The sequence below is a fragment of the Kineococcus deserti genome, assembly GCF_050871945.1.
Classification (GTDB): Bacteria; Actinomycetota; Actinomycetes; order Actinomycetales; family Kineococcaceae; genus Kineococcus.
Genome location: NZ_JBJLSI010000022.1, coordinates 1 through 57,671, shown reverse-complemented (window position 1 = coordinate 57,671; position 57,671 = coordinate 1). Strand labels below are relative to the sequence as shown.

The window sequence follows — 57,671 nt, the reverse complement described above, 5'->3', positions numbered from 1 at the left end:
GGCTGGTCGGCATCGTCGGCAGCGTCGGCCGTGACGAGCCGGCCGTCCAGCCCGCGCTTGACCAGGAAGTACTCCACCTCCGCCCCGACCGAGAGGGTCATTCCCAAGTCGGCGGCGGCGGCGATCTGCCGGCGCAGCAACACCCGCGGGGCGAACGCGTACGGCACGCCGTTCACATGCGGATCGCAGTGCACCATCGCCAGCCCCGGGCGCACGAACGGCAACGGGGCGTAGGAGGACTTGTCCGGGATCGCCACGACGTCGGGGTCGGCCGGGACCTGGCCGAGGCCTCCAGCGGCGTAGCCGGCGAAGCCGCAGCCTTCGGCCTCCAGCTCGTCAGCCGCGGCGACGGGCACGAGCTTGGAGCAGGGCTTGCCGGTCAGGGTGGTGAAGGTCGCCAGCAGGTAGCGGACCCCGTCGGCCTTGGCCATGTCGGCCAGCGACTGGGCGCCGCCCACCTGGAGTGAGGGAGTGCGGGTGGGAGCAAGGGCGGGTGCGGGTGCTTCGGCAGGAGCGGTCACGCGAGCCTCCAAGGGCGTCTCACGGTGGCATCCGGAATCTACTGACAGTAGACACGGCGGATGTTTCGCCGGTGTTTCGCCGGCGTGACCGGCGCGTATCAACACCGATCCGCTCCGCACACGACGACCCGCACACGCCATACACACAAACGACGGCCCCGCACCGGAGAAGGTGCGGGGCCGTCGAAGAAACGCTGCGAAAGGATCCGGTGAGCAGCGGGGCCGATCACTCAGACAACTGCAGGTCCCCGGGGACACTGAGCGAAACGTGGGTCATCGCCACCTCGCCATCGGCGGCGTGCCGGTGCACGACCCCAGCCGCCACGACCGCGGCCTCGCCCACCCCCAGCAGCCGGACCGACCCGTCCGGCCGTTCCAGCCGCCCGGTTCCGGCCGTGACCACCAAGACCTGAGCGAACTCGTGAGTGTGCCAGGCGGTACCCGCCCCCGGCTCAAAGGTCGTGAGCACCGCCGCCAACGGGCCCGGACCCCCGACCAGGGCCGCCAGGTCGGTCCAGCGTGCCCGCCCCTGGAACACCGGCCCACTCAGCTGCACGGACGGCAACTCCCCCGTGATCACCTCCCCCGTGGTCACCGGCGCTCCACGAAGGGCAGCGGCTCGTGGTGCAGGTCCTTCAAGAAGGCCGCGGTGACCGCCAGAACGATGATCAGGAAGGGTGCCGATGACACGATGGCCATGTTCTGCAACGCCTGCAGGCCGCCGGCCAGCAGCAGGGCGATGGCGGCCGCTCCGGTGAGCACACCCCACAGCACCAGGCACCAGGTCGCCGGCCGCTCACTGCCCCGGCAGGTGAGCATCGCCAGCACGTAGGTGTTGGCATCCGCCCCGGAGACGAAGAACAGCACCACCAGGACGATCGCGATGGTGGAGGTCACCGCGGCGGCCGGGAACTGATTCAGGGTGGCGAAGAACGCCGAGCTCGCGTCGTTGGCCGCGGCTTGCGCGATGCCCGTGCCTTCGGTCAGGTCCAGGTGCATGGCGGTGCCGCCGAAGGCGGTGAACCAGACGAAGAACACGACGCTGGGCACCACGAGCACCCCGAGGATGAACTGCCGGATGGTGCGACCGCGGGAGATGCGCGCCAGGAAGACCCCGACGAAGGCCGCCCACGACAGCCACCAGGCGAGCATGAAGTAGGTCCACCACTGCATGAACGCCAGGTCCCCGTCGGCCGGGGTGGTCAGGCTCATCGCGAAGAACTGGGTGGCGTAGCGGCCCAGCGATTGCACCAGCAGGTTCGCCAGGTAGATCGAGGGCCCCACCGCGATGATGAAGACCAGCAGCAGGCTGGCCAGGCCCATGCTCGTCTCGCTGAGGTAGCGGATCCCCTTGGCCACACCGCTGACCGCCGACAGCGTGAACAGCAAGGTGATGACCGCGATGATCACTACCTGCACCGCGGTCGAGACCGGCACGCCGAACAGCGACCCCAGGCCCGCGTTGATCTGCAGCGCGCCGAGCCCGAGGGAGGTGGTGGTTCCGAACAGCGTGGCGAAGACGGCGAAGACGTCGATGCCGCCGCCGACCCAGCCGTCGACCCGGTTGCCCAGGATCGGGCGCAGCAGCGCGCTGACCAGGCTGGGCCGGCCCTTGCGGTAGGTCGACCAAGCCATCGCCAGGCCCATGACGGCGAAGATCCCCCAGGCGTGCAGGCCCCAGTCGAAGAAGGAGAACTGCATGGCGGTCACGGCGGCGTCGCGGGTCATCGGATCGGCCAGGCCGTGCGGCGGGGCGGCCAGGTGTGAGACGGGCTCGGCGACTCCGTAGGAGATCAGGCCGATGCCCATGACGGCCGACAGGATCATCGCGATCCAGCTGCGGGTCTTGAACTGCGGGCGGTCCTCGTCCTTGCCCAGGCGCAGGCTGCCGTAGGGGCTGATGGCCAGGAAGACCAGGACGACCAGGATCGCCAGTGAGCCGAGCAGGTAGGCCCAGCCGAAGCTGCTGGTGATCCAGTTCAGCGCCCCGGAGGAGGCGGTGGCCAGCGAGTCGCCGGCTGCGGCTCCCCAGGCGACGACGACAATCGTGAGGGCGACGGAGATCGCGAACACCGGTCCGGGCCGGCGGTGCGGACCCGGGCCGTCCTGGGGCGCCAGGCCGTCGGCGCCGCGGGCGGTATCACCAGCGCTGTCACGGGCGGTGTCACGAGCAGGGCGAGACGGTGGCTTGCTGGTCGGAGTGGTGGACACCGACAGCTCCTTTCACCGGGGCGGGAGGAGACCGTGCAGGAGGGGCGGACGTGCAGGGCCATGCGGGGGGACAGTGCTGCGTCGACCCACACTCGGCGGTGAGCGCTCGTGGGCGGTGCACGCCGACGCTGGCATGCAAGGAGGAGCGCGTCAAGGGTAGCCACGGGGCGATCGACAGGCAACGACGAGGGGAAACATTCGCGTGACCTGCTGGACACATCCCTGGAACACCAACGGCCCAGCACGACTGAACCGCCCCCGCGGGGGCAACACACGGTCGCTGCGGTTGACTCCAGCCCTGCCCGCTCCTACGGTCTCTTGCATGGCACAGCCGAAGACGGTGGCGACGAGCAACGGCGCTCAGGCGCGCGTCCTGGACGCCCTGCGCTCGGCCATCATCGCCGGGCGCCACCAGCCGGGCTCCCCGCTGTCCGAGATTGGGCTGGCCGAGACCCACGGGGTCAGCCGCACTCCGGTGCGCGAGGCGCTCAAGCAGCTGCAGATCGAGGGCCTGGTCGAGGTCCGCCCCCGTGTGGGCACCTTCGTCCGCTCCCCCACCCGCCGCGAAGTGATCGAGCTCTTTGAGCTCAAAGAGGTCCTGGAAGGCATGGGCGCCCGGCTGCTGGCGGCGCGGGGACGCGTCGCGGCCCTGGACGCGCTGGAGGAGAACGTCGAGAAGTCCCAGGCGGCCGTGGCCGCCGACGACCACGACGGCTACGCCGACCTGGTCCACCAGTTCCATGCCACGATCATCGACGGGGCCGACAACACCCAGCTGAAAAACCACTACCGGACCCTGATGAACCAGCTGGCCTACCACCGGCTGGTCGCCCGGTCCCTGAACCGCCCCGGGCGCCTGGGCGCCTCCCTGGGCGAGCACGAACGGGTGCTGGCCCGGATCAGGGACAAGGACGGGTTCGGCGCCGAGTTCGCTATGCGCGACCACGTGCGCTCCAGCGAACGAGAAACCCTGTCCACCGACTGAGCCCGGGTGCGGCGTGACGTCGAAGCGGACGTCGACGCCGGGCCGGGTCCCATCCCGCCCACCACCCCACCAGGAGTTTCCCGTGACCAACGCTTTGACTCTGCAGTCCTTTGCCGACGACCCCACCGCCCTGCGCACGACTTTCGCGCTCTTCCCCTCCGGAGTGGCCGCCATCTCCGCCACGACCGAGGGGCCTAAGGGGCCCGAACCGGTGGTGCTGGTCGCCTCCTCCTTCCAGGTTGGCATCTCCCTGGACCCGCCGCTGGTCCTGTTTGCCGTGCAGCACACCTCGAGCAGCTGGCCCCGGCTACAGCAAGCCGCCCGCCAGGGCCGGCGCCTGGGCGTCTCGGTCCTGGGCGAGGCTCACGATCTGGCCGCTCGCCAGCTGGCTTCCAAAGCCGCCGACCGCTTCGCCGGCATCCAGACGACCACCACGGCGACCGGTGCCCACTTCATCCACGGCGCTCCCGTCTGGCTGGAGTGCTCGATCTTCTCCGAGGTACCCGCCGGCGACCACGACGTGGTGCTGCTGCAGGTGCACGCCCTGGGCAACGCTCCCGACACCGAACCGCTGGTGTGGCACTCCTCGGGGTTCCGCACCCTCGCACCGCGAGCGACCGCATGATCTGCCGCCAAGTCACCGCCTCTGGCATGCCAGAGGTCGCAGTGCTGCGCACTGGATGCGAGCGAGCCATCGCTGCGAACCGGTCGGGCATCCTGACTCACCAGGCCGTGCGCAACGCGTCGTCGCAGGTCAGAACGGTTTCTTCCGCCGCGAACCGTCGAGACGGGAAACTCGTCGAGAAACTGCCGTCGCCGTCCTTGACCCCATCTACGACGAGCACTTAGCGTCTGTGGCATGCAAGAGCTCGCAGAGGTCCTCCCGCCGATCGAGGACCGCACCCGGGACCGCGACGTCTCGGCGCCGGCCCAGCCCGCCATCCCCCTCGGCCTGGCGGTGCGCAAGGTCGTCGTCCATCGCGAAGCGGTGCTGACCGAAGCCGGTGCCGCACCGACGCGCCCGGCCGTGCGCGCCTCCGCCGCCGCCGTCATCACCAACCCCTGGCGGGGAACCCCTGCCCGCACCGACCTGTCGCAGGCCGTGGCCGTGCTCGCCCCGCCGCTGGCGAAACTACTGACGGATGCGCTGATCGACGCCCTGGGCGGCGTGGAGGAGATCGAGGCCTTCGGCAAGGCGGCCATCGTGGGAACCGGCGGGGAGCTGGAGCACGGGGCCGCCCTCATTCACACGCCGTACTTCGGCAACCTGGTCCGCTCCTTCCTGGGCGGAGAGTCGATCATCTGCTTTGCCGACACCCGGGCCGATGCCGGCCAGATGCTGGTGGTGCCGCTGTGGCACAAGACCCAGGCCTCGACCCGCAGCCACTACCAGACGATGACGACGCGGGTTCCGGACGCGCCGCGCGCCGACGAGATCGTCGTGGTGGCGGCCGCCTCCACCGGGCCGCGACCGCACGCCCGCATCGGGGACCGGTCCACCGACCCTGAGATCACCGCCGCCGTGTTGGACTCCGCGGTTGTGGACTCCACCGTTCTGGACCCCACGGTCTTGAGCACCACCGATGTGAACGCCACCGTTTCGGAGGACCAGGCATGACCGTCCGCAAGATCGTCACCGTCGTCGAGGAGACTCGCACCGAGGGCGGGCGCCCGGTCAGCCCCGCCGCCCGCGTCGCCGTGGTGGCCGCGGTGATCCAGAACCCCTGGGCCGGACAGGGCTTCGTCGAGAACCTCGGCCCCGGCATCGAGGCGCACGCCTCCAACCTCGGCGCCCTGCTGGCCCCCCTGGTGCTCGAGGCGCTCGGGGCTCCGGCCGAGGCCTACGGCAAGGCCGGCATCGTGGGCCTGAACGGAGAGGTGGAACACGCCTCCGCGCTCATCCACACGCTGAAGTTCGGCGACCACTTCCGCAAGGCCGCCATGGCCACGACGCTGCTGCCGGCGGTGGAAAAGCGCGGCCCGGCCGGGGTCACCTTCGACATTCCCCTCAAGCACGTCACCGACTACACGATCCGCTCGCACCACCAGACGATCGAGGTGCAGGTGCCCGACGCTCCGCACCCCGACGAACTCGTCATCGCCCTGGCCGCCGCCACCCGGGGCCGGCCGCAGCAGCGGCTGGCGCCCCTGTCCAGCGAGCAGTGACCCGGTGAGCACGCCTGCCGCGCCGATCGTCCTGCTGCACGGGGTGGGCCTAGACCACACGATGTGGCAGCCGCTGGTCCCCCTGCTCGGTGAACGCGGGGCCGTCGACGTGCTGACCCCGGACCTGCCCGGGCACGGCGCCAACCCCCCGGTCGCCGACGGCGTGAGCCTGGCCGGGATGGCCGAGCAGGTGGCCGCGTCGGTGCCGCCCGGCTCACACCTGGTCGGCTTCTCCCTGGGAGCACTGGTGGCCCAGCACCTGGCCCGGTACCGCCCGGACCTGGTCGCCTCGCTGACCTCGGTCAGCTCCGTCTGCCGGCGCACCCTGGCCGAGCGAGCCGCGGTCCTGCAGCGGTTGGCCACCGCCGAACGCGACTTCCCGAGCAGCGTCGCGGCCTCGTTGCAGCGCTGGTTCCCCGAACCCGACGCCGATCCCGACCTGATTCATCGCACGGAGAAGACCTTGCTGGCCAACGACACCGCCTCCTACCTGCGGTGCTACCGCGTCTTCGCTACCGCCGATGAGGAGCTCGCGCCGGAGCTGGGACGCATCGCTGTCCCCGCGCTGGCGGTCACCGGAGACCTCGACCCCGGATCCACCCCGCAGATGACGGACCGGCTGGCGGCCGCGATCCCGGGCTGCCACGCGCAGGTCGTCCCCGGTGCCCGGCACATGTGGCCGGCGCAGCGGCCGGCCGAACTGGCCACCCGCCTGTGGGCCTTCCTCGAAGGAGTGAACGCATGAACGACGTAATCAGCGGTGTGCCGCAACTGGAGCACCACATCGGCGGGCAGTCGGTTCCCCCCGCCGGCGGTGAGTACTTCGACAGCGACAACCCCGCCACGCTGGAACTGAACTACCGCGCCGCCCGCGGCACTAGCCCGGACGTGGACCGTGCCGTCCGCGCCGCGCAAGAGGCGTTCGCCGATCCGCGCTGGCGCGACCTGAGCCAGACCCGGCGCGGCCGGCTGCTGCGCAACCTGGGTGACCTCATCAGTGAGCACGCCGAGGAACTGGCCCGGATGGAGACACGCGACAACGGCAAGCTGCTGCGCGAGATGCGCGGGCAGCTGGCGACGCTGCCGGAGTACTTCCACTACTACGCCGGGCTCGCGGACAAGATCCAGGGCGAGGTCATCCCCACCTCGGACCGGCGGGTCCTGAACTACACCCAACGTGAGCCGCTGGGTGTCGTGGGTGCCATCACCCCGTGGAACTCCCCGCTCACCCTGACCACGAGCAAGCTGGCCCCGGCGCTGTGCGCGGGGAACACGGTGGTGGTCAAGCCGTCCGAGCACACCTCCGCCACGATCCTGCGGCTGTCCGAACTGGCTCTGGAGGCCGGGTTCCCCGCCGGGGCCGTCAACGTCGTCACCGGATTCGGTTCCGAGGCCGGCCAGGCGCTGGTCGACCACCGCGGCCTGGCCAAGATCTCCTTCACCGGCAGCACCGCCACCGGGGCACGCATCGCCGCGGCGGCCGCCTCCCGCTTCATCGGCTCCACCCTGGAGCTGGGCGGGAAGTCGCCGAACATCGTCTTCGCCGACGCCAACGTCGCCAACGCCGCCATGGGAGTGGTGGCCGGCATCTTCGCCGCCGCCGGGCAGACCTGCATCGCCGGCAGCCGCGTCTTCGCCCACCGCTCGGTCTACGAGGAGCTGCTGGAGCGGGTCACCGAGCGCGCCGGCACCATCCGCATCGGCGACCCCATGGACGAACTCACCGAACTGGGCCCGCTGGCCTTCGCCGACCAGCGCGAGAAGGTCGCCGGGTACGTGGAGCTGGGCGAGAAGGAGGGCGCCCGGGTGCTGACCGGTGGTCGCCAGAGCGACGGCGGCGGCCTGGGCGGCTACTTCTACGAGCCCACCGTCCTGGTCGACGTCGACAACTCGATGCGCGTCGTGCGCGAGGAGATCTTCGGGCCGGTGGCCGCGGTCATGCCGTTCGACACCGAAGACGAGGTCGTCGCGCTGGCCAACGACACCGAGTACGGGCTGGCCGCCGGGGTCTGGACCACCGACCTGTCCCGCGCCCACCGCATGGCCAGCCGCCTGGAGGCGGGCACGGTGTGGGTGAACACCTACCGGGCGATGTCCCCGATGTCCCCGCGCCAGGGCTTCAAGAGCAGCGGTGTCGGCGTCGAGCACGGCCAGGAAACCATCCGCGAGTACACCCGGCTCAAGAGCGTGTGGATCAACACCAGCCAGGAGCCGCTGGCTGACCCGTTCACCATGCGCAGCTGACGCGCCCCATCGCCTGCGCCACCCCGCACCCCCTGCATGACTCGCACCGCCCATCGCCGACGACGACGATGACAACGACTTGAGGAGTCCCCTGTGAAGTTCTCGCTGTTCGTGCACATGGAGCGCTGGGACGAGGAGATCAGCCACTCCGAGCTTTTCGAGAACCTGACCGAGCTGGCGCTGATGGCCGAGGACGGTGGCTTTTCCACCGTCTGGATCGGTGAGCACCACGCCATGGAGTACACCATCTCCCCCAACCCGATGCCCCAGCTGGCCTACCTGGCCGCGCGGACCTCACGCATCCGCCTGGGCGCCGGCACCATCATCGCCCCGTTCTGGAACCCGATCCGGGCCGCCGGGGAGTGCGCCCTGCTGGACGTCATCAGCGGCGGGCGCATGGAGGTCGGCCTGGCCCGCGGTGCCTATCAGTTCGAGTTCGACCGGATGGCCGGCGGGTTGCCGGCCACCGACGGCGGCAAGTACCTGCGCGAACTCGTCCCCGCCGTCCAGCGGCTGTGGGAGGGCGACTACGCCCACGACGGGGAGATCTGGCAGTTCCCGACCTCGACCAGCGTCCCGGCGCCGGTGCAGAAGCCCGGGCCGCCGGTGTGGATCGCGGCCCGCGACCCCGACTCGCACGACTTCGCGGTGCGTTCGGGCTGCAACGTCATGGTGACCCCGCTGATGAAGGGCGACGAGGAGGTGGTCGCGCTGCGGGACAAGTTCGACACCGCCGTGGCCAACCACCCGGAGGTCAAGCGCCCCCAGCTCATGGTCCTGCGGCACACCTACGTTCACCCCGCCGACGAACCCGACGGCTGGGGCCCAGCCGCGGAAGCGATCTCGAAGTTCTACCGGACGTTCGACGCCTGGTTCGGCAACAAGACCACACCGACCGAGGGGTTCCTGCAGCCCAGCCCGGAGTCAAAGTTTGCCGAGCGGCCCGAGTTCGAGCTGGACTCCCTGCACAAGACCGCGATGATCGGAACACCCGAGGAAGTCATCGAGCGGATCCGGTACTACGAGTCGCTCGGCGTGGATGAGTTCAGCTTCTGGATCGACAACAGCATGTCGCACGAGGAGAAGCGTAAGTCCCTCGCGCTGTTCATCGAGCAGGTCGTTCCCGCCTTCAACGCCCAGCACTGAACAAGGAGAGGACGAGAGGGCACCATCCAGCTGCTCGCCTGCGTGCAGGTGAGGCTCCGTCCGGCCCTGGGGCGGTGCCGTCCCTCGGACCTAGCCGCGTCGGCGGTGCCGTCGACGCGGGTCGCTTCCGTGAGCGCCGGCGCTGAGGTGGCCGGCTCGTCGCGGTCGCGAGGCGCGGTAGCTCAACGCCGCGCGGCCGCAGGCTTCGGCAGCAGCGCGGTGATGGCGCTGCGCTATTGGGCAACCGTGGCCCGTGGTAGCGCTGTGGGCTTGCCTGCTTCTGATGCTTCGCCGCCTGCCGTGGTCGGGCCGCCGCGAGCGCCGTGCCTGGGGCCGATTGGCGCGGTGGTTGGCTGCTTGAGACGCGCGGGCAGCGCCCTGTCGGCGATTCCACTGCGCGGCTGGGGTTGGCGAGCGGCCCGTCCGATCTCGGGATTCCGTCTCGGCCCAGCGGGGCAGGCACGGCGGCTGCCGGCTTTCACTGGCTGCAGGCTGATGCTCGCCGAGGACGAGGCGGTCGCCGTCGTGGTGGGGTCGCGGGCCGCCGAACCCGTGGGGTTGGGCGTCAGTCGCCCACGCGGTGGCGGCCAGCGCACTGGACAAGGTGTTGCGGGTGCTGTGGCGGGCCTTGGGCCAGCGGCTTGGCCGCCTGTTGTTGAGCGCCCGCTTCACGAGTCGGCGCGTCGGCTCTTCCGCTGGCGCCGACCCGCTTTTTGCTCTGGTCTGGGCACGGGCGCGGCGCACCGTCGTAATCGCTTGTACCGTCTGGGGCGGACAAGCGTGGCAGCGGGAGCTCGACGTCTAACGTCTAGAGCCTGGTTCCCCGCTCGGGCCGGGAGGGACGCCACCGGACACGTCCCCGGCCGTCATGACGTGCGGACCCTTCCATTCCTGGTGTCTTAGACGGCGCAGTCGTTGCACACGAACTGACCACGCGAAGTGTCGTGCAGCTGGCTGCGGTGCTTGACCAGGAAGCAGCTGGTGCAGGTGAACTCGTCTTGCTGGCGGGGCAGGACCCGGACGGTGAGTTCCTCGCCTGACAGGTCCGCGCCGGGTAGCTCGAAGGATTCCGCGGCGATGGCTTCGTCTTCATCCACGTTGGCTGAGCTGGAGGTGTCCACGCGGCGGGTCTTCAGCTCCTCGATGGAGTCGGTGTCCTCCTCGTCGGTGTTCTTGCGTGGCGCGTCGTAGTCCGTCGCCATTGCCTACTCCCCCTGTTGCCTGTCTTGCGACCTGTCGATTGCGCTCACGCCAACGCAGGACGTGCACGGTTCATGCCCCGTCTGGCTGGCCGCGGCGAGCACGCATCATGCCGCACGCCGGCTTCGCGGCCACGGGCAGCTCCGCCGGGGCGGGTGGGCTGGCGGAGGTCTCGGGCTAGCAGGCGTGTGCGGGTGGGAGAGGTTACGGGCGGCCTGCTTCAGCGGCGCTGGTTCGCCCTGTGGGTCGACACGGGACAGTGCCGGGCAGACCGGTTGGGTCTTGTCGAGCGCGTCGGTGCTGCACCCTGCACGGGGAGGCGGTGTGGTTCTCAGGGTGCGGGTCGCGGCGCCGGCCCGCTGCGGCATCCTGGGCGTGTTGATGGACAGGGCCTGAGCCTTTACCTGTGCTGCGACGCGGGCATCGGGGACGTCGAGGACGTCGGCTGCACCGCCCGAGCCGGTGTTAGCGCAGCGGGCGGAGGTGTCGCCAGGGGACTGCAGCCGGCCGCGGGTGGCCTCCTCGGCGTCAGGAGCAGACTGGATCAGCCATGGTCCAGCAGGCGTCGCCGTGTCGGTCTCGGTGCCTGGACAGGGATGTTCGGAGGCGCTGCCGCGATTTGAGCCTGATCGGTGTAGTCGCAGCAGGCGGGTGTGGTCAGCCGGTGGCTACGCAGGAGACGAGTGCCCCGACCGCCGTTCCCACGCTCACCAGTAGACGCAGCAGCTGCCAGCAGGTTCGCAGGAGAACGCGGGCGACCACCCAGGCTCCCTTGCCGGCCTGCGCGAAGGCGCTCGTGATGTCGTCCACCATCGTCTCCTTCGCTGACTGTCGCTGCCCGGGCTCCTCGCCCACGGGTCTGGGGCCTGCGCGCCGGACGACGTCTCCTCGGTCATCGGCGGCTTTTGCGCCCCTCTTGATGCCGCTCTTGATGCCGCGGCGCCGTCCGGGGTGAGTCGCGCGCACCAGCGCCGCTCAGGCCGGGGTCAAGCCGGGACTCAGGCGGTGACCGAGGCCGGGGTGCCGCGCCGACGCCTTCGTCGGCGGCAGGACGGATGTGCAAGGCATGGGGTAGGACGGTCAGTGTGCCACCTTGATCGAAGGCGCCAACACTGCGCTGGCCGGTCCAAAGCTGACTGCGCGAGTCAGCGGCCCAGTAGACCTCATCGCCCTCATCGTCGGCAGCGACGGCAAGGTCGTCTCCGATGCGGACATGGTCTTCTTCAACCAGCCCACCGCTCCTGGTGTGCGCCTGGAGGGCCGCACCCTGCACCTGGACCTGGCCCGGCTGCGCCCCGGCGCGGATCGGGTCGTGCTGGTCGCCAGCCCTGAACAGGACGGCGCCACCTTCGATGGCCTCAATCTCGCCGTGGTCATCAAGCACGGCCATCCCCGAAACGGCGAGCCCACAGGGACCGGCGCTGGTGAGGACGTGCACTTCGCTCCCGCCCGGCTGACCACCCAGGCCGTCGCCGTGCTCGCCGAGGTCTACCAGCGCGCCGGGGCGTGGAAGGTGCGCGCCGTCGGGCAGGGCTACGACTCAGGACTGGCCGGCCTGGCCCGTGACTTCGGCGTCGACGTCGACGACTCGAACGACGACCGAGTCGACGACCCGAACGACGACCCAGCCGACGAGGCGGCGATCCGCGGGACATATGGCGGAACCCGCGGTGATGTGGCCGCCACCGTGCCGTCACCGACCGTGGCGAGCGCCACCTCCCCCGCCGCCTCCCCCGCCGCCTCTCTCAGCGTCGCCGGCGCACTACCCGCTCAGCTGACCAAGCCGGCTCTGGGGGCAGTGAGCCTGCACAAGGCGCAGCGTGTCTCCTTCACCAAGGCCGCCCAGACACGCATCACCGCCAGCTTGAAGTGGACCAGACGCAAGGACTTGGACCTGTACGCCCTGTACATCGACACCAACGATCACGAAGGCGTCTGCTACTACCGCAAGCAAGGCGACCTCAATCAGCCGCCCTACCTGAGCCTGGTCACCGGCGACACCCGCGAACCCGGGCTGGAGACCATCGAGATCGCCCGCCCGGACGCGTTGCGGCACGTGCTCATCTGCGCCTACTCCGCGGTGGAGAACGGCTTCGGATCCTTCAAGAGCTTCGGCGCCCACGTCGAGGTCACCGACCACGCAGGCTCGGTCGTCACCACTCCCCTGTACCACCGCAACGCCTTCGCCTACTGGGTCGCCATCGCCCACATCGACCTCTCCTCACCCGACGAAGTCGCCATCGCCCACGTCGAGACCTATTCCAAAGGCGGCAGCGAACGCCGACCGCTGCTGCACCCCGACGGCACCTTCGAGATGAACAAGGGCCCGGTGGAGTTCAAGAGCCCACGGCTACAACGACTCGCCGATCGGCAGGACCGTCAAATCCCATAGGACGAACACTTTCGATGAACTGCTGGCGGTCGAGCACTGCCAGGACGACGACCTGCCGTGGAGCCTGGACTTGACGACCGAGGGCCTGCCACGTTGTGCCAGGCAGTTTGGGCATGTCGGCCACATCGACGCTGCGGTGGTGACGCCCGCACGGGTGAAACGGACGCGCATTGAGAGCGGTTCAGGACGGTGCAACGACCCGATGGACACCTGCGCGAAGTTCCTGGTCCGCCTGGCCGGGCAGGCGCAGCACTGCGGTGGTGCCCTCGGGCACCTCGACCTCGGCGACCACACCGGTCTTGTCCTGCTCCCAGCGCACCGCCAGCCGACCGTGCACCGTCTGCAGCGCGGCAGCAGCCCACGTCAGACCACCACCGGGTTGCGGGGCAATCAGCGACCGCCGGTAGCCCGGCTCCAGCGGTGAGAGACCGGCGACGGTGCGGTGCATCCAGTCCGCGACCGCCCCCAGGGCGTAGTGGTTGAAACTCGTCATCTGCCCGGGGTTGATGGACCCGTCCGGCAGCATGGAGTCCCACCGCTCCCAGATCGTGGTCGCCCCCATCGTCACCGGGTACAGCCACGACGGGCACTCCCGCTCGGTCAGCAACCGGTAGGCGGCCTCCAGGTGCCCGGTCGAGGACAGGGCCCCGGTGACGTACGGGGTGCCGGCGAACCCCGTGGAGATGCGGTAGCCGGCCTTGTCCACAATGTCGGCCAGGCGCTGTCCGGCCCAGGCGCGCTGCTCACCGGTCAGCAGCCCGAACTCGATGGCCAGGGCGTACACCGTGGCGCAGTCGCTGAGCACCATGCCCTGCTCGTCGACGTAGTGCTCCAGGAAACTGGCGCGGAGCCGGTCGGCTGCCGCGACGAAGCGCTCGGCGTCCTGCTCGCGCCCCAGAACGCGGGCGGCCTCAGCCACGGTGCGCACCGAGCGGAACGCCGAGGCCGTCGCGACCACCCCCTTGTCGGCCTTGGCGTCGGCCGGACGTTCCGGCGGGGCATCGGGGTCCAGCCAGTCACCGAACTGGAAGACGGTGTCCCACAGGCCTTGCGGCGACAGCAGACCCAGGACCCGCTCGACGTGGGCGGTCATGGCCGGGTAGTGCTCGGCCAGCAGGTCCTGCTCGCCGTGAGCCTCCCACAGCGCCCACGGCAGCCAGACCGCCACGTCCGACCAGACGGCCGTGCTGTCGGGATCGGGGAAGGCCCCGATCGGCGGCTCGTACTTCAGGACGTCGGGGATGACGAACGCGACGAGTCCGTCCCGAGCGGACTGCTCGGCGGCCAGGTCGCGCATCCAGTCGCGCAGGAAGTCGCGCACGTCGAACAGGTAGGCCGCCGTCGGGGCGAACACGGCCAGGTCTCCGGTCCAGCCCAGACGTTCGTCGCGCTGAGGGCAGTCGGTGGGAACGTCGACGAAGTTCCCCTTCGTTCCCCACACGACGTTTCGGTGCAACTGGTTGAGCATCTCGTCGGAGCACTCGAACTCACCGGTACGGGACAGCTGCGAGTGCACCACCACGGCCTGGAGATTCTCGGGATGCAGGTCGCCGGGCCAGCCCTCGACCTCGGCGTAGCGGAAACCGTGGAAGGTGAACGTCGGCTCGAAGACGTCCCGCCCCCCGGACAGGGTGAAGGTGTCGGTGGCCTTGGCGGTGCGCAACGGCCGGACGCCCAGTTCGCCATTCTCCAGGACCTCCGCGTGGCGCACGGTGATGGTCGTGCCGGCCTCGCCAGTGACCGTTAAACGGATCCAGCCGACCAGGTTCTGCCCGAAGTCCACCAGCGTCCTGCCCGAGGGGGAGGTCCAGACCCGTTGCGCGGGCAGGACCTCCTGCCGACGGACCGGCGGGCCGACGTGCTCGGTGAGCAAGCCGGTGTCGAACTCCAGGACCCGCACCCCGCCCCAGCCCTGGCGGGAACCGTCGGGGGTGGCCCACCGCGGGTCCAGGCGGCGGGCGTCGACGTCCTGTCCGTCGTAGAGGTCGTTGGCGGTGACGGCCGAGGCGTGCGACTCCCAGGCCTGGTCGGTGACGACGCGCTGGACGTGTCCGTCGGCGAAGGTCACCTCCAACTGGGCGAAACCGCCCAGATCGTCGCCGTAGTGGGCGCGGCGGCCGGTCCAGCCCAGCCGGCCGCGGAACCAGCCGTTGCCCAGGGCCAAGCCCACGACGTGCTCCTGCCCGCGACCGTCGGCCAGCGCCGCGGTCAGGTCGTGGCTGCGGTAGCGCAGACGCCACTCGTAGCTGCTCCAGCCGGGGCTGAGCACGTCGTCGGAGACGGGGGTTCCGTCGAGGAACGACTCCACGACGCCTTGGGCGGTGACGTGCAGGACGGCGTTGCGGACCTCGCCGTGGCCGTCGTCGAGGGTGAACCGGCGCCGCAGCAGCGGGGCGCCGTCGTGGTCGTCGTCGGCGGCGATCATCGCGGCCTGCCAGGTGGGCATGGTTCCTCCGTGCAGTCGTGGGTGGTTCTCAGGCCGGTTGCAGTGCATCCGAGGCGGGTTCGGTTCCGCTCACGCCGGCGCTGGGGTCGGGTTGCCGCACCGTGAAGTGGTGGCGTCCGGCGCCGACCTCGCTGGTCGGCCGACCGGGCAGGTCGATCGTCGCGCTGACCCCCAGCGGGACGTCGACGTCGACCAGGAGGTCGTTCCCCCGGCGGCGCCAGCTCACCGCCGCCGGACCGTAGGGGGTTTCGTGACGAGCCGAGGCGGAGGTGAGGTCGGCTCCCGGCCGGGGCCGCACGAGCAGGCGCCGGTAGCCGGGCGCGGCCGGGGCGAGTCCTGCGACCGTGCGGTGCATCCAGTCGGCGATCGAGCCCAGGGCGTAGTGGTTGAAGCTGGTCATGTGCCCGGGGTTGACGGTGCCGTCGGGCACCATCGAGTCCCAGCGTTCCCAGGTCGTGGTCGCCCCCATCGACACCTGGTACAGCCAGGACGGGCAGCCGGTCTCGGTCAGCAGCGCGTACGCGGTCGTGTCGTGGCCGGTGCCGGTCAGAGCGTCGGTGACGAGGTTGACCCCGGCGAACCCGGTGGCCACCCGGTGCCCGTCCTGGGCGACCAGCTCGGCCAGCCGTTCCCCGGCGTTCGCCAGCTGCTCACCGGAGAGCAGGCCGAAGACGATCGCCAGGGCGTAGGCGGTCTGCGCGTCGCTGGCCAGCCGGCCATCCGGGCGCAGGTACTCACCGACGAACGCCGCCTGGACCTGGGTGGCCAGCTGCGCGTACCGCGCGGCGTCCTGGTGTTCGCCGAGCACTTCGGCGATGCAGGCCAGCGTGCGGGCCGAGTGCGCGAAGTAGGCGGTGGCCACCAGGTACTTGTCGGTGCGGGCGGCGGCGGGTTCCTCCGGCGGGGCGGCGGGGTCGAGCCAGTCACCCAGCTGCACTCCGGTGTTCCACAACCGGCTCGGCCCGGCCAGGTGCTCGACGAGGTCGACCCAGCGGCGGGCGCTGTCGTACTGACGGCACAGGACGCCTGTGTCGCCGTAGCGTTCGTGCAGCACCGCCGGCAGCAGCACCGCCACGTCACCCCACACCGCTCCCGGCCGCGGCGGGTACCAGAACTCCGCCGGGATCATGGGGATGTACCAAGGCACGGTGCCGTCGGGCAGTTGCTCGCAGGCCAGGTCGGCCAGCCAGCTGCTCAGGAAGCCCGAGCAGTCGTACAGGAACGCCGCGGTCGGCCCGAACACCTGGATGTCCCCGGTCCACCCCAGCCGCTCGTCCCGCTGGGGACAGTCGGTGGGCACGTCCACGAAGTTCGATCGCATGCTCCACACGACGTTCTCGTGCAGCCGTTCCAGCCGGGCGTCGGAGCAGGAAAACCATCCCGTGCGCTGCATGTCGGTGTGGATGACGCGGGCCACCACGTCGCCCTCGTGCAGCCGTCCCGGCCATCCGGTGACCTCGACGTAGCGGAACCCGTGCATGGTGAACCGCGGTTCCCACTCCTCCGGCTGCGGTACGCCGGCCAGGACGTAGGTGTCGGTGGCCAGGGCGGTCTGCAGCGGACGGGTGTACAGCTCCCCCTCCTGCAGCACCTCGGCGTGCCGGAACTGGACGCGCTGGCCCGCAGCACCGCTCACGCGGATCCGCAGGCGCCCGGCGAGGTTCTGGCCGAAGTCGAGGATGGTCTTGCCCGTCGGGCTGGTCAGCACGGCGACCGGCAGCACCTCCTGGGTGCAGCGCACCGGGGGGCCGTCGGCGGCGACCAGGGTGGTGAGGTCACGCGGATGGACCCGCACTCCCGCCCAGGAGGATTCCTCGAAACCCGGGCGAGAGAACTGTGGCACCGCCAGGCGCGCGTCGTAGCTCTCCCCCTCGTACAGACTGCTGGCGGTGATCGGCCCGTGCGCGGCGCGCCAGGCCCTGCCGTCGCTGCCGGCGCCGGGGCCGGTGGCCACCACGACGCGGCTGCCGTCGGCCAAGTCCACCTCCAACTGGGCGAGCAACGCGGTCCGCTCTCCGTAGAGGTTGCGGTTGCCGCCGTGGGTGCCGTACCGGCCCCGGTACCAGCCGTCGGCCAGCCAGGCGCCGAGCGCGTTCTCCCCCTCGTGCAGCAGGGCGGTCACGTCGTGGGTGCGGTGGCGCAGTCGGTGGCGGTAGCTGGTCCAGCCCGGGGCCAGGACTTCGTCGCCGACCCGGCTGCCGTTGATTTCGACCTCGTGGACGCCGTGGGCGCTGACGTGCAGGCGCGCCCGCCTGATCGACCCGGGGAGGCGGAACTCCCGCCGCAGCAGGGCCGGCCGGTGGTCGGTGTCGGGGTCCTCGTCCCAGTCCGGCCCGATGGGCACCGCCTGCCAGTCCGAGGCGTGCAGTAGGCCGGTCTCGACCTCCAGTGGCGCGCTCCACGCCGTCGGGGCGGATTCGTCCCCGCTCCAGGCGCGGACCTGCACGCCGACCCGTTCGCGGGAGGCGAGGTCTGCGCCCGGCCACGGCACGAGCACGCTGTCGGGCGAGTCCACCCGCCCGCTGGACCAGGTCTTTACCTGCCCGGTGCCGATCGGGGGGACGGCGCTGATCCGGATTTCGTAGGCGGTCTGCTGCCACGGCGGGGTGGTCGCCCCGGTGGGCCTCGCGATCCAGGACAGGCGGGGGCGGGGGGTGCCCAGCCCCAGGCGGGGGCGGCCGTGCTCGGCCCGCAGGTCGGTGACGACGACGTCGCGGCGGTGGGACATGCGGGTTCCGTTCCGGGAAGAGGCGTGGTGGGTGCTGTCAGGTCCGCCCGGTGGGTCGGCCTGGCCGGCGGTCAGCCCTTGACGGCGCCGGAGGTCATGCCGGCGACGATCTGCCGGTTGAAGAACAGGTACAGCACCAACGGCGGGATCGTGATGAGCAGGACGTCCATGAACAGCAGGTTGTACGAGGACAGGTTCTGGCTCTGGAAGTTGAACAAGGTCAGCTGCACGGTCGCCCCGGCATCGCCGGGCAGGAAGTACAACGGGGTCTGGAAGTCGTTGAACACCGCCACCGACTGCACCAGCACGACGGTCACCAGCACCGGGCGCAGCAGCGGCAGCACGACGCGGAAGAACAACCGCAGCGGCCCGGCCCCGTCCAGGATCGCCGCCTCGTCCAGTTCCCGGGGGATGGTGGAGATGAAGGCCCGGAACAGCAAGACCGTGAAGGACAGGCCGAAGGCGACCTCCACCAGGATCAGCCCCGGCATCGTGCCGAACAGGCCCAGCCGCTGCAGGACCCAGATGGTCGGGACCACGGCCGGCGGCATGACCAGCCCGGTCAGGACGAGGAAGTTGACGACCCCGGTCCAGCGCGACTTCCGGCGCTGCAGGACGAAGGCGACCATCGCCCCCAGGACCACCATGACCGTGACGGCCGCGACGGTCAGGACGGTGGAGTTGATGAAGGCGATGACCAGCAGGTAGTTGCGGGTCTGGAGGACGTCGATGAGGTTCTGCCAGACCTGCGGGTTGCGGGGCCAGGCGAATCTGAACTCCCCGGCCTGCTGGGCGTCCATCGCCGCCACCAGCACGATGAAGGCGAAGGGGACGACGAACACGACCAGGCTGACGACGATCGCCACGGTGCCGACGCCGTAGCGGTACAGCGCCGCGCGCGGCCCTCCCACCTTCCCCCCCGACCGCGCCGTGGCGTTCGGGGACAGGAGTTCGGCGGCGTCGGCGGGGCTGCTGGTGGCGCTCACAGGTCGACCTCCTTGCGGGCCAGGAACCGCGTCAGCGGGAAGACGATGGCGGTGACGGCGACGAAGAGGATGACGTTGCCGGCGGTGGACAGGCCGTAGAAGCCGGCCTGGTACTGCTTGTAGATCACCGAGGCGATGACGTCGGAGGTGAAGCCCGGGCCGCCCTTGGTCATCGCCCAGATGAGGTCGAAGGAGCGCAGGCCCCCGATGAGCGAGAGGGTGATCACTGTCGAGGTCGCCGGCCAGGACAGCGGGAAGATGACGTTGCGGAACAGGGTCCACGAACCGGCACCGTCCATCTTGGCGGCCTCGTAGTACTCCTTGGGGATGGAGACGATGCCGGCCATGTAGATGAGGGTGGCCAGCCCGACACCCTTCCAGACGTCGACCATCGCCACCGAGAACAGCGCCAGGTCGGGGTTGGTCAGCCAGCCAGGTCCGTCGATGCCCAGCACACCGAGGGCGGCGTTGATGGCGCCCTTGGTGGGGTTCATCAGGACCTGGAAGGTGATGCCGACTCCGACGGTGGAGACCAGGACGGGGAAGAACACCACGGCGCGCAGGAAACCGCGTCCGACGATCTGGGAGGTGAGCAGCAGGCCCAGTCCCAACCCCAGGACGACCTTGGCTCCGGAGGTGATGATCGCGTAGACGAAGGTGTTGACGAACCCCTTCGTCAGGGCCGGCTCGGAGAAGAACTGCGTGAAGTTGCCGAACCCGATGAACTCCGAGGTGAAGATGGTCCACCGGGTCAGGGCGAAGTAGAACGACAACAACGTCGGGATGAGGAACAGCAGGCCGTAGACCACCGCGGCGGGGGCGTAGAACCAGCCCGGGTAGGGGCTGCGCCGCCGCCGCGGGCCACGGTGGGCCGGGGCGGTGGAGGTGGTGCCGGGAGTTGCGGACGTCGTGGTGGCCACGCGTGTCACCTTTCTGGAGCTGACCCGTCCCGGCCGCCGGGAGCCGGGACGGAGCGGGCGGTGGCGCTCACCAGCCCTCGAGTCCGAGCTGCTGGGCCTGCTTTTCCACGTCCTGGTCGTACAGGGCCGCGCCGTCCTCGGCGGGGCGGATGCCCGAGCCGACCTCGACCAGGATCTGCTCCAGGGCCGGGCCCTTGATCGGCGAGACGTACTCCAGGGCAGGCGATTGCTTGCCGGAGTCGAAGTAGGCGCTGACGTCCTTGGTGATCTGCGGGACGTCGGTGGGCAGTTCACAGCCGTCGACCAGGTAGGGCCCGGTGGGAACGCTCTCGGTGGACTGGATGTCGCAGGACTCAGGGGTCACCAGGTAGGCCAGGAACTTCTTGGCCGCCTCCAGCTTCTCGCCGGTGGTGGATTTCGGCACGTACACCCCGCCGGGGAACCAGGCGGTCAGGCCGTTGGTCGCGGCGTCCTGGCCGGGCAGGGCGAAGAACCCGATGTCGCCGATCTTGTCCGGGGCGACGCTGAGGATGGTGGCGACGTTCGTCGACAGCAGCGGGTACTGCGCACCCTCGCCCGCAGCGAGCATGCGGATGCCGTCCTCGACCTTGGCCGAGGCGTAGTCGGAGTTGACGAGCTGCTCGTCGTGGATCTGCTGGGTGTGCTGGAAACCCTGGATGGCCGCCGGATCGGTGGCGTACTTGGCCTTGCCGGCGGTGTAGTCGGCGGCGAAGGCGGGATTGGCGGCGGCGACGTTGTGGAAGTCGCCCAGGACCAGCAGCTGCGAGGTCCACGTCTCGCCGTACGTCTGGACGACCGGGGCGATGCCGGCGGCCTTGATCTTTTCACTGTTGGCGATGAACTCCGCCCACGTCGTGGGGACCTGCAAGCCGAGCTGCTCGTAGACCTTGCGGTTGTACAGAACTCCCCCGCCGAAGGCGGTACCCATGGGCACCCCGTAGACCTGGTCACCGGCGCTGACCTGGGGGGCGAAGCTGTCGTCGACCCCGTCCAGGAAGGACTCACCGGTCAAGGGCGTCAGGGTCGCCTGCGGCGCCAGCTGCTGGAACAGCGAGCCGCTGTTGTAGGCGAAGACGTCGTCCATGCTGTCGGTCTGCAGCCGGGTCTTGACCAGGTTGTCGCCGTCCGCGCCCTGCGGGCGGGTCTCCACCTCGACCGTGACGTCGGACTGGGAGGCGTTGAAGCCGTCGGCCAGCGCCTCGGCGGTCGACACGGTCTGCGGGGCGTTGTCCACCAGGAAGGTGATCGACGTCTTCCCCTCCTCGCCGTCGGAGGAGCCGAGACTTCCTGCGCTGCAGCTAGACAGGATGAGCGGGGCCAGGGCGAGGGCGGCCAGGCCGCTGAGGGTGCGCGTGCGGGTGGGGCGAGGGGCCACGGGGGTCTCCACATCGAGACGGTCGCCGGGAGGCGAGGAACCAGCGGATTGAGTGAGACGCTTCATTACTGGAACGGCATGAACGTACGTCGTGGGCAACGTTTCGTCAAGGCATAGGCCGCCTGGGGTTCCCGCCTCAGCGGGCCGTACGTCCGGCGCTGCTCTCCCGGACCAGCAGTGACGGGCGCACGACGACCCGGCGGTGGACGTGGTCGTCGCCTTGGGCGAACTCGTCGGCAAGCAGCCGCACCGCCGCCGCTCCCATCTCCTCACCTTCCAGACGGACGGTGGTCAGCGGAATCGCACCGCCCCAGGCCCGCGCGTCGTAGTCACAACCCATGACCGCGATGTCCCCGGGGACAGACACCTCCCGCTCGTGCAGAGCCTGCACGACCGAGGCGCCCAACAGGTCGGTGACCGTGATGACGGCGTCGGGCCGCCGATGCGTCGGCAGGGCGAGGATCTCCTCGGCTGCCGTGCTGCCGTCCCACTCCCCCAGGACCTCGGTGCCGATCTCCAGCAGCCTGACCCCGCGGCCGGCTTCCTGCACGGCCCGCCGGACCCCGGCCCGCCTCTCGTGCACCGGCTGCAGGTCGTTCAGTTCGCTGACCCACGCGATCCGCCGGCGCCCCAGCTCCAGCATGTGCCGGGCGGCCAGGTACCCCACCTGCTCGTTGTCGACCAGGACCGTGCAGCCGTCCGACCGCCCGGAGTCGTAGTTCAACACGACGACCGGTGTGCCGTGCCGGCGCACCCGCTGGACGCCGGCGGTGGCCGGGTCGCTGAGCGGGGCGAGCAGGACCCCGCGCACCCGGGCGCTCTCGAACAGGTCCAGATGCGCGTCCTGCTGGGCGTCGTCGCGGTCACTGTTGGTCACCAGCAGGCTCACCTGCCGGGCCGCCGCCTCCCGCTGGGCTCCACGGGCGATGTCGACGAACAACGTGTTGTACAAGTCCGGCACGACCAGACCGATCATCCGGTTGTCCCCGCCGGCCAGGGAACGGGCGTTGGCGTTGAGAGTGAACCCCAGCTGCTCGATGGCGGCTTGGACCTTCTGCAGCGTCGCCGGCCGAACCTGCTCAGGATGGTTCAGGACGTTGGACACCGTCCCCACCGACACCCCGGCCACGGCCGCCACCTGCACCATGCTGGGGTTCGTCCGCACAGGGCGAGACGAGCTCTCCCGGGAGAACCCCAGCCGCTCGATGGCGTCGCGCACCTTCGCGATCGTCGCCGGCCGCACCTTGTGCGGGTGGTTCAGGACGTTCGACACGGTGCCCACCGAGACACCAGCCAGCGTCGCCACCTCGACCATGCTGGGAGAGCCCCCCCGCACGCGCATCGGCTTCGTCGCTTCCACCCGGGGAATCCTACGGTGACCGATAGCCCGCTAAGCCAAAGCCGCACCCGCTGACCATCACGCTGTCGGCGCCGCCGAAACTGACGCAGCTGCCCGAACACTTAGTGCTTCGCGCAGTGCAGACCCAACCTCAGTTGCCCCAGTCGCCACAGCCCGGAAGCTCTGCAGGCCCGCAGCAGCCGGTACAGCCCGCCTCATATGTCGGGATCGGGGTGGAAGAAGACGCACTCCACCGCACGCCGCGGCCAGGCCGTGACCCAGCCCAGCACCTCGCCGACGTAGCCGTCGCGAAAGCGCGCCCGGATCCGGACCCGCACCCACCCGGCGGGCACGGTGACGTCCGGCCCTCGGTCCGGCCAGGGCGCCTGCGCGAGGTGGACGGTGTGCGGATCAGCCATACTCGAACAAGCGTACGAACAACAGGAATGGGAAGTGATGATGGTGGGTGCCGGCGGGGTGGTCAGAAGGGGCGCGTCGCCGCCGTCCACACCGTTCATGTCGGCACCTACGCCGACCAGCATCCTCGCCCCGAGGGGCTTGACCGTGAATCGCCGACGCGGACGACAGACTGAGGGGAAGGTGCGGTCGAGGCGTTCGATTCCACCCCGCCGACCTCACCCACGCCTCCGGCGGTCAGAAGGTCATCGACCAGCAACCGCACCGCATCGACTGGACCTGGTGCGTCAGGTCCTTCACGCCCTGCCCGAACCGGGGCCGGACAGTCTCGAGGTATCCGCCGCGGTGAACTCCCCCTCCTACGACAGCCGTGACCCGAGGACACCGGCCTCATGAGCCCCCACCGCGGGCGCGCTCGCCAGGTCGGTGACCCCGGCGCGCCACAGCGCAGCGGCTACGTGCCCCCAGGCTGGCCGGCGCAAGTGCTCCCCCCGGCGATCGAAGACTGGGAACTGAGCGCGGTGGCCTGGATCCTGGGCCACGGGGCACCGGAGTGGCACCTGCCGGAGTACGAAACGCTGCGCCGGCACCCGCTGATGCTCACCTGGTGGTTCCGTCAGTGGGCACAGGCGAACCTGCAGGCGGCCCGCGCAAGCTGGCAAGGACTGCGTGAGGTGCAGCAGGCCCCTGACCCCGACGCCCACCGGCGGCATCTGGCAGCAGTGACCGCGGTGGGCCGGGACCTGCGGGCGCAGGCCCACGCCGCCGAACTGATCGAACGGGCCATGCTGGGCGAGCTGTTCGTTCCCCGCCTGTGACGGCCTGCCACAGACCCGACACGCCCTAGAGGGATTTGAGTCAGCCGCAGGCATCGACCTTGGGATGCAAGGTCAGGTCGTGCACATGGCTCTTCCTGTCGGTGTCCCGGTCGTGCGGGTTGAGGCAGCCCGGCGGGCATGCGTCAGGTCCTCACGTCCGGGGTGGTGAGCTGCCAGCCGTCGCGCAGGCCGCGGCGCCCGTGCTGCAGAAAGCCGTGCTGGCGCAGCCAGGCCGTCCGCTTTTGCCAGACCCGATCCCCCACGCCCGCCTCACCGGCCAGCACGACCGCGGTGAAATCACCGGGGATGGTCGCGGTCCAATCCGCCGCCGCGGCCAGCGTCCACACCACGCTGGTCAGCGACGTCCGCGAGGGTGCCGGCAGTTGGGCGCGAGGCACGGTACGAACCACCCCTAGCACGGTCCGCGCCCACGCCACAGCCGGTGGGGTCATGTCCCGCGAATCGGTCGGCAGCAGCCTCACCCCGTCGTGCGCCGGCTGTAGCGTCATCGGATCCACCCGGTGCCAGTCGGCAACGTTGACGGGCGGGTCGATGGGCTGGTCGATGGGCCGGGGCGGGGACGCCGACGGCGTTGCTCCACCGAGGCGAACCGTCGCCCCCAGCGCACCGCGAAAGCCTCCAGCTCCTCATCAGCGCTGCAGGCGGCCAGCTCCCGGTCCTCGGACGCAGTCCAGGGCCGGCCGTGCCGGTGCGCGGTGGGGATGGTCCGTGCCTGACGGGCCCGCTGTGAGGCGCCTGGGGCCGGTTCAATGCTCACCTTTAAATGATCGGCCACCGGCGTTTACCTCTGCACCGGCTGGGTCGGCGCACCACCGGATCAGCCCAGCCACCGGATCAGCCCGGCCGGGCTAGGCAGCAGGCTGTGCAGAGGCCACAGCCAGAGCTCGAGCGCGCCGCTCACGCACTAGCAAGGCCACCAGCGCCGGCGGCGGCAACGCCCGCCGAACCTGCCGTCCTCCCTGCTCGCTGACTAGCGCCAGCGGGCAGGACACCCCCACCCGTGCCAGCTCGACGGCCACCGACCGCGGAAGCACCTCATCGGCTTCTAGTGGCAGCAGCCGTCGCTGCATCCCGTGAGGAAGATGCGACCACCACTGAGCCAGAACCTCGACCATCTCCTGCGTGACGGCGTCTGCCTCACTGACGTCCCTGGCCGCCAGCGCAGAACGATCAGGGCTCGGCATCGATGTCGGCAGCATCATGGCTGCACTGTCGCCGTCTCCGTCGAAGAGCGCCTCTCGAGCACTTGATCAGCGCCGAGCTGGGCGATGCCAGGCGTCAGCGGTCCCGCCCCTGCAGCGGTGTCTCCTGCAGGCCACCTTCCAGGCGAGCATGGGCGCTCGCGGGCTGGAGCAGGACGCGCGCCACCGCCTGCAGGGCAGGATCGTCCGAGGTCAAAGACCGTCGATCGGCGATGGAGGTGAACAAGGTGGCCAGGCTTTCCAGCAGGTCTGGGGTCGACGGCGTTCCTGCAGCGGCCGCTTCCGCGCCTGCCTGACCGAGGCCATCGCGCAAGTGCAGCAGATAGCGGGACACCAGGTGGCTAAGAAACTCTCCGTTGTCGTCGCCTGGGGTAGCAAGGTGCTGCAGGGCATGACGTCGGTAGGTGTTCATCGCCGAGGTTTCGTGCTGGGTGAGTGCAGTGTTCATGAGGACTACTCCAAGGGTTCGGGTTCGCGAGAGGTGGGTTAGGCGCACACCCGCGCAGGGTGGCGCAGTGTCTAGCGATGCCGCCGGCACCGTCGTTAGTTGCGCCACTGGCTGTCTCGTCGGTTGTGTTGCCGGCGAGGTTCTGCCGAGGTGTGGGGGTATGCGCGGGGAACGACCCTCCGCCGCCGCGCAGCTCCGTGCGGTTCAGCGGTGACGGCGAAGGCCGTTGCCGGGGGGTCAGCCCTGCGTGGTGGCGGGTACTCGATCGGCGACGGTGGGAACCAAGGCGGCAGTGATGCTCATGCCTTGTCCTCCAGTTCAGCTCGATCGGTGATTTCCGAGTCAACCCCATGGTCATCCCTCGGCGCAACCCCGACCGCGTCACGTGTGGGCTGTCGGCTGGGTCGGCTCTTGCAGATGGTCCGGCGTGGCGGCGCTCCTTGAGGGCGGCGCTGCCGCGCCGTCCTGGGTGACGGTGCGGGCCGCCGGCTGCGTCCGACGCCGGCGGCGTGGGCGGTGGGGTTGTCGCCGGAGCTGGCGGACCAGGCGGTCGCGCGCCTGCTGCGTGGTGCCCCCGGCGGTTCCCTGGCTGTAGGTGCCGTTGCTGGAGGTGGCGCCGACTTCGAGGCGAAGGATGGTTTCCAGGCACCGCCGGCGCACCGGGCAATCCCAGCAGATGCGCTGGGCTTGTCGTTGAGCTGCAGGATCTTCGGCGAAGAAGAGCTCGGGATCGCTTTGGCAGCCGCGCATGCGTGTCTGCTTCAGCTGGGCCCGTTCGGCGTTGACCTCTTGAAGCAGCCGGTGCCGGCTCGCGGCCTCCACCGACCAGTGCACTCGCAGGAGCGGGTCTACTGACGCCCTGGTAGTCGCTGTCCCCATCTTCGGTGCTGATGTTGGCGCTGGCGTTAGTGCGGGCGCTGGCGCTGTCAGGGTCTGACGCATGGTCGGTTCCTTCGGCTCGAACAGTGGCATGGGAGGAGCGGCGAGGATCGGTGGGCTCCGTCGACGCGGGACAGGTTGGGCCGGGGCGACGCATGAATGTCCCTTCCCATCGATCTGCCTCGAAGCCGCAGCACCAGAACCTCCAAACGAAGGGGCGCGGTGACGGTCGAATGGTGCTGCTGCCCCGATCAGGTCGACCAGCGGCGAAGGTCGACGAAGGACCCGGACCGCGAGACCAGGAGGGTGCACAACAAATTGACCAGGAAAAGTGAATCGAAGGGTGCGCCTGAAATTTCGTGTTCATCTAAATGAGCGGCCCGAAGATGCCTAGCTCCAGAGCCGGCATCGCTCATTGCCTGGCGTCGGAGCCCGCACCGCACCGTCATCCCCCTGCGAGGGCAGCAGTGATCGCTGATGACGGAGTCGCACTACGGGGGCACCTCACCGGTCGACCACGACCAGCGCCCGGCACCACCGTCTGGACCGCCGCCCGCCCGCGGTCGATGGGGCGAAGGGCTGGCTGGCAGGGCCGGGCGACCTGCTTGAACCAGTGAGCATCCGGTACCGCCGCCCGCTAATGTGATCATGCAGTGCTGTGCGCTGCGGCGCTGGCTGCGAGGCAGCGCGTGGAAGGTGTGGGCCCGCCGGACGGGCACGAGGAGGCCCCGATGGCAGGCAGTGCGACCGGCGGCCGCGGAAACCGGCTGGTCCTTCGACGCCTGCAGCAGCTTTTCGACAGCACCACCGGCGCCTCAGGCCACCCCTCGACCGGTCGAGGGATTTCCGAGAAGGCGAAGTCGCTGGGCTATGACTTGAGCACTTCCTACATTTTGTCTTTACGCAACGGCGACCGGACCAATCCCAGTCTGGAAGCGCTGGAGGCTCTTGCAGCGGTCTTCTCGGTCCCGATGAGTTACTTCTTCCTCGACGACCCTCTCGATCAGATGCAAGCCGACTCCGCCGTGCTGGCGGCCATGCGCAACAGCACGGTGCGGGGGATCGCCCTGACCGCGGCGCGGATGAGCCCGCAGGCCCAACAGGCCTTGGCCACCATGGCCGGCGAACTGCAGCGCATGGACACCGCCACCACTGCTGAGGCAACGGTGCGAGGACTGGGCGTCGGCCGGCGGCCTGCCGGGTAGTCACCGCTGCTCACCGCCTGAGGCCTGCATCGCCTCACGCGCCCGCCGGCGCTGGCGCCCGGCCACCGCCGCCGCCAGGGCAAGCAGCAGCATCGCGCCGCCTACCGCGGCTCGGCGCAGATCCAGGCCGGCGCCACCGGCGGCGGGAAGAACCAGGAGCACGTCGGGGCCGGTCGGCAAAAGGATCCGCCGGTCGAGCAGTTCGGTCACGAGGCGATGCCAGGTCGCGGCGGCACCGCCGACGACGACGAAGAGGGCACCGAGGATGACCAGGGCGATCCTGTCCTGCTCGCTGATGGCAGGGTCTGGGAAGCGACTCATCGCAGCCTCCTACTGAGCGGGGAAGGTGCTGTTGATTGGGGTCATGTCGTGGCTGCCTTTCGGCTGGATGGGGCGAGGTCGGTTCGTTCTGTCCTTACCTACGGCAGGTAGCCGCCTGGTGAGATCTGTGACACCACCCCGGGGGGTTTCCTCTGGCGGTGCACAGCCCCCGTGGCGGCTGGTGAGCATGGACGCCGCAGTCGCGCGCTTGCCGCTGGTCAGGCCCTCGGTGCATGCGTAAGGACTCCGTCGTGCACCGCGTCCACGGCGTTCACGGTGTCGGTCCAGGCAGCAGCCATCTGCGCCCGCTTCGCCGGGAAGGGAAAGCCTCAGCGCACGATGCGCAAGCGCCCCGGCTTGCCGGAGCCGCCGATGACTGCCTGCTGCGGGTCGCATGGGCCGTGTCGGTCCGAAACCGCTGAGGGCGCCGCCCAGCCGCGAGGCGGTACGGAGGCTGCTTCGAGGTGCTCCAGCGGCTCCTGTGCGCCCTCGAGCAGTCGCCTGGCGGTGACCAGAGCGTCGGCGTCGACCGACAGCGAACCTGATTCGTCGTTGTCGTCGCGCCAGTTCAAACAGCGAGCAGTCTCATCATCGACGTCGATCTGCGGATCATCCTCGAGCACGGCCCAGTGGTCGCCGTCCTCATCGAGCAGGACCAGCATGCCCGCCTCCAAGTCGTCGATGAGGAGGTCCTCCACAGAGCCATAACCATTACAGGAGTGAATGTCTGCACTGCCGTCCGAGCCGTCTTCGAAACCATCCTCGAAGTCGACATCACGGTTGTCATCGGAACTGCCGTCCAAGCCGGCATCGAGGCGGGCATCGACATCGGCCCGCCCGGCTTGCTGAATCGATGCTGTGGTCCCACTCAGGACTGCATCGTCGAGGTCCTGAGCAGTGACTTCGCCCATCCCAGAATGCATCTGCTGACCACTCTGGCCGGGCGAGGCGTCGGTCGCGAAGTCGCGTGTGGGAACGGGCGTCCTCCGCTTTCCGGCTGCTGGACCGGTGGTGCGGGGCTGGAGCGTGACGAAGCGTGGACCGGCGGGATCGGGCTCGACGGTGACGGCCTCACCGTACGCGCCGCTCAACGCCTGCACCGGGTCCGCATCGAGACACGCGCCGCGACCGGCATCACCATGCCCATCGTCCCCACCGCCGCTGCCGACACTCCCGTCGCCAACGCCACGGTTCTCGCCCAAGTCCTCACCGTAACCATCGCGAGGAGCCTCGCCCTGCAACCCGTCGCCCGACTCCCCGCTCCCCTGCTCGGCGACCCTGCTGGCGAAGGCCGGTGACATGGTCGATCGCGGCGCGGCCTGCGGATGCAGGGCCAGCGGCACGATGCGGGCCACATGGCGAAGATGTTCGGTGCTGGCCGGCCCGGCGTTGGCGCGCGACTGGCAGAAGGCGTCGGCCCACTGCCGGTACCTGGGCTCGTCCCCCTCAACAGCATCCGAGGGCTGCGGAGGCAGGATGACCAGCGGCTCATGGGCGCGGTGGGTGGGCCACAGCCGCAGCAGCGTGTCGAGGTCGGCGTGTTGGTCGGGGCGGACCTTGCGCGGATCGGGCGTCCAGAACGTCTGGATCTCGCAGGGCCTGTCGTCGCTGTCCAGGGTGATGCCCCGCCCCCGGATGCCGCGTGGAACCGAGACCGCCGCCGAGGGCGAGTCCCACATCATCATCGACCCTTGCGGAGACAACCGGCCCAGGGAGACGCGGGCGCGGAAGTTGTCGCGGCAGTTGTGCGTGGGAATGAACGCCCGCCCGGCCAGGTACAGGTGGGTCGGTGAGTCGACGGTGATGCACCGCACCGGAACCGACGGCACCGGCTCCACAGAGATGACGCACCGGCTCTGCGTCGTCCAATGTTGTCCACCGTGCAGGGCTGGTACCAGCATCCGCTGCTTACCGCTAAGGCCGAACACTTGCCGGTCGAGAGTGAACCGCACCACCCACTTCGATCTGGCTGCCTGGCCATCGGCGACCGAGCCGGGATGCTCGTCCAGTCCCTGCTGGGGGACCTGGTGGACCGTGGGGATGAACCCCAGGGAAGCGGTGAGTTCGGCGAAGCCGTCGATGAGCCGGCGTTCGGTGTGCGTAAAGCTGACCTGCGCTGGCCTTGCCCGCCCGCCAGCGTGATCGCCGCCGCCGGCGCAGGTCCCGTTCGCGTCCAGCAGCCCAGCCAGCAGCTGCTCACGTTGAGCCCGCGAGGCACGCAGGTAGCGCACGGGGACGTGCTGGTCGTACAGCACGCCCAGCGCTCGCAGTGAGGTATCCAGACGATCTCTTCCCTGCCCGAGCCAGCCGGCGGCCACCGCCTGACCGTCGTCAGGGCCGTCGTGACTGCAGGGATCGCCGTTGGCCCGGTGGCCCAGCCTTTCGATCCGCGCGATGGCCTCCCCGTCTGCGGCCGCGATAGCGGCGCACCCCTGGTGCCCGCTTCCCAGCCAGTAGCCCAGCAGCCACGGGTCCACCAGCAGGTCGGCCTCGGGCAGCTGTACCGGTTCGGCGGCCGCGATGGACCAGTAGGCGCCCCCGTATGGCCCGTGGACCGTGCGCGCCAGGTCCCCGGTGCAGACGACCAGCGCCTCGGCGCCTGGGTCATCGGGGAGCGCACTGCCTGGCCCGGCGGCCCGGGAACCGGCCAGCCCACCAGGAAGGCCCTCGATCAGCGACGAACGATCCTTGTCCCATATCAGGGTGCGCGACCGCCCCGCGCGTCCCTCAGCAGCTGGCCAAGCCCACCAGTCATCGGCGTTTCCCTCAGCGGGCCAGGCACCTGCTTGCTGGCTCTTAAGGCTCTGCGGGTTCATCCGACGCACCGCCCACAGATGCTGCTCATCGGCGACGATGCTGGATCCGTCTGAGAACGTCACCCGGTAGCACGGCCGACCGACCGCGACCTCGGTGGTCGCTACGACTCGCACCGGGCGGCCATGCTCGGACAGCACGAAGTCCCCCACGCCGACCTCACCCATCGTGGTCCACCCCTGCGGGGTGGGCAGCGGCGTGTCCGTGGCCAACGCCTCACCACTGAGGAAATCCGCGTCCGGGCGCTGCGTCCCCAGCACCAGGTGCACCCGCGCGGTGCGGCCTTTTCGGGCGATGGACTTGACCTTCTCGATCACCGGCGCCTTGGTCGGGTCACCTCCCTTGCCGGTGACGCGCACCCGGGCGTACCAGTCAATCAGGTTGCCGTAGAAGTCGCGGAACTCATCCAGGACCAACACCACCGGCTCGAAGTCACTCTCATGAGCGCGGCCGTCGATGATCGCCGCGTACCGCTCCTCCATCAGGCGGTGCACCAAGTGGATCGTCGCCACCTGCTCCCCGATCGACGTGGCCACCGCCCGCACATTCGGCCACTGCCGGAACCCCAGGAACTCCACGCTCTTGGCGTCGTTGACGAAGACCTGCCATCCCCAAGAGGCGATCTCGGCCAGCACCCCGTGCAACAGCACGGTTTTGCCCGTGCCGGTGGCCCCCACCACCATCAGGTGCGGATCGATCGCCGGACGCCACATCACCTCCCGGCCGTCCTCATCCACCGCCAGCGCGATGGCGACCCGGTCGTAGTTGCGCAGCACGTCCGGATCGTCACGACCGGTAGGAGCTGGGTGCGGCACGCTCGCCGCCAGGGTGGGACGCACCTCGAAGCGGACGGTGTCGGCCTCCAACTGCCACTGGGCCCGCCACCGCCCCGGCAGCATCGCCGAGAACGTGCGCTCGATCCGGGCCCGCTGCGCCGCCGTCGCCACCCGCGTCCCGGCCTGATGAGCGATCACCACCGCAGACAACTGCAGCTGATCCTGCGCATCGAGCTCGTCGGCCAAGATCGGCTCAAGCACCGCCGTCGGCCCCAGCAACTCCCGCGCCGTCCGGGTGGCGCGCTGCACCACCGGCAACGTCGCCACCACATCCGTCGCATCGGGCAGGCGAGGGCGCAAGGTGAGCCAGCCCCGGCGCCGGTCATGCCCGGCGACCTCGTACTCCTGGCCCAGCAGCCGCCGCACGGTGCTGAGTACCTCCTGCTGCCAGCGCGGATGCTCCACATTGACACTGCCGCGGCTGTAGGCCAGCCGCACCCGTCCAGGTGTCCCCACCCAGGCGCCCCGCCAGCGGCTGGCCTTCACGTGCTCGCGCGAGGGACGGCGAAACCCCAGCAGCGGGGCCACCGCCTCAATCAGCTGGTCGCTCAGCACCCCGCGCCGGCGCGCACGCTCACCACGAAAGCCCGTGCCCACCGCGGCCACCGCGGCCGCGACCGCCCCCGGCATGGCCCACGAGTCCAGCTGCACCAACGGCGCACCGGCGTAACAGCCGACCCCCGCCGCGACTTGCACCATCACCGCCACCGGCCACCTCACCGCCACCGGCCACCTCACCGCCCGCGGCGACACCCCACCTACCCGCGTCACCATCGCGGGCTCACGCCGCGCCCCGAACGCCAACTCAGCGCTCGTAGCCGTCCCGGTCGTTGCCGTCTCCCTCGTCCGACTCGCGTGAGAGGAGGCGAGCAGGGCAGCGCTGAGTGAGTGGGCCATCAGAACTCCTGAATCGCGTAGCAAATGCAGCTACCCGGGTCAGGTACATGGGCGTCGGCGGGTGTGACGGTGCTGACGCATTCACCGACCGCGAAGGCGCACAGCCGAGGCCGCGAAGAAGATCCGCTGCAGTCCGCCGGCACGGGCGTCGTCGTCGCAGTGGACGCCGTCGGTGCGTTGCTGGGTGCGCTTGTCCACGCAGACGCTGTGGTGCTCGTCGGTGTCGTCGTCGCTGGCTCCGCAGACAGCCAGCGACGTCGCCATTAGGAACTGCCGACTGGGACAACGTCAGGACACCGCGAGCGCCGTCGCCGAGGCAGGTCTTGCGGCGCTACGTCACCGCGCGGCGTGGTCCACGGCTACGGCGCCGGGCCCTGACTGCGACATCGGCACTGCGACATCGTCGCTGCATGGGTCGCTCGGTGATGTCGTTTGGTCGGGGCCGCTGGCGGAGGCGTCGCCGTCTGGCTCGCGGATTCGAGCGCAAGCCCCGGCTGGTCGGGCCTTGGGTGGGGCGAGGCCCTGTTGGGGTGCGGCGCAGATTGGGGACGCCGCCGCTGAGGCGCTGACCTTGAGGGGCCCAGCTCACGTTGGTTGACGCTTCAATTGTGCAACCACCTGCTGCACATTTGAAGCTGCAAAAATGTTCCTGCGGATGCGCGCCGCCGACCAGGCCCGGCTCCCGCCAGGCGTCGGCCGCGGACTTCCCGGTCGGCACACCCGGCACGGCGACGTCACCCGGTGTGAGCCCGTACGTCAGGATCAGCCCATGTCTACCCCGAGGACTAAGAGCACCGACAGCGAGCTCGAGCCCATCGGCTACGCCCAGCTCCTGGAGACGCTCAAGGAACGGGTCCGCACCACCCAAGTCCGCGCCGCCCGCGCGGCCAACACCGAGCTGCTGCGCCTGTACTGGTCCATCGGCCGCGACATCCTGGACCGGCAGCAGCACGCCGGCTGGGGCGCCAAGGTCATCGACCGCCTCGCGGCGGACCTGCGCACCGCCTTCCCCGATCAAAGCGGCTGGTCCCGCTCCAACCTGCACTACATGCGCTCCTTCGCCGCCGCCTGGCCCGTCGAAGACGCATTCGTCCCACAAGCTGTGGGACAACTTCCGTGGGGCCACGTCCGGCTGCTGCTGGACCGCCTCGACGAGCACTCGCTGCGGGACTGGTACGCCGCCAGCGCGGTGGAGTACGGCTGGTCCCGCAACGTCCTGGAGCACCACATCGCCACCGCGCTGCACCGCCGCGAAGGCGGCGCCGTCTCCAACTTCGCCGCCCAGCTACCCTCCCCGGACTCCGACCTGGCCCAGCAGCTGACCCGCGACCCTTACATCTTCGAGCACCTGGCCTTGACCAAGCCGGCCGCCGAGCGCGAGGTCGAGCAGTCCCTGATCGATCGGCTGCAGGAGACGCTGACCGAGTTCGGCCATGGAATGGCTTTCGTCGGCCGGCAGGTCCACTTCCCCGTCGATGACACCGAGATGGTCATCGACCTGCTCTTCTTCTCCATCGAGCAGGTCCGCTACGTCGTGATCGAGCTGAAGGTGGGGGCCTTCTCCCCCGCCTACACCGGCCAGCTCGGCGCCTACGTGGCCCTGGTCGATGACCGGCTGCGCCGCCCGGACCTGCACGCCCCCACCGTCGGGATCCTGCTGTGCACCCAGGCCCCCAAGGAGGAGACGGTGCGCTACGCCCTGGCCAGCGCCGCCGCGCCGATGGCCGTGGCCAGCTACACCTACGACCGGCTGCCTCCCGAGGAGCAAGCGGCACTGCCCGACGCCGCGACCCTCGCCGCGGCGCTCACGCCCACCACGAGCAGTCCAGCGGAGGGCAACACCGCCACCACCGCCACCACCGCCACCACCGCCACCACCGCCGATGAGTAGCCGGCGGCCGCGGCGGCCGCACGAACAGGCACGGCCGCAGCCGCCCGCGCCCTGCTGGTGGGGTACGGCGCGGCGAAAGCCACGGTCGGCCAGCCCTGCACGATGGCGCCGTGCGAAGACAAGTGCCCAGTCCCGCACCGTCCACGGCGCGCACCTGCGAGTCGGTGCGAGCTGTCGTGATGATTTCGATCATGGAGTTGATGAGAGGGGATGGGTGAGACTGTCGTGATGCTGTCCGGGCTCGAACGCGCAGTCCTGGAGCACGCCGCGGACGGTCGGGTGCTGGAGGAGCCGGAGTCGGCGCCGGCCTTGGTCGCGGTGTACCAGGCCCTGGACGCCCGTGGTCTGCTGGCCGCGGAGTGGTGGCCCGGCGACGCGCTGCCCCTCACCGTCGAACTGACCGCCGCCGGCCGGATACTGCTGCGTTCGCGGGCGACCTAACTGCAGACCCTCGGTCGCGAGCGCCACCCACTCGCTCCGCCTTGGCGCCCTTCTCCTTCAGCCAGATGAGGACCTCATCACCGATGACGGTCGAAGTGATGGCGCACGCTGATTCACGCCACCGTGAACGGTCCGGAGCGCTGCTCAACCACCTCAAGCGTCGCGCCCCACAGTCGGGTGCGGATTCCCCCGGCAGCTAAGCAGGCTCATCAGGCCGATCCAGATTCAGCGGCCGGACTCGGTCGCAGGCGGTGAGGTGGGGCCGTCGAAGGTTCCCGTCGTGTCCATCTCACCTCTCGTCGGGGGTCACTCCGCGATGCCCGCGCCTGCCAGCCAGGTGCGCCGCGTCCTGAGCTTGTGATCGGCGTCGACGGCGGCTCTGCGGATGCTTCGTGCGTGCGTGGCCGCGGGCCCGTTCGTGCGATCGCCACGCGGCAAGGCTTGCCGTGCGTCTCCTTGAGCAGTAGTTGACATCACCAATACGATTACCGAAAGGCTGAGGTTCTCGTGAGGTTCTCAGGACTTTCGATGTTCGCCTTGTCTCATTCTCTTTGCATGGCAGGCCACATCTCGTCGGCGCGACCCCTCGTTCTGACCGCCTTGGCTGGCTGCCTGGAGGGACCGGATCGGTTCTCAGAGCACAACTGGTAGCCAGAGGTTGATGCTCGCAGGAGGGCAGCTTCACGCGGGGAGAGCTCGCGTCGCCGTTCTTTCGACACTGCTGCACCTGCCCTTCTCTGCCCGCTCTTGCCGAACCCGGGCGGCCGCGGATCGATGCTCGACCGTCTCTGAGCATCGGCCGTTGACGTCTTCTGGTTTCCGCCTTCATGGCGAGCGCACGGTCGTGGGCCTACCTGATGGCTGGGGAAACGCGGGCACTGAAGGCGGCGGCGCCGGCCCCACTGCCATTTGCGTCTCAGTGCCCGGTGGACCCTTCGCTGGAACGTGTTGCCGCCGGGGAGGGCTTAGGAACCGGGCGCCTGCGCTTCGATGGTGCTGACCACCCACTGGCCACTGCCGCGGGTCAGGCTCACCGTGGCCAGCCGGCGATCGATCGGCTCCCCGGTAGGGGTGGTCGCCCTCCACATGAACACCACGGCCACCGTTGCCGGCAGGCGCCCGTTGCCGGGCGCTCGCGCGGTGGTGGTCAGTACTGCTGCCTGCTGGTGCGGGTGGCTCCATCCGCCGGCGGTGAGGTCATGGGCGAGGGTGTCCCAAGCCAGGTCCATGACGTGTCGGGCTTCTGGGCCGCTGGTAGCTGCTGGATCGTGGGCTTGGAGGCGATCGGGCAGGGTTCGGGTCATCAGGTCGGCCAGCGTGGCGTCGTCTACCGGGCCGGCCAGCAGGTCCTTTGGTGTCGCCGCTGGTGTCGCAGTGCCTGCGGGTGCGGGCTGCGCACCTGCAGGGGCAGCGGCGGCCGGATCAGGGCCGGGGGCACCGGGCAGCGGCCGGCCAGGAGCCGCCTGCCGGTCGGTTGCAGCGCTGGCGGGGGTGGTGGCACTCGCGGTCGGGATCGGTGCGGTTGTCGTAGTCGTTGTCGGGGCCGTCCCCCGGCCGCCACGGATCGCGTCATGGGCGCTGTGCACGAGATCTGGCAGGCCGGGGAAGAGGCCGGGGAGTAGGCACAGGGCGGCGATCAGGAGGCAGCCAGCGGCGGCCGCGGCGGGCAGAAGAGCGCGTCTGGGACGGCCCTCGTGATCGGGGCGTTCCTGGTCAGCTGGGCTTGCCGGCACCGTCGTCGCCGCGTGGTCTTTGACGTCATCGAGTACAGAGTTGGTAAGTACGGGGTCGCTGACTACGGGGTCATCGAGAGCGCCACCGGACTGTCGGCGGCGCGGGAGCGGGTTCGTGGCGGCGCCTCCTGCCGGTTCGGCGGTGCTGGGTTGTGGCAGCGCGTTCCTGGCGGGGCGCTGCTGTGGGTGTCAGGGGATGTGTACGGCGCCGGCGTAGGAGTCCATCCAGACTGCTTCCTCACGCACGACGGTGCCGGTGCGGGGAGCGTCGATCATCTGACCCGCGCCCAGGTAGATGGCGACGTGGTAAATACCGGTGCCGGCGCTCGGATTGGTGCCGAAGAAGACCAGGTCGCCGGGAGCGACGGCTTGCAGGCCCGCTGAGCGAGGGATACGGATGCCTTGCAGCGCTTGCTGGGAGGAGACGCGGGGCAGGGCGATGCCGGCTGCGGCGTAGGCGTACTGGGTCAGACCGGAGCAGTCGAACCCGACGGTGCCGGCGCCTTGGGCGAAGCCTTCGGAGGGGCCGCCGATGACGGTTCCGTTCGTCCCGGGCCGGCCTCCTCCCCCACCCCAGGCGTAGGGGGTGCCGGTCCATTGGCGGGCGGCGGCGATGATCACGGCGGCGCGGCCGCTGGCCTCGGAGACCGCGGCGCCGCCGGCGGCCAGGCCGATCTGGTCGAAGGTGGTGATGGCGGCCAGGACCTGACTGACGTAGGTCCAGCTGCGGTTGTAGCCGTAGATCGCCTGCCGCAGCTGTACGGGGTCGGACAGGTTCTTGGGGCCGGTGCCGCACAGGTGCACGACCGCGGCCAGGGCGTTGTCGAAGACGTTGTGCGGGTCGGCCAGCCCGTCGGCGTTGCCGTCGCGGCCGTAGATCTGCCAGCTGGAGGGGATGAACTGCCAGGCGCCGACGGCGTGGTCGTAGACGGTGTCGGCGTCCCACCGCCCGGCGTCGGTGTCGTAAATGGCGGTGGTGTTCCCCCCGGCGCCGGAGCCGTCCAGGGCCGGGCCGATGATGGCCGGGGTGATGCGCCCTTCGGGGCTGATGTCGTGGCCGGCGGCCAGTTTCGATTCGACCTGCCCGATGCCGGCCAGGATCGACCAGCGCATCCCCGCACAGCCTGGCGCCACCGTGGCGGTCTGGGCCGTGGCCTGGCCCATCGCGCTGAGCAGAACCGGGTGGATGCCGGGCACCGAGACGGGCGCCAGGGTCGAGATCCCGCCCCCACCGCCGGTGATGACCGAGACCGCGATGAGGACGACAACGACGACCCCCGCGACGCCGGCCACCAGTACGGCCGCGGTGGCGGCCAGAACCCATCGCAGCGGGCCAGGCGTCGAGGCCGTCGACACCTCTAAACCCTGGGAAACCGCGCGGTTCTTGGAGGGTGGTGGGGTCGTCGCGGCGTTCCAGGCTGTGGTCGATTCGTCCTGTCCTGCAGGGCCCGCCGGCCGGGTCGGGGCGCTGGTCCTCACTGCGGCCTGCGCTGGGTGAGCCGATCCGCCACGCGCGTCGCAGCGGTCGTTCCCGCCCCGTGCTCCCCTGCGGGTTTCTGGGCGGTTTCCTGGGCGACCGGTGCTGAGGCCCCCGCTGACTGCGATGAGGGCACCGGCGAACGATCCGAGGAGGCGCTGGTCGTGGGGATCTGACTGGCGCGGTGGTGTTCGGCCTGTTCCCGCAGCCGGCGCCGTTGGGCTTGGGCGGCGCGCCGCGGGGCGTTGCTCACCGCGTTGCGGGTGGAGCTGCTCGCCGGCGGCCGCGGCGGCACCGGTCCGCCACCACCGGTGGACGGCCCAGTGGGCGTGGACAACGTGATGGCCGCGGCGGTGGTCGCTGAGGCCGCGGCCTGGGTCGCGGCCCGGGCGGCGCTGGCTCCACTGCGGGTCAGGGCCTGCCCGGCGCGGCTGCCGGCGGCGGCGCGACCGGCCGCGGCAGCCGGACGGGCCACCAGGGCCAGCCCGTCGTGGTACTCGGCGGCGAACGCCTTGCCGTCGGCAACTTTCTTGCCGACCGCGGCGCGTGCGGAGGCGGCCCGGCGGCTGGCGGCAGCCTTCACCATCCGGGTGGCGCGGGGACCGTAGACGGGTGCGCCGAGTGTGGCCTTGGCCGCAAGGCCCGCCGCTCCCCCGGCCAGGCTCGCCGCGCTCAGGCCGGTCTTGATGAGGCGGTTGTTCCCCAGGCGCTGCGCGACCCGAGCGGCGGCGTTGCGCCGCAGCGGATTCCCTGCCCCCGCGCCTCGACCGCCCCGGCCAGACGCCCCTGCTCCTGCTGCGGCCTGGCTCTGAATGTGGCCCGGTGTTGAATTTGACGCCGTGCCACCGGCGAGGCGACCCATGGCCGTGCGGGTGGCCGCGACCTGCCCGGCGACCTGCCGGACCTGGGCCAGACCCGGCATCTTCACCGGCTGGGCCTTGCCGCCGCCGCTGAAGCGGGCGGCCTTGTGCGCCAGCGTGCGAGCCCGCTCGGCGATCCGCTTGCGGGCACCGAGCGTGGTGGCGATGAACGCGATCACCATCGCATCCACCACCAGGAACCGGGCCAGCAGTTCGGTGTCGCCGTCAGCGGCCAGCACCGCGCGCAGGACCAGACAGTAGATGGCCAGCAGAACCAGCGACGCCGCGGTCAGCAGCAGCGCCCCGAGCAGGCTCGTCAGCGAACTCCACAGCCCTGCACGTTCACCACCGGCGATCGCCAGCGGCAGGTCGATGAGGAGTTTGACCGCGTAGAACAACGTCGTCAGGACCGCCAGGAGCACCAGGACCGACAGCACGATGGCCAGCACCACCAAGGCACCACCGGCGGGGGTGAGGATGGCGATGGCCGCCACCCCCGACCAGCCGGGGTCATCGGCGAACTCCTTCAACGCCTCATCGCAGTCCCCCAGCGCCGAGCGCGCCGAGTCATCGTCGGAGTCGTAGGGCCCACCGGCCAGCGCCTCGTCGTAGGTCTGCTGGCAGGAGGTCCCGTCGATGACCTGCCCGTAGTTGATCATCTGGTGAGGGGCACGGATGAAGGTGTCGACCAGCGCCGCTCCGGTCTGGCGACCGATGAGGTCGGGGTCCGGGTCGGTGCGTTGCCCGTTGCTGGTGATCAAGGTAGCCACCGCCTGCCCGGCGTCGCGGGCGGTGTACAGCAGCCCATCGGGTCCGGTGATGGCCGCCACCGGGTTGGCCAGTACCCCCGTGGCCAGCGCCGCCAGGGCGGTGGAGATGACCAGCTGGCTGATCGCGCGGGCGTACCGCCCCACCGCGGCGATGATGGTCACCCAGACCGCCATCGCCGCCAGGCTTAGCTGCAGCACCCCCAGCCGGTCGACCACGTCGCGCTTCAGCGTGATCGCCAGCGGGTTGACCGCATCGACGATCCATTCGACCCACTGCATCTGCAGGGTGAGGTTGATGACGGCCACCCCGGCCCCGACCGTCCACCGGTAGGCCTCCCACAGGCCCTGCAGGAAGATTCCGTTGGTGATCAGCTTCTGCGGGCTGGTCGTTCCGCCGGTGTCGACCGACAGCTGGTATTGGCTGATCGACAGGTCATGCGTGTCGGCGGCATCCAACGGCCCCAAGGCCCCGCTGTCGGCGGTGTTCCCTCCCCCTGCGCCGACCCCATCCCCAAAGCCGGTGGGCCCTGCCGGTTCTCCCGGCGCCACGGTGGCCTCAGGGCCGGGTTCGCCGTCGACGCCGTCGGCAGGCGCCGAACTCGGCCCGCCGGCATCGGCGCCACCGGCTTGCCCGTCCTCAGCGGCCGGCCCCTGCGCCTCAGCAGGAGGGATGACAGTGCGCTCCGGGCGCGTCAGGAGAGGATCGGCCGTGGCGGCCGGCTGTGCCGGTGTTGGTGCTGCGGGTGCTGCTTGCGCACTCGGGCTCGATGCGACCGCGACCAGCACACTGAGCACGACACCCACCAACAGCCACCCGCTCACCCGCAGCCCACGGCCTACCCAGCCGCGGCAACGCCCCCGCACCGTCTGCTCGCCAGCGCCGCGTGGCGTGAGGTGACGGTGGCCGACGCGGCCGGTACGGGCAGTGGAGATGAGCGCGTTCACGCCCGGGAACCTGCTTCCCCGACGTCCTGCACCGGCCCGCTGGTGCTGCGCGCCGATCGGGTGGCTGTGCAGCTGGGCGCGCTGGTGGGGCCGCTGGAAGGAGTGGGCCTGCGGCGGGAGACCGGCAGCGTTGAGACGGGTTTACCCGCGGCCTTCGCGGCGGCTCCTGCGCCCGGCGCTTCGACGTACCTCTCGACAGTTCCCGCCTCGCTGACGGGCGACGGGCCAGTCGACGTGCCGGTCGAGGATGAAGTCACCTGGTCCGGGACGGCGCTCGCGGTCCGGCTCCGTGAGGGCGTCGCCGCGCCAGTGCCCGACGTCGGTGGGGCTGACATCGTCGGAGCTGTGGAGGCCTGAGTTACCGGAGCAGTCCCCGCCGGGCGGGTGGGACCGACCGTGAGGCTGGTCGCAGAGGCCGCCGGCGCCGCCGGTGCAGGGCTTGCGGTCGGCGAGGGCGGGAAGGCTGGGGGTTGTCCGGGGGCGGTGGGCTGGTGCAGTGAGGTGGCCCGCTTGGGGGTGGTGGAGTACGCCACGCGCCGCGAGGGCAGTGCCGGGCCGAGGATCCGGACGCGGCCCAGGCGGCAGTAGGAGTCGCGGAAGAGGCCTTCGCCGCGGCGTTCGGGGGCGACCTGTCCGTCGGGGTTGTTCAGGTCGCGGGGGGACAACCCGGTGGTGATCTCCTCCAGGTGCTCGGGCGTGTCTTCCAGGCCGATCCATTCCAGCGCCTTATGTGCCAGGTTCTCATCGGTCAGGCGCATCACCAGCCGGTAGGGGATCAGCCCGCGCAGCGTCTCGTTGCCGAAGTCGTTGGCGCAGTCCTGGGAGCCCAGCCCGGCGGCGGCTCCGTTCTTGCGGCCTTCGCGGATGAAGGTGGTCAGTTCCTCTTCGCCTTCGATGGAGGCGGTGATGTGGTGGCACTCATCGCTGACGAAGAAGACGAGCTCGTCGGGGTTGGCGAAGGCGAGGCTGCGGGCCAGGGCCATCAGCAGGGCGTACATGGCGCGCCCGAAGTGCTTGTGCGGGCTGAGCCGTTTGAACAGGTGCTCGTTCAGCAGCTCCTCACGTGAGGGCAGCTGCAGGCCGTAGGTGGTGAACACCAGCGCGCGGGTGGCGTGCAGGTTCAGCGCCGGCAGTGTCTGGTCGAACAGGACCCGTGCGTAGTCCTTGGTCTGCAAGGCCCGCAGTTTGCGGCCCAGCTCGCCTGCTCCCACGACGGTGCATGCCCCGGACAGCAGGTGCTGGCTGAGGTCGGCCAGGCTGTCGATGCGGTGGGCGGCGCGGTAGTCCGGGGCGGTGGTGTGAGTCAGGGCCAGGTCGACGTCGCTGTTGGCGTCGATGGCCAGCAGCGGGGTCAGCAGGGTCTGGGTGATGCGGGCTCCGTCCCTGCCCGGGAACAGCCGCAACGGGTCCAGGCTGTACTCCAACTGCACTCCGGCGTCGGGGTTGTCCACAACGGCGGCCAGGGTGCAGCCGCCCAGGGAGCGGGCGAAGGAGACGTACTCGGCAGTCTGGGAGCGGTCGATGGTGACCAGCCGGGCGCCGCGGTCGACCATCGCCCCGGCCAGCGACTTCAGCGAGTAGGACTTGCCGCTGCCCAGCTCCCCGGCGATGGCGATCGCGGCGGAGAAGTTGGCCAGGATCGTGGTGAACAGGTCGATCAGGACCGGGGAGGCGGCCTGGGTGGTCTCGTTCAGCGCCCACAAGGCGCCCTGCCCATCACCGAGCTGGCTGGAGACCATGGGCACGGCCGCGGAAAACCCTTCGGCCAGGCAGATCTGGGCCAGATCGTTGAACGCGGTGGGCCAGCCGGTACCCGGCAGCATCGCCCACCAGGCCTGGTGCTGCTGCCCCAGCGGCCGCAGCAGGCGGTGGTCGAACTCGTTGTAGTGACGCACCAGCTGCGCGCCGTTGGCCAGGGCCTGCTCGCGGGTGCCGGCGCTGGTGGCCAGCACGGTGATGGTCTCCAGCTCCACCTCGAGCTTTTCGTTGGCCAGCCGCGCCTGGTACTCCGTCAACGCCGCGGCCACGGCGTCCAGTTCGTGGCTGCCGGTGGTGACCTCCCCTTCGCGTTGCTCGTACTGGTCGTTGAGGTTCTTGACTGCGCGCTGGTTGCGGATCAGGACGTTTTCGCGGGCGTTGTTGCGCATCCGCACCGCCCAGTCCACCGGTACGCCGGCCTGCTCGGCCATGCCCAGCCACTCGGTGCCGGGGAACAGGGCCCCGGCGGTGGGGGTGCCTGCCAGTACCGCCAGGCTCTGGTAGGAGGCGGCCTGGTCCTCGGTGTCGGTGATCTTTAGGACTGTGCGCTGGGAGGGCAGCAGGCGGCGCAGCCTGGCCCGCAGCGAGCCGCGCCCGGGCTGTGCCGGGATGTCGGTGACGGCTGCTTCGTCCAGGATCGGGCAGCCGATGCGGCCTGGGGACTGCAGGTGCGCCACCGGCGCCACATCGTTCCCGTCGTGCCCGTCGTCTTCGCCGTCCTCCACATCGGTGCTGCCGGTGCCGAGGGACAGGAACTGCTCGATCTGGCTGGTCTGCGGGGTCTCCGGCAGCCAGACCTCCTCCCCTACTGCTTCACCGGCCAGGCCGCGCAGTTGGGCGTGGCGGTAGATCCACACCAGTTCTGCTGAGCTGGCCGGTCGGGCCTGGAACGGGCCGGGGATGACCGCCTGGATCTCGGCGGCCTGCTGCAGCCGCTCAGCCAGCACCGGCACGGCCGGGGCGCGGCGGGGAGCGCCGACCTGGCTCAGCAGCGAGGTGAGGGCGGATCGGGCCGCCTCGGTCAGCACGGAGGCGCCGGTGTTGCGCAGCGGCACCGACAGCCAGTAGGTGCGCTCGGACAAGACCAGGTCGGTTTCGAGCCGGTCCAGGGTGGCCTCGACCTCGCTGGCCCACTCCGGCAGGGCCGCCAGCGGCTGGCTCAAACCGCGCAGCATGGCTTGCACCACCGCGACGGGGTCGGTGTCGACCTCAAGGCCCAGGTGCAGGGATTCCCCACCCAGGCTGCGGTAGAGCATCTGGTGCAGCACGCGGATGCGTTCCTTCTCCCAGACCGCTCGCCGGCCGTAGGCCTGGCCCTGCAGCCGCCAGGTCGCCCAGACCGTTCCGTCGCGGGAGAACAGCAGGTGACCGCACAGGTGCTGGATCGGGTGGTCCATGGATGCTCTCGCCTGCCTTCTAAGGGGTTTGCATCGGGAGGTCGGGACAGGACGGGCGGCGCTCAGAAGCGCTCGGGAGCGCTCGGCGGCGCGCGCCGGGACGGCCGCGGCAGGTCACAACGGGCCACGAGGGGCCCGTTCACTGCCAGGCGAGCTGGACGCTGCGCTCGTGACGGGTTCGAGGGTTTCCTGAGCGGTGGCTCGTGCGCGCAGGCGCTGCACGCCGCTGAGCGGGCACGGCGTCATTGGTGCCGCCGGCAGGGCCGTGCGGGCCGGGTGCGCCGCGCGCCGGGAAGAGGCCTGTCGCCGGGAAGAAGCCGGCCGGGGACGCCGGCTGCGCCCGCCCGTCACCGGCCGCCCGGATCGGTGCTCGCCCGCGACGTGGCTCTTCTTGCTTGTGGCCGGGGCGGGCAGGACAGGCGCAGGGGATGCGCTGGGTTCGGCGGTCGCTTGCTCGCCCTGGGACCGCTGCTGGGTGAGCACGGCGTAGGCGGCGTCCATGACGGCCTCGCCGGCGATGACGACGCGGGGGTGGACGGTGACCGTGTGAGGGCCGGGCAGGGCTTTACCGCGGTAGCTGCCGGCGGTGCGGCTGTACCCGAAGAGCGCCCCGCGCAGGATCGGCAGCGGGCCGCGGCCACGCCAGGGCACCTGGCGCATGCAGGTGACGACCGCGACGATCACGAAGCCCAGCACGATGGCGTTGACGACCAGGCCGCGGTGTCCTCCCCACAGCGGCATCGTGCGGAACCCCCCGGCCAGCAGGGCGACGATGGCCAGGAACTGACCGACGGTGTAGGGGCCGAAGGGCAGCGTGCCGCCGTTGGGCATCCGCCCGATCAGTGTGGGGAACCGTCGCGCGATCGTGTAGAAGCGCGTGATGCGGTACCCCGGGGGCAGATCGCCCTCCCCGGGATTCACCGGGCGCCCCCGGCCGCGGAAGTGGCCGCCTGCAGCCCCTCTCCCCCACCGCCCCGCCACAGGCCGACGGCCTCATCGCTGCCGTCGCCCTTCCCATCGCCGGTCTCGTCGTGGGGCGCGCTCGGCTGGATGCTGTGGCGGGTGTCGTACTGGGCGCTGAGGCCGGCGGCCGGGGCCGCGAAGGTGTTGTCCATATCGGACTTGAGCAGGTCCGGCTTGGCGATGACGGTGATGATCGCGCCGGCGACCACGACGCCGACGACGAGGCGACCCAGCGTGGCTTTGGTACCCCATCCGATGATCACCAGGAAGGCGATGATCGCGATGACGACGCCCCCAGCTTTCAGTACCACCCCGGCCTGGGTGATGAAGTCGTTGATGCGGTCGAAGACGGTCATGAGCCGAAGTCCCTCCAGTTACGGTGATCGTTGTGGTGGTCGCAGCGCTGCTTGCGGTGGTGGCGGTGTTGCTGGTGGCTCACTGCGCCGAGGCCGAGCCCGCCGGTGAGGGCGGACCCGCGGTCGCTTCGGAGGAAGGCGTGGAGCGCTGATCGCCCGACGGCACGGGCACCAGGTCCAGCGCGGGAACCGCCGGCAGGGCGCTGACCTCCCAGCGACCGGCTCGCCCGGTCAACTCGAGGGCGAACTGGGCGCCGACCTGCTGCTGATCCAGGCCCGTCAAGGTGGCGCCCACCAGGGCCTGCACACGCTGCCCGTCGCTCGGTTCGTCCTGCACCGGCTCGCTCTGACGGGCGTAGACCTGCGCGATACTCACCGCGGCGTAGGCCCTGGGGGTCAGCGCCTGCAGCTGAACCCCGGGGGACAGGTAACGGGCAATGTCGCCCTGACCGGCGAGGTAGGCGTTGAGGAACTCCCCCGCGCTGAGCGCCAGCGGACTGCTGATGCTGACCTGCTGGGGGTAGGCCAGCCGCGCCCCCTCCCCCGACGCCGGCCCCGCAGTGGGTTGAGGCAGCGTCAAAGCCCGCAACCGGCTCGGCCCACTCGGCGACCCACCGCCAGCCGCCAACCCTTGAGCAGAACTGCCCACCGGCTGCCCCGCCGACTCCCCCACCGAGGCCCCGCCCTGGCCATCGACCGGGTTGTTGGCCGGGTCATCGACCGGGTCATCGACCGGGTCATCGGAGGCACTGGCCGCAGCAGCCGAAGACGCGGTCGCGCCGGGCTGCGCCGGCTGCTGCAGAACGGGAACCGAGAAGTACCGACGCACCATGACCCACGCACCCTCGGGACCGGGCTCGGCCACATCCGCGGCGATGGTGACCTGCCAGGCAACCATGTCCGTAGCCAGTGACCGCGGCTGCAGTGACTGCGACTGTGCTGACGGCGACGCCGAGGCCCCCGTCGCAGCAGAAGACGCCGCCGATGCTCCCGCCGCCGCGTACGCGCCCAGGGAGGTGGACTCATCAGCCGCAGCCGATCGTTCCCGGGGTCGATAGGAGCCCTGCCGTTCGATGCCGGCCACGGCGATGTTCTGCACGGTCCCCGGGGTCTGCGGCAGCCGCAGAGCCGGGGAGTCAGGGACGTAGAACGCCAGGGCGTCCTCCTGCCCCGCAGGGGTGGTCAGCCAGGCCGTCACGAACTCGGCCGCGAAGTTGCCGACTTCAGCGGCCTGCCCCGGCCAGGTGCCCACGCCAGTGGCGACCACCGCCGGCGCCGGCGTCGGCGGGCCCGCCAGCAGATTCACCCCCACCCCGACGGGTCCGCACACCAGCGCCCCCAGCACCAGGAAGCGGGCCACTCCCGCGGCGTGCCCGGCACCGGGAGTCCAGCCCATCCCCCGCGGCACCTGCACCCCAGCCGAGGCATCCCGCGCTCCACGGCCGAACAAGCCCGCAACCGGCCCGCGGGTAGACAGGCCCGCAGCGCCACGGCGCGGTGACCCAGTCTTCGGGAGGGTTCGGCGCGCGAGGTTCAACATGTGCGCTCACCGCACTCCCCCTGCCCCGGCGGCGTCGAGGCACACCGACCGTGCACCGCTCCCACGGTGGGCGCCATCGGCGCAGACGCCGCCCGGCAACGCGGCAGGCACCGCGACCGGGCCCGCACCAAGGAACGGGACGCCTGCCGGCCAGTACCCCGACGGGCTTCGGCATCTGCATCCCCGCCCTCAGCTTCTCCGGCGCCGACACCGGGGCGGTCGGCACCACGGTCAGCGCAGGAGTCAGTAGGGGCACTCGCAGCCTCAAGTCGCTTCCACGCCTGTACGGCTGCTCGCCGGCGCGACCCGTTCAGGTAGCGGTACAGCTGCGAGGCCGCGGCCGGATCGAAGGGTGCGTGCATGACGCGCTCGATCAGCTGGTGCAGCCGGCGCAGTCCCCCGTGCACTTCGGCGCTGTCGCACAGCAACGCGGTCACAGCGACCGCGGACTCCTCCTCGCCAGAGTCGGCGGGCTCATCGGGGGACTCATCGTCGGCGGACTTCTCGACGCTGTCTGCGCCCACTCCCCCGCCGACTCCCCCGCCGAGTTCTCCGTCCCGGCGCCCGTCGAGCCCCGACTCCCCCACCAGCCGGCTGCCTCCTGCCTCACCCGAGGGGTCCTGGCCACTCGCCGATGCCACCCGGTAGGCCCCCGGCCCATCGGCGGGCGCGGACACACCGGTGACAACCCAGCCGGTGCGAGGCGGCTCAACGGGGACCGGACGAGTGAGCTGGACGCAGGGCTCGGGCTGGCTGATACGGGGAGCGGGTTCGGTCACGGCGATGCCTCCAAAGGCGGGGCGAGGAGTCAGATGGCTGCTACCGAAGGCAGGTAGCCCCGCGCATCCCGCTGTGACAGCCGGCCGGCATGACCCCAAACCGCCTCATGTGATGCACATCACACTCTCCCGGTGAGGGCCTCTGACCTGCGGCGACACCCCGCCCGGCAAGCCTTTCCGACCTCTCGGCAAGCCCCGCCGACCCACCGGCCAGGCCCACGGCAAGACAAGCGGCAAGAGGCGGTGAGGACGGTCAAGAGCTCCCCCACCAAGGAGCCCACCATGACCACCGCATTCACCATCGACGACCACCCACACACCGACACCGGCGCTCGCCACCATGCACTCCTGACGAGCCAGGCGGGCCAGCCGCTGGAGTTGCGCCTGGTGCGCGCCTTGAACCGTGAGTGGGGCCAGTTGTGCGAGCTACCGTCCAGCGACCAAGCAGTTGCCCAGTGGGCGGCCCCCGAGTCGGCGTTGCCGCCGGCGCGCTCGTTGGCGGAGCTGGTGGCCGCCATGGATGCGGCCGCACCGGACAAGGCCGATGCCATGCTCCTGGCTTTGCTCGCACTGGCCCAGCGCGGCGAGCAGCTGGCTGGGCGGGTGCTGGTGCACCAGTTCATGGGACGGGCAGTCCGCCTGGCGGTGAATCAGGTACGCGTCACCGGAGCGGAGTCTCACGAGGTCGAGGCTCAGGTCTTCGCTGGGCTGTGGCAGGCGGTCATGGACTACCCGATCGGGCGGCGACGTCAGCGGGTGGCCGCCAACCTGGCACTGGAGGCTCTGCGTCTGACCCAGCAGCACTGGGTGGCGCGCTGGGGGCAGCGCAGGGAAGACCACCGCAGCTCCGCCTGCACCCTGCCGGCGTTGCGGGAGGTCCAGCTACCCCTGGACGAGTTCGGCGATGCGCTCTCGTCACAGAGCAGCGAGCAGACGGGGCCGACGAGCACGGAGGATGTTCTGCTGCTGCTGACCGACGCTGTGGCGCATGCGGTGATCAGCCGGGAGGAGGCGCAGCTCCTGGCCCGCGCTTACGCCCCGACGCCGGGCATGTCGTCGCACTCGGCGGCCATCGGTGCGGACTGGGGGCTGACCGCGACCGCAGTGCGGCGCCGGCTGTCACGACTGGTCTCCCGTCTGGCGCAGTACGTGCGCGAGCTGGAAGCAGAAAGTCGAGTCACCGCCGCCTGCCTCACCTCTCCCCCAGCCGGTACCGCACGACTGGGCGCTCACGTGCTAGACCTCATGCGCGCGGCCTGACCCTGGCAAGGCGTCAGGAGCCCCTTTCGGTCCGGCTCGGCGCGCGAACCGCCGCGGACGACGCATCCCCCATAGCGCCAGCCGGGGAAGGAGCCTCCCACGAGGCTCCCAGAGGTAGCTCCGTGGGTATCTCATCTGCGAGTCACGGGTAGCAAGATGGGTAGTTTGCTGGGTAGTCGCTCCATCGTGCCTGGTCAGCGGCCTATTGGCAGCAAGTCGGCCTTCGCTGCACCGAAGTCGGGAGAAGCTCTGGCCACTCCCGTCGATGACGCGTTGCCATCCCTTCTGAAGGGCAGACCCGACCACACTGGCAAGCAGGAGCCCTCGCTGTTCTCGGTCTCACAGCGCACATAGTGCGCCTCTGCATGGGTATTGGTCGGGGTAGCCCACTGGGTCGATAAGTGGGCAACTTTTTGGTAGTTCGTTGGGTAGTTCGCTTGGTAGTCGACACGATCGTCACTGTCTTGTCGTTGTGGGTAGCGCGATCATGAGGGGTAAGCCGTAGGTCTGTCTTTGCGGTAGTGATATAGGTATTGGGTTGGGTAGTCGCTTGGGTAGTGACTTGCATAGTCACATTTGTCATGTCCGCTGCGTATGCTTGGTAGCTACTTGGGTATTTTGATGGGTAGTCGTTCAGGCGTGATTCTTGGTCGACTACGCGGTAGTGGCTCAGGCACTGGGTAGCTCATTGGGTAGCCACTGAAGCTTGTGAGTAGGTAGCTAGGTCTTTACGACGTGGGCCCTGGTAGTTGTCGTGGTAGCTGATCTGCCCAAATTCATATGAGTGGGTAGCGTACTAATTCCAGATGCGCCCACGGACCTGCCAGGCGATGGGGGAGGGGAGCGGGTCGAGACATGGGTACGGAGATGGGTATCCCCGCGGGTAGCGACTCCATATCGGCGTGTTGGTAGCGGTGGAGCCCTCGATGGTGGGTAGCGTCCGCGGCATGGTCAACGGAATGCCGATCGCACCCGCACCGGCTTCGCCCGGCGGGGGAGTGCCCATCAGCGATTCCCAGCACGCTTCGACGCTGGACGCCGACCAGGAAGCTCAATCGCGCACCACGACGATCTACACAGCCAAGGGCGGCGTGGGCAAGACCACCGCCACCTCGCACCTGTCCGGCCTGATCGCCCAGGTCCCCGACTACCGGGTGCTGGCCATCGACCTGGACCCCCAGGGCAACCTCGGCGACGACTTCGGCCTGGGGGAGCGCGGCGATGAGGGCCGCGCTCTGACCCAGGCGGTCGTGATGGGCAATCCGCTGCAGCCCATCCTCAACGTCCGACCAGACCTGGACCTGGTCCCTGGGGGAGAGGAGCTGCGCGTCCTGTCTGGCTACCTCAGCCAGCAGGCCATGACCAAACGCGACCCCAACCTGCCCTTCGGGGCCCTGCTGCGCAGCCTGCGGCCCATCGCCGGCGACTACGACTTCATCTTCATCGACTGCCCCCCAGGCGATGAGGTCATGCACCAGATGGCGCTCGGCGCCTCCCGCTGGGTGCTGATCCCCACCCGCACCGACATCTCCAGCCGCCGCGCCGTGCGTGATGTCGCCGCCCAGTTCGCCATCGCCCGCGCCGCCAAGGCACCTCACCCGCTGGACCTGCTCGGCGTCGTGCTGACCGGTGTCACCTCCTCGGCCTCCGCGCTGCGCCGGGAGGCGCAGGCCGCCATCAAGGAAGACCTCGGCAGCGAGGACTTGCTGATGAACACCGTCATCCGCTACGCCGAGTCCATCGCCGTCGGCGCCCGCAACCGTGGTCTGCTCGTCCCCGAGCTCGTCAACGCCGCGGCCACGGCTGAGCCTTGGTGGCAAGCGGCCAAGGAGGGGCGCCCGGTCTCGGAGATGACCCGGTACCGCTCCACCTCCGGCGACGGCCTGACCGAGGACTGGTACGCCTTGGCCGCCGAAGTCCTCGGCCGCATCGGCGAAGCCGAGACCAGCGAACGCGAAGCAGCCCACCAGAACGACATCCAGGAGGCCCGGGCATGAGCGAGCAGGACACCCCCACCCTCCCGCCCCTGCGCGCCAGCCGCCGCGGCCAAGACCTCGGCTCGGTCTTCGCCCGCTCCGCCAGCCTGCCCACCAACCTCGGCCGGCGCTCACGCTCGACGGCGCCCGCCCCGGCTCCGGCCACCCCGGCCCACGGTGGGGGAGAGGTCGACCAGCCTGCACAGGCCGCACCAGACGCCGACGAGCAACCGGCTGACACCTCCGGACACGCTCCGGCCGGTCCACAGACCGAAGCCAAGGCCGAAGTCGAGGGCCAGGACGCAGCCCCGGCCACGCAGCAGGATGCGACCGCCGACGCTTCGGCCCCGCTCGACCAGGCCGCCCCGCCGGCTGCGGAGCCCGCGCCGGGCACTGACGCAGCATCGACGTCGGAGCTCGCTACCGACTCGGATTCCCCGGCGGCTGTCGTAGTCGCTACCGAGCGCACTACCCCCGCGACTACCCCCGAAGCTACCCTCCAGGATGCTCCGCTGGAGGCGCTGAACACCGGCGGAGAGACGCCGCCGCAGGTGGCTGACGATGCCCGTACCGCGGTCTCCGAGCCGTCCACCGAGCAAGCCAGGAACCAGGCTGAGTCCCCAGCCGAAGACCAGGCCGGGGACCGGGCTCAGGCCGCCGAGGCGGTCGACTCTGCGGTCAGTGACGTCACCGCCAAGGCACCTGCCGCGCCAACTGCTCAGCGGGCTGCTGAGTTGGCTGCTGGGCCGGCCCCCGAGCCGGCCGACGGCGGGGGAGTGGAGACCTCGCAGTCCACCGGGGCCGCAGGGGACGACACCACAGGGGCCGAGGGCGCCGCTCAAGCCCGGACACCACAGCCGGCAACCACCGCTGCCGCCACCGCGGGCAAGGCCGTCACGGCGGAGGGGAAGGACAAGCCCACCGCTGCCCGCCGGACGCCGGCTTCAGCGGCACGGCCGGCGCCGGCTACCGCTGGCCGGGCGTCGGCGGCGCGCAGGCGCAACGCCAAGACCGTCGTCAGCGTCTTGAGCAGGACACGTGACCTGCTGGCCGACCAGCGCGCCGCGCAGCCGCAGATGACCAACAAGGTGCTGGTGCTGCTGGCCATCGACCACCAGGCTCACCGGCTGCCGCAGCTGCTGGAGGCCAGCCGGCCGGCGCCGGTGGTGGGCTCGCTGTTCGCCACGCTGCCGCAGGTGACCCCGCCCTCAGACCGGGTGCAGATCAGCATCGACCTGGCCCCCGAGCACGTGGAGGTCATCAAGAACCTCGTGCAGGCCCACGAAACCTCCATCCGCGAGCTGATCGACATCACCGTCGCCGCCGAGTACGCGCCTGAGGAGTAGGAGGACGGTGGGGTCACCCGCAGGGCGCGGCGCAGCCGCGAGCCGGGGCAGGCGCAGCCCGAGCGAGGAACGAGCGAGCCCGGCTTGATGCCGACCCCGCCACCCGCCAGGCTGCCGGGCCCGGAGCAGCACCAGAAAGGTTGCGCGGCCGCGCAGCGGCGACCGTGCCGCGAGGAACGAGCGGGCTGGGGAGCGCGAGGGCGCGCAGCGACACCCCTCGCCCGGCCCGCCGGACCGCACGGGCGCAGCGAGGAACGAGCAAAGCTCGGAGGACCGCCGGGCCAACGGGCACTGTCGCCGCGCTAGCGGTGACCGTCTCCCGCATAGCGGTTGGAGCACTGGTGCAAGCAGTACGGGTACAGACGTTAGGAGGGCCAGTACCCCTTGCGTGGCCCGGCCCTGAACTCTTACATCAGTTCATGATCCATGTGATCGCGACCTCGATCATCGCGTACCAGGGTAGGGCCTAGGGCTTCCGCGGCGTCTGTGCGCTCGTTAACCGACAGCCGGCCGTGCTCGCTCCTGTGCACATCGGCGGGTGGCGCCGGGCGCTGAGCGCGGCTGCCGCCATGAGCTGGTTGACCCGCGTGGTGGCGGATCGGTCGAGCGCGGAACATAGCCTCGCGCCACGGATAGGGACAAGAAGGCATCACCCAGTTGGTCTAACTGCCAGTGATCATGCTAGCTCGTGCTCGACGATGGCCAAGCCGTCCGACGAGGGAGCACGCATGCTGGGTCAATCCACCACTCGAGCACCGGGCACACGTCTCGCGGTATGCGCCCTGATCGCCGCGAGCGTCGTCCTCGGCGCCTTTTCGCCAGCTCATGCCACTGGATCTCGCGCCTTTGTGGTCAAGGAGGACCTGGACGGGCGTTTGAGCAAGGACGTCAACGACCACACCTACCCTGACCGCTACCGCAAGGGCGACATGGTCACGCTGATCTGCCAGGACAGCGGCCCGGAGGCATACGGCAGCACTATCTGGGACCTAACCGTCGACAACGTCTGGGTCCCGGACGCCTACGTCAAGACCGGCTCGGACGGGTGGGCGGCGGGCGTGCCGCGCTGCGCCCCCGGCGCCGGCCCGGCCGCCCCTGCCCCGGGCACGACGCCCGTCCCCGCTCCGACGTCCGCCCCCGCTCCACGCCCGACTTCGCAGCCCTCATCGAACACGCGCACCTTCTTGGTCAAGGAGGACCTGGACGGGCGTTTGAGCAAGGACGTCAACGACCACACCTACCCTGACCGCTACCGCAAGGGCGACATGGTCACGCTGATCTGCCAGGACAGCGGCCCGGAGGCATACGGCAGCACTATCTGGGACCTAACCGTCGACAACGTCTGGGTCCCGGACGCCTACGTCAAGACCGGCTCGGACGGGTGGGCGGCGGGCGTGCCGCGCTGCGCCCCCGGCGCCGGCCCGAAGGCTCCCGCACCGGCCCCCACCTCAGACCCAGCACCCGAGTCGACGACAACACCGGCTCCTGCCCCCAGTTCCACGACCAATGCTCCCCCGACCCCGGGCCCGGGTCCATCCGCCGCGACGGCACAGGTGTACCCCTTCGCCGCGACGCAGAACCTTGATGGGCGCCTGACCAAGGACGTCAACGACCACACCTACCCTGACCGCTACCGCAAGGGCCAGATCATCGACGTGCTCTGCCAGGCCGAGGGTGGCCGTGCCTACGGAAGCGCCCTGTGGGACTTGACCAGCGAAAACCTGTGGGTCCCGGACAAGTACGTCAAGACCGGCACCGACGGCCGCGCCGCCGGCGTGCCCGACTGCGACGCGCTGCCTTCACGACCGGGGCCCAGCGGACCGAATGGCAGCGGGCAGCCCGGCACACCTGGCCAGCCGGGTCAGCCGGGTCAGCCGGGTACGGTGCCGTCCCCGCCGCTCACCGTCGCGGGCACGGCACCAGCCCCGCTGCTGAACTCCGACTGGGCAAACCTATTCAACCTGCGCACCGGCAAGTGCGTGGACGTGCCGAACAACGAAGCGGGCACCATCGACGGCCCCGTCCTGCAGTGGGCCTGCCGCTACGGCACCGGCGACAACCAGCAGTGGAGCGCACGCCAGACCGGCGTGCGAGAGGGCCAGCGCGTCTACGAGGTGCGCAACCGCAAGGACGACCTTTGCCTGGACGTCACCGGGCTGGGAACCGTGGCACCCGGCACACCGGTGAGTGAGTACACCTGCGCCTCGGACACCTCTGGCGACGTCGAAGCCGACAACCAGAGCTACTACGCGGTCGCCAGCACGGTGCACGGCGCCTTCAAACTGCGCAACGTGGCCAGCCCCGACTTATGCCTGGACGTCGCTGGGCACAGCACCGGCGGGGACGATGCACGGCTCACCTTGTGGCCGTGCGAAGACGCCGACGACCACCTGTGGGCGCTGCGCAAGAACAAGTCCAGCGACGCGGGCACGACGAACTTCACCGTCAAGAAGGGTATCGACCCGATCCGGCCGCGCTCAGCGCCAGACCACATCATCCCCGACGGCGCCGTGCTGCGCCCCGGAACCAGACTTGGCGTAGTTTGCCAGACGAAGGGCACCAACGACCCAGACGAGGTCTGGTACCGCCTGCCCGATGGCACCTACCTCGAACGCGGCGTCCTGCGCGCCACCGACGAAAATGCCGACGAGGACATCCTCGCCTGCGGAGGCGGCAAGGCTGAGGACCTCGCGGTCCTCATGAGCGCCGCCACCAGTTTCGAGGAACTGGACGCGGCGTGGGCCTCCCTGGGCGCCGCACGTCAACAGGACTTTCAGTGGAAGGCGCTGCGCGCCTCAGAGCTGAAGCGCGTTGCCCAAGGCGTGGCCATGAGCAAGATGCTCGCTCTGGGCACCGGACGCACCGCAAACGACTGGCAGACTGAGGCTGGCCTCGTCGAGCAGACCATTCCCATCGTGTGGGCGGTGTATACCTACTACGGGCAACTCAGCGCTGCGTGTGCGGAGTGCCAGTGGGCCGGATTGGCTAAACTTGCCGGCGGCCCCGTCTACGCGGGCATGCAAGACATGCAGTACGTCGACCTGAACAAGGTTGGGCCCGCCTTCAAGGAGATCGACGAAGACAACAAGGAGATGGCGAGACTGCTCCTGACGATGCAAAAGGACATCTTCGTCGACCTCGCCTGGCAGCACGAGCTATACATCGCCGAAGGCATCGATGGAATGCGCGCCATCGAGCAAGGCGGCGGCGGCCCGTGGCGCAATCCGGACTGGGCCGACGACGACGGCACCGCTGGCCAGCAGAACGCCCAGTGGGTCGACGGCGGACCCGTCACCATGATCTCCGCCTGGGAAGACATCGCCAGCGGCGACGCCACTCGGATAGCTCGCGGCAACAAGGTGCTCGTGGCCCGCGAGCAGGACCCCGTGCTGCAGCGCTCCTACAACAAGATGTCTAAACAGTTCCTCTTGCAGACCTTCGCCACCGGCGTGCTGGCGGCCTCACCCGTCCCTGCGGGCACCCCCTTCCGTGACGTCAAGGGCAGCCGGGCTGCGTCTTTTCTGCCGTACCCGGCGCGACCACAGCAGATGAGTTACGAGGACGATAGGTTGCCGATGTCCGTGGCTTGGTGGAAGGACCGTCAGCACTGGGTGTACGAGTACATCTTCCCCGAGTACATGGCGGCGTGGTCGGCGGACCCTACCCGCATGCGCGCTGAGATCGACCTGGACCTCAACGAGCGCATCAAGCGCTACCGAAACGCGGGTTTGAAGGACAACTTCGCGTGGTGACCGTCTCGCGGCAAGGCGCCACCCTTGACGGCTGCGCTCCTCCCACCCTGGCGTCTACGGGCTCAGCGCATGGTGGGCGACCGCCGCGGTGGCCGACTGCGCCTCGAGGGCAGTCTCGCCCTGCCCGCAGCTCACCGTCGCCTGCGGCCACCGGCACGGCAGCCGCAGACGACGGCGCGAGTCAGTTGGACAACCCCACGCCCTGCTCAGTGGCGCGGCTGGCGATCTGAGCCCACCAAACCTCGAAGTTCGCGTCCTGCTTGGCCACTGCGCCGGCGGGGGCGGCGACGAGGAACTGCTCGTAGCTGGGCAGGGTTTCGCCGCGGCGGTGCAGCCAGGCCCGAGTGATGGTGTCGCTACGGTCCAGCTGGGCACCGCGCTGGCGAGCCAGGCGGTGCAGGGCCCGGCGCATCTGGGTGGCGCTGCCCCGATCCAGGATGCGCAGGGAGCGGGCCGCGTTGCCGAGCTTGTCGGGATTTTTCTCGCTGGGGCGCAAGATGCGCCGCACCTCGTAGACGACGTGCTCCTGCTCCTCGCGGGCGGCGGTGAACGACTCGACGACGTGGTGCAGCTGCTCGGCCAGCAGCAGGTCGATCAGGCGCCGCCCGCCGATGAGGCCCTGAGCGGGGTTGAGCGCGATGGCGCGGTGCTCCAGCATCAGCGGCTCGATCGCCGCGGCCGGCTCGGCCGCCATGCGCTGCAGGACGCGGGCGCGACCCTCGCGGTTGGCCAGGGCGAAGGGGCAGTAGCTGCACGCGGACTTCTCCCACAGCACCCCACCGGTGACGGAGGCGATGTAGTCCAGGCAGTCCTGCCGGTTCCAGCGCCAGTCGATCAGCGGGTACTGACCGGTGCGGGTGGCGGTGTTGTGCGCGGCATCGCCCTTGCGGCGGGGGGTGCCGTAGGCGCGGGTCAGCTCCTCGGCCTCGAAGCCGACGACGTGGCGGTAGGGCTGGCCGTCGGTGAGGGCGGCGATGACCGGATCCAGCACGGCACCCTTGGCGCGCAGGGAGCAGCGGCGGTCCCCGCCGGACTGCGGGATGGTGCCGGCCGCGGTCAGCTCGTCGGAGAGGCGGTAGGCGCCGGCCAGGTGCACGCGCTCGGGGCGGCGCGAGTCGTCCAGAACGACGATGCCGTCCCCGGCCTTGGTGGTCAGCAGCTGCGCGCGGGCGACCTGGACGTAGCGCACGCGATGGTGGCGCAGCAGGGGAAGGACGTGCTGCTCGACGTCGCGGCCGGTGTCGGCCCACTCATGGCCCGTCATGGCGGTGATGACGACCAGCTCGTCCAGGGCGAAGTCGCGGCTGGCCGGCTCGGTCAGCCACCGCAGCAGCACGGCCGTCAAGTCGGCTCCCAACCCATAGGAAAGGACCACCCGCTGCGGCGGTTCGGGGTTCAGCTGCTGGCGCAGGCCCAGAGCGTGCCGGGCCCGCTGGTGCAGGCGCTGCCCGGCGCGGGTGCGGGCGGCGACGTGGCGGCCGCCGGTCGAGCCGGTCGCCATCTCGGCGCGAGGGTGGCTGTGGGTGAGGGTGCGGACGTCGAGCACGAAGTTTTCCGGGGATGGGGGCGGGAGGCAGTGCGGGGCAGTGGAGGGGAGGGCAGGGCAGGGGGGCGGTGTGGGTGGCCGCCCCCTGTGGTGCACTCAAGTGTGCCGGTGGCGTGCGGTGCTCAGGCGGCGAGCAGGTGCCGCAGGACCGGTGCGGCCTCCGGCATGCACACCAGGTGCTCGGTGCCGTTGGCGCGGGCGCTCTGCCGCGCTAGGTGTACCCAGCCATCACGTTGGTGACAGGCGGCTGACCGGCGGCAGGCCACCGAGGGCGCTGTGACGGCGTTGAGTGTTGTAGCGCTCCAGCCAGGGAGCAAGGGCCGCGGCCCGCTCAGCGTTGCTG

43 protein-coding genes (1 of these 43 running past the window's edge) are annotated in these 57,671 nt (G+C 70.2%); 16 read left to right on the top strand and 27 right to left on the bottom strand.

Annotated elements, in window-relative coordinates; all coding sequences use genetic code 11:
- From glnT to ACRYR2_RS16435, 3 genes are all read right to left on the bottom strand, one after another.
- Positions 1-431, bottom strand: the 5' portion of a protein-coding gene (gene glnT / locus ACRYR2_RS16445) for a type III glutamate--ammonia ligase (protein WP_432564002.1). It extends 889 nt beyond the left edge of the window; the window shows 431 of its 1,320 coding nt (coding positions 1-431); it begins with the start codon at positions 429-431; its stop codon lies off the left edge, out of view.
- A 316-nt stretch (positions 432-747) separates the two neighbouring features.
- Positions 748-1,116 (bottom strand): cupin domain-containing protein, encoded by a 369-nt coding sequence (locus ACRYR2_RS16440; RefSeq protein ID WP_432563967.1) that lies wholly within the window; start codon positions 1,114-1,116, stop codon positions 748-750.
- Positions 1,113-2,732: a BCCT family transporter gene (locus ACRYR2_RS16435; protein ID WP_432563966.1), complete on the bottom strand. Its 1,620-nt coding sequence runs from the start codon at positions 2,730-2,732 to the stop codon at positions 1,113-1,115. The genes ACRYR2_RS16440 and ACRYR2_RS16435 overlap by 4 nt, the downstream gene beginning before the upstream one ends.
- A 322-nt stretch (positions 2,733-3,054) precedes the next feature.
- Between ACRYR2_RS16435 and ACRYR2_RS16430 the strand changes: the two genes are divergently transcribed.
- The 7 genes from ACRYR2_RS16430 (at position 3,055) to ACRYR2_RS16400 (ending at position 9,273) form a co-directional block, all read left to right on the top strand.
- Positions 3,055-3,717, top strand: coding sequence for a GntR family transcriptional regulator (locus ACRYR2_RS16430; protein ID WP_432563965.1), 663 nt, complete (start codon positions 3,055-3,057; stop codon positions 3,715-3,717).
- Between the two features lie 82 nt (positions 3,718-3,799).
- Positions 3,800-4,342, top strand: a complete 543-nt coding sequence (locus ACRYR2_RS16425) for a flavin reductase family protein (protein WP_432563964.1) — start codon at positions 3,800-3,802, stop codon at positions 4,340-4,342.
- Positions 4,343-4,576: 234 nt separating this feature from the next.
- Positions 4,577-5,335, top strand: coding sequence for an amino acid synthesis family protein (locus ACRYR2_RS16420; RefSeq protein ID WP_432563963.1), 759 nt, complete (start codon positions 4,577-4,579; stop codon positions 5,333-5,335).
- On the top strand, positions 5,332-5,883 hold the full coding sequence (locus tag ACRYR2_RS16415) for an amino acid synthesis family protein (protein ID WP_432563962.1): 552 nt from the start codon (positions 5,332-5,334) through the stop codon (positions 5,881-5,883). Before ACRYR2_RS16420 ends, ACRYR2_RS16415 begins: the two co-directional genes overlap by 4 nt.
- A 4-nt stretch (positions 5,884-5,887) precedes the next feature.
- The gene (locus tag ACRYR2_RS16410) at positions 5,888-6,628 is read left to right on the top strand and encodes an alpha/beta fold hydrolase (protein ID WP_432563961.1); all 741 of its coding nucleotides are present in this window, start codon (positions 5,888-5,890) and stop codon (positions 6,626-6,628) included.
- Positions 6,625-8,127: an aldehyde dehydrogenase gene (locus ACRYR2_RS16405; protein ID WP_432563960.1), complete on the top strand. Its 1,503-nt coding sequence runs from the start codon at positions 6,625-6,627 to the stop codon at positions 8,125-8,127. The genes ACRYR2_RS16410 and ACRYR2_RS16405 overlap by 4 nt, the downstream gene beginning before the upstream one ends.
- Positions 8,128-8,220: 93 nt before the next feature.
- Positions 8,221-9,273, top strand: coding sequence for an LLM class flavin-dependent oxidoreductase (locus ACRYR2_RS16400; RefSeq protein ID WP_432563959.1), 1,053 nt, complete (start codon positions 8,221-8,223; stop codon positions 9,271-9,273).
- Between the two features lie 899 nt (positions 9,274-10,172).
- Here ACRYR2_RS16400 and ACRYR2_RS16395 read toward each other — a convergent pair.
- Both ACRYR2_RS16395 and ACRYR2_RS16390 read right to left on the bottom strand, forming a co-directional pair.
- On the bottom strand, positions 10,173-10,475 hold the full coding sequence (locus tag ACRYR2_RS16395; protein WP_432563958.1) for a DUF4193 domain-containing protein: 303 nt from the start codon (positions 10,473-10,475) through the stop codon (positions 10,173-10,175).
- A gap of 655 nt (positions 10,476-11,130) precedes the next feature.
- The gene (locus tag ACRYR2_RS16390; RefSeq protein ID WP_432563957.1) at positions 11,131-11,283 is read right to left on the bottom strand and encodes a hypothetical protein; all 153 of its coding nucleotides are present in this window, start codon (positions 11,281-11,283) and stop codon (positions 11,131-11,133) included.
- 283 nt (positions 11,284-11,566) lie between these two features.
- On the opposite strand from ACRYR2_RS16390, the gene ACRYR2_RS16385 reads away from it, so the two are divergent.
- Complete coding sequence (locus ACRYR2_RS16385; RefSeq protein ID WP_432563956.1) at positions 11,567-12,865, top strand: TerD family protein; 1,299 nt, start codon at positions 11,567-11,569, stop codon at positions 12,863-12,865.
- Between the two features lie 181 nt (positions 12,866-13,046).
- Here the strand turns inward: ACRYR2_RS16385 and ACRYR2_RS16380 are convergent, their stop codons facing one another.
- From ACRYR2_RS16380 to ACRYR2_RS16350, 7 genes are all read right to left on the bottom strand, one after another.
- On the bottom strand, positions 13,047-15,311 hold the full coding sequence (locus tag ACRYR2_RS16380) for an alpha-L-rhamnosidase (RefSeq protein ID WP_432563955.1): 2,265 nt from the start codon (positions 15,309-15,311) through the stop codon (positions 13,047-13,049).
- A 28-nt stretch (positions 15,312-15,339) separates the two neighbouring features.
- Entirely contained in the window at positions 15,340-18,039 is a 2,700-nt protein-coding gene (locus ACRYR2_RS16375; protein ID WP_432563954.1) for a family 78 glycoside hydrolase catalytic domain, read from the bottom strand.
- Between the two features lie 71 nt (positions 18,040-18,110).
- Entirely contained in the window at positions 18,111-18,950 is an 840-nt protein-coding gene (locus tag ACRYR2_RS16370) for a carbohydrate ABC transporter permease (protein WP_432564001.1), read from the bottom strand.
- 71 nt (positions 18,951-19,021) lie between these two features.
- Entirely contained in the window at positions 19,022-19,945 is a 924-nt protein-coding gene (locus ACRYR2_RS16365; protein WP_432563953.1) for a carbohydrate ABC transporter permease, read from the bottom strand.
- 67 nt (positions 19,946-20,012) lie between these two features.
- Positions 20,013-21,341, bottom strand: coding sequence for an ABC transporter substrate-binding protein (locus ACRYR2_RS16360; protein WP_432563952.1), 1,329 nt, complete (start codon positions 21,339-21,341; stop codon positions 20,013-20,015).
- 136 nt (positions 21,342-21,477) lie between these two features.
- Positions 21,478-22,656, bottom strand: coding sequence for a substrate-binding domain-containing protein (locus ACRYR2_RS16355; RefSeq protein WP_432564000.1), 1,179 nt, complete (start codon positions 22,654-22,656; stop codon positions 21,478-21,480).
- 239 nt (positions 22,657-22,895) lie between these two features.
- Entirely contained in the window at positions 22,896-23,099 is a 204-nt protein-coding gene (locus ACRYR2_RS16350) for a hypothetical protein (protein WP_432563951.1), read from the bottom strand.
- A 390-nt stretch (positions 23,100-23,489) separates the two neighbouring features.
- Here ACRYR2_RS16350 and ACRYR2_RS16345 point away from each other — a divergent pair, with 390 nt between their 5' ends.
- Positions 23,490-23,915, top strand: coding sequence for a hypothetical protein (locus ACRYR2_RS16345; RefSeq protein WP_432563950.1), 426 nt, complete (start codon positions 23,490-23,492; stop codon positions 23,913-23,915).
- A 143-nt stretch (positions 23,916-24,058) separates the two neighbouring features.
- On the opposite strand, the gene ACRYR2_RS16340 is transcribed toward ACRYR2_RS16345, so the two are convergent.
- The 3 genes from ACRYR2_RS16340 to ACRYR2_RS16330 all read right to left on the bottom strand — a co-directional run bounded on the left by ACRYR2_RS16340 (position 24,059) and on the right by ACRYR2_RS16330 (position 26,408).
- Positions 24,059-24,313: a hypothetical protein gene (locus tag ACRYR2_RS16340; RefSeq protein WP_432563949.1), complete on the bottom strand. Its 255-nt coding sequence runs from the start codon at positions 24,311-24,313 to the stop codon at positions 24,059-24,061.
- A 901-nt stretch (positions 24,314-25,214) separates the two neighbouring features.
- Positions 25,215-25,586, bottom strand: coding sequence for a hypothetical protein (locus tag ACRYR2_RS16335; protein ID WP_432563948.1), 372 nt, complete (start codon positions 25,584-25,586; stop codon positions 25,215-25,217).
- A 381-nt stretch (positions 25,587-25,967) separates the two neighbouring features.
- A complete protein-coding gene (locus ACRYR2_RS16330) occupies positions 25,968-26,408 on the bottom strand; it encodes a WhiB family transcriptional regulator (protein WP_432563947.1) in 441 nt (146 codons plus the stop codon).
- A 788-nt stretch (positions 26,409-27,196) separates the two neighbouring features.
- Between ACRYR2_RS16330 and ACRYR2_RS16325 the strand changes: the two genes are divergently transcribed.
- Positions 27,197-27,670 carry an XRE family transcriptional regulator gene (locus ACRYR2_RS16325; RefSeq protein ID WP_432563946.1) on the top strand — a complete coding sequence of 158 codons (474 nt, stop codon included), beginning with the start codon at positions 27,197-27,199 and terminating at the stop codon, positions 27,668-27,670.
- Here ACRYR2_RS16325 and ACRYR2_RS16320 read toward each other — a convergent pair whose 3' ends face one another.
- The 3 genes from ACRYR2_RS16320 to ACRYR2_RS16310 all read right to left on the bottom strand — a co-directional run bounded on the left by ACRYR2_RS16320 (position 27,671) and on the right by ACRYR2_RS16310 (position 32,802).
- Entirely contained in the window at positions 27,671-27,991 is a 321-nt protein-coding gene (locus tag ACRYR2_RS16320) for a hypothetical protein (protein ID WP_432563945.1), read from the bottom strand.
- Positions 27,992-28,320: 329 nt separating this feature from the next.
- Positions 28,321-32,340, bottom strand: coding sequence for an FtsK/SpoIIIE domain-containing protein (locus tag ACRYR2_RS16315; protein ID WP_432563999.1), 4,020 nt, complete (start codon positions 32,338-32,340; stop codon positions 28,321-28,323).
- Between the two features lie 279 nt (positions 32,341-32,619).
- Positions 32,620-32,802 (bottom strand): hypothetical protein, encoded by a 183-nt coding sequence (locus ACRYR2_RS16310; protein ID WP_432563944.1) that lies wholly within the window; start codon positions 32,800-32,802, stop codon positions 32,620-32,622.
- Positions 32,803-33,307: 505 nt separating this feature from the next.
- On the opposite strand from ACRYR2_RS16310, the gene ACRYR2_RS16305 reads away from it, so the two are divergent.
- Complete coding sequence (locus tag ACRYR2_RS16305) at positions 33,308-34,429, top strand: PDDEXK nuclease domain-containing protein (protein ID WP_432563943.1); 1,122 nt, start codon at positions 33,308-33,310, stop codon at positions 34,427-34,429.
- A 210-nt stretch (positions 34,430-34,639) separates the two neighbouring features.
- The gene (locus ACRYR2_RS16300) at positions 34,640-34,870 is read left to right on the top strand and encodes a hypothetical protein (protein ID WP_432563942.1); all 231 of its coding nucleotides are present in this window, start codon (positions 34,640-34,642) and stop codon (positions 34,868-34,870) included.
- A 965-nt stretch (positions 34,871-35,835) separates the two neighbouring features.
- On the opposite strand, the gene ACRYR2_RS16295 is transcribed toward ACRYR2_RS16300, so the two are convergent.
- The 7 genes from ACRYR2_RS16295 to ACRYR2_RS16265 all read right to left on the bottom strand — a co-directional run bounded on the left by ACRYR2_RS16295 (position 35,836) and on the right by ACRYR2_RS16265 (position 46,525).
- A complete protein-coding gene (locus ACRYR2_RS16295) occupies positions 35,836-36,099 on the bottom strand; it encodes a hypothetical protein (protein WP_432563941.1) in 264 nt (87 codons plus the stop codon).
- Positions 36,100-36,792: 693 nt separating this feature from the next.
- The gene (locus ACRYR2_RS16290; protein ID WP_432563940.1) at positions 36,793-37,959 is read right to left on the bottom strand and encodes a C40 family peptidase; all 1,167 of its coding nucleotides are present in this window, start codon (positions 37,957-37,959) and stop codon (positions 36,793-36,795) included.
- Between the two features lie 119 nt (positions 37,960-38,078).
- A complete protein-coding gene (locus ACRYR2_RS16285) occupies positions 38,079-40,175 on the bottom strand; it encodes a hypothetical protein (RefSeq protein ID WP_432563939.1) in 2,097 nt (698 codons plus the stop codon).
- Between the two features lie 476 nt (positions 40,176-40,651).
- Complete coding sequence (locus tag ACRYR2_RS16280; RefSeq protein ID WP_432563938.1) at positions 40,652-43,810, bottom strand: ATP-binding protein; 3,159 nt, start codon at positions 43,808-43,810, stop codon at positions 40,652-40,654.
- 114 nt (positions 43,811-43,924) lie between these two features.
- Complete coding sequence (locus ACRYR2_RS16275; RefSeq protein ID WP_432563937.1) at positions 43,925-44,641, bottom strand: hypothetical protein; 717 nt, start codon at positions 44,639-44,641, stop codon at positions 43,925-43,927.
- A gap of 86 nt (positions 44,642-44,727) precedes the next feature.
- Positions 44,728-45,129 (bottom strand): hypothetical protein, encoded by a 402-nt coding sequence (locus ACRYR2_RS16270; RefSeq protein ID WP_432563936.1) that lies wholly within the window; start codon positions 45,127-45,129, stop codon positions 44,728-44,730.
- A 79-nt stretch (positions 45,130-45,208) separates the two neighbouring features.
- Entirely contained in the window at positions 45,209-46,525 is a 1,317-nt protein-coding gene (locus ACRYR2_RS16265; RefSeq protein WP_432563935.1) for a hypothetical protein, read from the bottom strand.
- A 1,205-nt stretch (positions 46,526-47,730) separates the two neighbouring features.
- On the opposite strand from ACRYR2_RS16265, the gene ACRYR2_RS16260 reads away from it, so the two are divergent.
- The 4 genes from ACRYR2_RS16260 (at position 47,731) to ACRYR2_RS16245 (ending at position 55,782) form a co-directional block, all read left to right on the top strand.
- A complete protein-coding gene (locus tag ACRYR2_RS16260) occupies positions 47,731-48,708 on the top strand; it encodes a hypothetical protein (RefSeq protein ID WP_432563934.1) in 978 nt (325 codons plus the stop codon).
- A 947-nt stretch (positions 48,709-49,655) separates the two neighbouring features.
- A complete protein-coding gene (locus tag ACRYR2_RS16255) occupies positions 49,656-50,705 on the top strand; it encodes a ParA family protein (protein WP_432563933.1) in 1,050 nt (349 codons plus the stop codon).
- Positions 50,702-52,030 carry a hypothetical protein gene (locus ACRYR2_RS16250; RefSeq protein ID WP_432563932.1) on the top strand — a complete coding sequence of 443 codons (1,329 nt, stop codon included), beginning with the start codon at positions 50,702-50,704 and terminating at the stop codon, positions 52,028-52,030. Before ACRYR2_RS16255 ends, ACRYR2_RS16250 begins: the two co-directional genes overlap by 4 nt.
- 728 nt (positions 52,031-52,758) lie before the next feature.
- On the top strand, positions 52,759-55,782 hold the full coding sequence (locus ACRYR2_RS16245; protein WP_432563931.1) for an RICIN domain-containing protein: 3,024 nt from the start codon (positions 52,759-52,761) through the stop codon (positions 55,780-55,782).
- Between the two features lie 181 nt (positions 55,783-55,963).
- Here the strand turns inward: ACRYR2_RS16245 and ACRYR2_RS16240 are convergent, their stop codons facing one another.
- Both ACRYR2_RS16240 and ACRYR2_RS16235 read right to left on the bottom strand, forming a co-directional pair.
- Positions 55,964-57,328, bottom strand: a complete 1,365-nt coding sequence (locus ACRYR2_RS16240) for a hypothetical protein (protein ID WP_432563930.1) — start codon at positions 57,326-57,328, stop codon at positions 55,964-55,966.
- 228 nt (positions 57,329-57,556) lie between these two features.
- Positions 57,557-57,671, bottom strand: a 115-nt coding sequence (locus ACRYR2_RS16235; protein WP_432563998.1) for an integrase core domain-containing protein, incomplete at its 5' end; no start/stop codon positions are given.

Bases quoted from the DNA above. Each gene is read 5' to 3' on its own strand.
- ACRYR2_RS16430 (WP_432563965.1), top strand. From the start codon at position 3,055: ATGGCACAGCCGAAGACGGTGGCGACGAGCAACGGCGCTCAGGCGCGC.
- ACRYR2_RS16420 (WP_432563963.1), top strand. From the start codon at position 4,577: ATGCAAGAGCTCGCAGAGGTCCTCCCGCCGATCGAGGACCGCACCCGG.
- ACRYR2_RS16415 (WP_432563962.1), top strand. From the start codon at position 5,332: ATGACCGTCCGCAAGATCGTCACCGTCGTCGAGGAGACTCGCACCGAG.
- ACRYR2_RS16405 (WP_432563960.1), top strand. From the start codon at position 6,625: ATGAACGACGTAATCAGCGGTGTGCCGCAACTGGAGCACCACATCGGC.
- ACRYR2_RS16395 (WP_432563958.1), bottom strand. From the start codon at position 10,475: ATGGCGACGGACTACGACGCGCCACGCAAGAACACCGACGAGGAGGAC.
- ACRYR2_RS16380 (WP_432563955.1), bottom strand. From the start codon at position 15,311: ATGCCCACCTGGCAGGCCGCGATGATCGCCGCCGACGACGACCACGAC.
- ACRYR2_RS16375 (WP_432563954.1), bottom strand. From the start codon at position 18,039: ATGTCCCACCGCCGCGACGTCGTCGTCACCGACCTGCGGGCCGAGCAC.
- ACRYR2_RS16355 (WP_432564000.1), bottom strand. From the start codon at position 22,656: ATGGTCGAGGTGGCGACGCTGGCTGGTGTCTCGGTGGGCACCGTGTCG.
- ACRYR2_RS16350 (WP_432563951.1), bottom strand. From the start codon at position 23,099: ATGGCTGATCCGCACACCGTCCACCTCGCGCAGGCGCCCTGGCCGGAC.
- ACRYR2_RS16345 (WP_432563950.1), top strand. From the start codon at position 23,490: ATGAGCCCCCACCGCGGGCGCGCTCGCCAGGTCGGTGACCCCGGCGCG.
- ACRYR2_RS16335 (WP_432563948.1), bottom strand. From the start codon at position 25,586: ATGAACACTGCACTCACCCAGCACGAAACCTCGGCGATGAACACCTAC.
- ACRYR2_RS16325 (WP_432563946.1), top strand. From the start codon at position 27,197: ATGGCAGGCAGTGCGACCGGCGGCCGCGGAAACCGGCTGGTCCTTCGA.
- ACRYR2_RS16320 (WP_432563945.1), bottom strand. From the start codon at position 27,991: ATGAGTCGCTTCCCAGACCCTGCCATCAGCGAGCAGGACAGGATCGCC.
- ACRYR2_RS16315 (WP_432563999.1), bottom strand. From the start codon at position 32,340: ATGGTGCAAGTCGCGGCGGGGGTCGGCTGTTACGCCGGTGCGCCGTTG.
- ACRYR2_RS16310 (WP_432563944.1), bottom strand. From the start codon at position 32,802: ATGGCGACGTCGCTGGCTGTCTGCGGAGCCAGCGACGACGACACCGAC.
- ACRYR2_RS16305 (WP_432563943.1), top strand. From the start codon at position 33,308: ATGTCTACCCCGAGGACTAAGAGCACCGACAGCGAGCTCGAGCCCATC.
- ACRYR2_RS16300 (WP_432563942.1), top strand. From the start codon at position 34,640: ATGGGTGAGACTGTCGTGATGCTGTCCGGGCTCGAACGCGCAGTCCTG.
- ACRYR2_RS16295 (WP_432563941.1), bottom strand. From the start codon at position 36,099: ATGGACCTGGCTTGGGACACCCTCGCCCATGACCTCACCGCCGGCGGA.
- ACRYR2_RS16280 (WP_432563938.1), bottom strand. From the start codon at position 43,810: ATGGACCACCCGATCCAGCACCTGTGCGGTCACCTGCTGTTCTCCCGC.
- ACRYR2_RS16275 (WP_432563937.1), bottom strand. From the start codon at position 44,641: ATGCCCAACGGCGGCACGCTGCCCTTCGGCCCCTACACCGTCGGTCAG.
- ACRYR2_RS16270 (WP_432563936.1), bottom strand. From the start codon at position 45,129: ATGACCGTCTTCGACCGCATCAACGACTTCATCACCCAGGCCGGGGTG.
- ACRYR2_RS16265 (WP_432563935.1), bottom strand. From the start codon at position 46,525: ATGGGCTGGACTCCCGGTGCCGGGCACGCCGCGGGAGTGGCCCGCTTC.
- ACRYR2_RS16260 (WP_432563934.1), top strand. From the start codon at position 47,731: ATGACCACCGCATTCACCATCGACGACCACCCACACACCGACACCGGC.
- ACRYR2_RS16255 (WP_432563933.1), top strand. From the start codon at position 49,656: ATGGTCAACGGAATGCCGATCGCACCCGCACCGGCTTCGCCCGGCGGG.
- ACRYR2_RS16250 (WP_432563932.1), top strand. From the start codon at position 50,702: ATGAGCGAGCAGGACACCCCCACCCTCCCGCCCCTGCGCGCCAGCCGC.
- ACRYR2_RS16245 (WP_432563931.1), top strand. From the start codon at position 52,759: ATGCTGGGTCAATCCACCACTCGAGCACCGGGCACACGTCTCGCGGTA.